The organism is Streptococcus mitis (assembly GCF_009496155.1).
Taxonomy (GTDB): domain Bacteria; phylum Bacillota; class Bacilli; order Lactobacillales; family Streptococcaceae; genus Streptococcus; species Streptococcus mitis_BQ.
Map to the genome: position 1 here is coordinate 1 of NZ_WIJP01000011.1, position 57,671 is coordinate 57,671.

General features: G+C 40.9%; 46 protein-coding genes and 1 pseudogene (1 of these 47 running past the window's edge). 2 read left to right on the forward strand and 45 right to left on the reverse strand.

Translation table 11 applies throughout. The features are described from left to right. Positions 1 to 95 precede the first annotated feature (95 nt). From GEZ84_RS07545 to GEZ84_RS07680, 28 genes are all read right to left on the reverse strand, one after another. Positions 96 to 704: an alpha/beta fold hydrolase gene (locus GEZ84_RS07545; protein ID WP_153224073.1), complete on the reverse strand. Its 609-nt coding sequence runs from the start codon at positions 702 to 704 to the stop codon at positions 96 to 98. Further along, a complete protein-coding gene (gene pabB, locus GEZ84_RS07550; protein WP_153224074.1) occupies positions 705 to 2,426 on the reverse strand; it encodes an aminodeoxychorismate synthase component I in 1,722 nt (573 codons plus the stop codon). A gap of 73 nt (positions 2,427 to 2,499) precedes the next feature. Continuing rightward, positions 2,500 to 8,097 (reverse strand): ZmpA/ZmpB/ZmpC family metallo-endopeptidase, encoded by a 5,598-nt coding sequence (locus GEZ84_RS07555; RefSeq protein ID WP_153224075.1) that lies wholly within the window; start codon positions 8,095 to 8,097, stop codon positions 2,500 to 2,502. Positions 8,098 to 8,099: 2 nt separating this feature from the next. Continuing rightward, positions 8,100 to 8,663: a TIGR01440 family protein gene (locus GEZ84_RS07560; RefSeq protein ID WP_194252046.1), complete on the reverse strand. Its 564-nt coding sequence runs from the start codon at positions 8,661 to 8,663 to the stop codon at positions 8,100 to 8,102. A 114-nt stretch (positions 8,664 to 8,777) separates the two neighbouring features. After that, positions 8,778 to 10,469, reverse strand: a complete 1,692-nt coding sequence (locus GEZ84_RS07565; protein WP_153224077.1) for a cache domain-containing sensor histidine kinase — start codon at positions 10,467 to 10,469, stop codon at positions 8,778 to 8,780. Then, positions 10,466 to 11,203, reverse strand: a complete 738-nt coding sequence (locus GEZ84_RS07570) for a response regulator transcription factor (protein WP_153224078.1) — start codon at positions 11,201 to 11,203, stop codon at positions 10,466 to 10,468. The genes GEZ84_RS07565 and GEZ84_RS07570 overlap by 4 nt, the downstream gene beginning before the upstream one ends. A gap of 70 nt (positions 11,204 to 11,273) precedes the next feature. Continuing rightward, positions 11,274 to 12,386 carry a peptide-methionine (R)-S-oxide reductase MsrB gene (gene msrB / locus GEZ84_RS07575; protein ID WP_153224079.1) on the reverse strand — a complete coding sequence of 371 codons (1,113 nt, stop codon included), beginning with the start codon at positions 12,384 to 12,386 and terminating at the stop codon, positions 11,274 to 11,276. Positions 12,387 to 12,396: 10 nt separating this feature from the next. Next, positions 12,397 to 12,963, reverse strand: a complete 567-nt coding sequence (locus tag GEZ84_RS07580; RefSeq protein ID WP_153224080.1) for a redoxin family protein — start codon at positions 12,961 to 12,963, stop codon at positions 12,397 to 12,399. Between the two features lie 19 nt (positions 12,964 to 12,982). Further along, positions 12,983 to 13,684 (reverse strand): thiol-disulfide oxidoreductase-associated membrane protein CcdA2, encoded by a 702-nt coding sequence (gene ccdA2, locus GEZ84_RS07585; protein ID WP_153224081.1) that lies wholly within the window; start codon positions 13,682 to 13,684, stop codon positions 12,983 to 12,985. 163 nt (positions 13,685 to 13,847) lie between these two features. Further along, positions 13,848 to 14,399, reverse strand: coding sequence for a GNAT family N-acetyltransferase (locus GEZ84_RS07590; RefSeq protein ID WP_153224082.1), 552 nt, complete (start codon positions 14,397 to 14,399; stop codon positions 13,848 to 13,850). A 157-nt stretch (positions 14,400 to 14,556) separates the two neighbouring features. Further along, positions 14,557 to 15,381, reverse strand: a complete 825-nt coding sequence (gene nadE, locus GEZ84_RS07595; RefSeq protein WP_153224083.1) for an ammonia-dependent NAD(+) synthetase — start codon at positions 15,379 to 15,381, stop codon at positions 14,557 to 14,559. Then, complete coding sequence (locus tag GEZ84_RS07600; RefSeq protein ID WP_153224084.1) at positions 15,378 to 16,838, reverse strand: nicotinate phosphoribosyltransferase; 1,461 nt, start codon at positions 16,836 to 16,838, stop codon at positions 15,378 to 15,380. The genes nadE and GEZ84_RS07600 overlap by 4 nt, the downstream gene beginning before the upstream one ends. Positions 16,839 to 16,953: 115 nt before the next feature. Next, complete coding sequence (locus GEZ84_RS07605; RefSeq protein WP_153224085.1) at positions 16,954 to 17,442, reverse strand: DUF6773 family protein; 489 nt, start codon at positions 17,440 to 17,442, stop codon at positions 16,954 to 16,956. Further along, positions 17,432 to 17,641 carry a helix-turn-helix transcriptional regulator gene (locus tag GEZ84_RS07610; RefSeq protein WP_001107500.1) on the reverse strand — a complete coding sequence of 70 codons (210 nt, stop codon included), beginning with the start codon at positions 17,639 to 17,641 and terminating at the stop codon, positions 17,432 to 17,434. Before GEZ84_RS07610 ends, GEZ84_RS07605 begins: the two co-directional genes overlap by 11 nt. A 369-nt stretch (positions 17,642 to 18,010) precedes the next feature. Beyond that, positions 18,011 to 18,421, reverse strand: a complete 411-nt coding sequence (locus tag GEZ84_RS07615; RefSeq protein ID WP_153224086.1) for a GNAT family N-acetyltransferase — start codon at positions 18,419 to 18,421, stop codon at positions 18,011 to 18,013. 100 nt (positions 18,422 to 18,521) lie between these two features. Further along, positions 18,522 to 19,886 carry an amino acid permease gene (locus tag GEZ84_RS07620; protein ID WP_194252047.1) on the reverse strand — a complete coding sequence of 455 codons (1,365 nt, stop codon included), beginning with the start codon at positions 19,884 to 19,886 and terminating at the stop codon, positions 18,522 to 18,524. Between the two features lie 72 nt (positions 19,887 to 19,958). Then, the gene (gene greA, locus GEZ84_RS07625) at positions 19,959 to 20,441 is read right to left on the reverse strand and encodes a transcription elongation factor GreA (protein WP_000818769.1); all 483 of its coding nucleotides are present in this window, start codon (positions 20,439 to 20,441) and stop codon (positions 19,959 to 19,961) included. A 60-nt stretch (positions 20,442 to 20,501) separates the two neighbouring features. Further along, a complete protein-coding gene (gene mltG, locus GEZ84_RS07630; protein ID WP_153224087.1) occupies positions 20,502 to 22,142 on the reverse strand; it encodes an endolytic transglycosylase MltG in 1,641 nt (546 codons plus the stop codon). 79 nt (positions 22,143 to 22,221) lie between these two features. Further along, entirely contained in the window at positions 22,222 to 22,716 is a 495-nt protein-coding gene (locus tag GEZ84_RS07635) for a GNAT family N-acetyltransferase (RefSeq protein WP_153224088.1), read from the reverse strand. Then, on the reverse strand, positions 22,713 to 23,180 hold the full coding sequence (locus GEZ84_RS07640; RefSeq protein WP_153224089.1) for a GNAT family N-acetyltransferase: 468 nt from the start codon (positions 23,178 to 23,180) through the stop codon (positions 22,713 to 22,715). Before GEZ84_RS07640 ends, GEZ84_RS07635 begins: the two co-directional genes overlap by 4 nt. Before the next feature lie 9 nt (positions 23,181 to 23,189). Next, positions 23,190 to 24,524 carry a UDP-N-acetylmuramate--L-alanine ligase gene (gene murC, locus GEZ84_RS07645; protein WP_153224090.1) on the reverse strand — a complete coding sequence of 445 codons (1,335 nt, stop codon included), beginning with the start codon at positions 24,522 to 24,524 and terminating at the stop codon, positions 23,190 to 23,192. A gap of 10 nt (positions 24,525 to 24,534) precedes the next feature. Then, the gene (locus tag GEZ84_RS07650) at positions 24,535 to 25,152 is read right to left on the reverse strand and encodes a cystathionine gamma-synthase (protein WP_153224091.1); all 618 of its coding nucleotides are present in this window, start codon (positions 25,150 to 25,152) and stop codon (positions 24,535 to 24,537) included. 47 nt (positions 25,153 to 25,199) lie between these two features. Beyond that, positions 25,200 to 28,298, reverse strand: coding sequence for a DEAD/DEAH box helicase (locus GEZ84_RS07655; RefSeq protein WP_153224092.1), 3,099 nt, complete (start codon positions 28,296 to 28,298; stop codon positions 25,200 to 25,202). Between the two features lie 103 nt (positions 28,299 to 28,401). Further along, positions 28,402 to 29,568 (reverse strand): PatB family C-S lyase, encoded by a 1,167-nt coding sequence (locus GEZ84_RS07660; RefSeq protein ID WP_153224093.1) that lies wholly within the window; start codon positions 29,566 to 29,568, stop codon positions 28,402 to 28,404. A gap of 7 nt (positions 29,569 to 29,575) precedes the next feature. Next, positions 29,576 to 30,670: a cystathionine gamma-synthase gene (locus GEZ84_RS07665; RefSeq protein ID WP_153224094.1), complete on the reverse strand. Its 1,095-nt coding sequence runs from the start codon at positions 30,668 to 30,670 to the stop codon at positions 29,576 to 29,578. A 165-nt stretch (positions 30,671 to 30,835) separates the two neighbouring features. Next, complete coding sequence (locus tag GEZ84_RS07670) at positions 30,836 to 31,291, reverse strand: hypothetical protein (RefSeq protein WP_153224095.1); 456 nt, start codon at positions 31,289 to 31,291, stop codon at positions 30,836 to 30,838. Between the two features lie 313 nt (positions 31,292 to 31,604). Further along, on the reverse strand, positions 31,605 to 33,563 hold the full coding sequence (locus tag GEZ84_RS07675; RefSeq protein ID WP_153224096.1) for a peptide ABC transporter substrate-binding protein: 1,959 nt from the start codon (positions 33,561 to 33,563) through the stop codon (positions 31,605 to 31,607). Between the two features lie 192 nt (positions 33,564 to 33,755). Next, positions 33,756 to 35,381, reverse strand: coding sequence for a putative polysaccharide biosynthesis protein (locus tag GEZ84_RS07680; protein ID WP_153224097.1), 1,626 nt, complete (start codon positions 35,379 to 35,381; stop codon positions 33,756 to 33,758). 105 nt (positions 35,382 to 35,486) lie between these two features. Between GEZ84_RS07680 and GEZ84_RS07685 the strand changes: the two genes are divergently transcribed. Next, positions 35,487 to 36,932, forward strand: coding sequence for a UDP-N-acetylmuramoyl-L-alanyl-D-glutamate--L-lysine ligase (locus GEZ84_RS07685; RefSeq protein WP_153224098.1), 1,446 nt, complete (start codon positions 35,487 to 35,489; stop codon positions 36,930 to 36,932). Between the two features lie 48 nt (positions 36,933 to 36,980). Here the strand turns inward: GEZ84_RS07685 and GEZ84_RS07690 are convergent, their stop codons facing one another. The 15 genes from GEZ84_RS07690 to GEZ84_RS07760 form a co-directional block, all read right to left on the reverse strand. Next, positions 36,981 to 37,172: a CsbD family protein gene (locus GEZ84_RS07690; protein ID WP_000051182.1), complete on the reverse strand. Its 192-nt coding sequence runs from the start codon at positions 37,170 to 37,172 to the stop codon at positions 36,981 to 36,983. Between the two features lie 101 nt (positions 37,173 to 37,273). Further along, the gene (locus GEZ84_RS07695; protein ID WP_153224099.1) at positions 37,274 to 37,924 is read right to left on the reverse strand and encodes a DUF1803 domain-containing protein; all 651 of its coding nucleotides are present in this window, start codon (positions 37,922 to 37,924) and stop codon (positions 37,274 to 37,276) included. Further along, positions 37,908 to 38,420 carry a YiiX/YebB-like N1pC/P60 family cysteine hydrolase gene (locus GEZ84_RS07700; RefSeq protein WP_153224100.1) on the reverse strand — a complete coding sequence of 171 codons (513 nt, stop codon included), beginning with the start codon at positions 38,418 to 38,420 and terminating at the stop codon, positions 37,908 to 37,910. The genes GEZ84_RS07695 and GEZ84_RS07700 overlap by 17 nt, the downstream gene beginning before the upstream one ends. A gap of 86 nt (positions 38,421 to 38,506) precedes the next feature. Next, positions 38,507 to 39,442, reverse strand: coding sequence for a manganese-dependent inorganic pyrophosphatase (locus tag GEZ84_RS07705; RefSeq protein WP_153224101.1), 936 nt, complete (start codon positions 39,440 to 39,442; stop codon positions 38,507 to 38,509). A gap of 270 nt (positions 39,443 to 39,712) precedes the next feature. Then, positions 39,713 to 40,009 carry a GIY-YIG nuclease family protein gene (locus GEZ84_RS07710; protein WP_153224102.1) on the reverse strand — a complete coding sequence of 99 codons (297 nt, stop codon included), beginning with the start codon at positions 40,007 to 40,009 and terminating at the stop codon, positions 39,713 to 39,715. Beyond that, positions 39,999 to 40,748 carry a tRNA1(Val) (adenine(37)-N6)-methyltransferase gene (locus tag GEZ84_RS07715; protein ID WP_153224103.1) on the reverse strand — a complete coding sequence of 250 codons (750 nt, stop codon included), beginning with the start codon at positions 40,746 to 40,748 and terminating at the stop codon, positions 39,999 to 40,001. Before GEZ84_RS07715 ends, GEZ84_RS07710 begins: the two co-directional genes overlap by 11 nt. 52 nt (positions 40,749 to 40,800) lie before the next feature. Then, a complete protein-coding gene (locus tag GEZ84_RS07720) occupies positions 40,801 to 41,163 on the reverse strand; it encodes a S1 RNA-binding domain-containing protein (protein WP_000689604.1) in 363 nt (120 codons plus the stop codon). A 1-nt stretch (position 41,164) separates the two neighbouring features. Continuing rightward, on the reverse strand, positions 41,165 to 42,565 hold the full coding sequence (locus GEZ84_RS07725; RefSeq protein WP_153224104.1) for a bifunctional Cof-type HAD-IIB family hydrolase/peptidylprolyl isomerase: 1,401 nt from the start codon (positions 42,563 to 42,565) through the stop codon (positions 41,165 to 41,167). Between the two features lie 267 nt (positions 42,566 to 42,832). Then, positions 42,833 to 43,072, reverse strand: a complete 240-nt coding sequence (rpsR, locus tag GEZ84_RS07730) for a 30S ribosomal protein S18 (RefSeq protein WP_000068664.1) — start codon at positions 43,070 to 43,072, stop codon at positions 42,833 to 42,835. A 31-nt stretch (positions 43,073 to 43,103) separates the two neighbouring features. Continuing rightward, positions 43,104 to 43,574, reverse strand: a complete 471-nt coding sequence (ssbA, locus tag GEZ84_RS07735) for a single-stranded DNA-binding protein SsbA (RefSeq protein ID WP_153224105.1) — start codon at positions 43,572 to 43,574, stop codon at positions 43,104 to 43,106. Positions 43,575 to 43,585: 11 nt separating this feature from the next. Next, a complete protein-coding gene (gene rpsF, locus GEZ84_RS07740; protein ID WP_001151786.1) occupies positions 43,586 to 43,876 on the reverse strand; it encodes a 30S ribosomal protein S6 in 291 nt (96 codons plus the stop codon). A gap of 152 nt (positions 43,877 to 44,028) precedes the next feature. Beyond that, on the reverse strand, positions 44,029 to 45,372 hold the full coding sequence (gene asnS / locus GEZ84_RS07745) for an asparagine--tRNA ligase (protein WP_153224106.1): 1,344 nt from the start codon (positions 45,370 to 45,372) through the stop codon (positions 44,029 to 44,031). A gap of 16 nt (positions 45,373 to 45,388) precedes the next feature. Next, positions 45,389 to 46,567 (reverse strand): pyridoxal phosphate-dependent aminotransferase, encoded by a 1,179-nt coding sequence (locus GEZ84_RS07750; RefSeq protein ID WP_153224107.1) that lies wholly within the window; start codon positions 46,565 to 46,567, stop codon positions 45,389 to 45,391. Next, complete coding sequence (locus GEZ84_RS07755) at positions 46,564 to 47,052, reverse strand: DUF5590 domain-containing protein (protein ID WP_319946437.1); 489 nt, start codon at positions 47,050 to 47,052, stop codon at positions 46,564 to 46,566. The genes GEZ84_RS07750 and GEZ84_RS07755 overlap by 4 nt, the downstream gene beginning before the upstream one ends. A gap of 187 nt (positions 47,053 to 47,239) precedes the next feature. Further along, positions 47,240 to 48,436 carry an MFS transporter gene (locus GEZ84_RS07760; protein WP_153224108.1) on the reverse strand — a complete coding sequence of 399 codons (1,197 nt, stop codon included), beginning with the start codon at positions 48,434 to 48,436 and terminating at the stop codon, positions 47,240 to 47,242. A 390-nt stretch (positions 48,437 to 48,826) separates the two neighbouring features. Between GEZ84_RS07760 and GEZ84_RS07765 the strand changes: the two genes are divergently transcribed. Then, the gene (locus tag GEZ84_RS07765) at positions 48,827 to 49,375 is read left to right on the forward strand and encodes an NADPH-dependent FMN reductase (protein ID WP_153224109.1); all 549 of its coding nucleotides are present in this window, start codon (positions 48,827 to 48,829) and stop codon (positions 49,373 to 49,375) included. 237 nt (positions 49,376 to 49,612) lie between these two features. Here the strand turns inward: GEZ84_RS07765 and GEZ84_RS07770 are convergent. Next, positions 49,613 to 53,665, reverse strand: a pseudogene (locus GEZ84_RS07770) (LPXTG cell wall anchor domain-containing protein); the annotation flags it as partial. Continuing rightward, positions 53,608 to 57,671, reverse strand: the 3' portion of a protein-coding gene (locus tag GEZ84_RS07775) for a G5 domain-containing protein (protein WP_153224111.1). Its footprint extends 706 nt past the window's final position; only the last 4,064 of its 4,770 coding nucleotides appear in the window; its start codon lies off the right edge, out of view; the stop codon is at positions 53,608 to 53,610. The pseudogene GEZ84_RS07770 and the gene GEZ84_RS07775, both read right to left, overlap by 58 nt.

The following is a 57,671-nucleotide window of genomic DNA, read 5'->3' on the forward strand; positions in this document are numbered from 1 at the left end:
CGATGAAATCAAGCATTAGTAAAACCAGTGGAACTTACCCTGAAACGGATTTCCACTGGTTTTTACGATTTTTATCAGACTAACTTCCACTTCTACTAGCGGTGGAACTTAGTTTGGAAATTTACCAACTCTTTTGGTTTTGCTCTATTCAGAACATGAGGACAGTCAGGGATGATCTGGAACTGGGAATTTGACATCAGTTCTTGAATAGCTTTCATTGAACTAAGATTTGGCTTATCCTGACTACCACAAATTAACAAAGTTGGATAGGGACAAGTCTTTGCAATCTCCCTTAAATCAAGTGTTTTTAATTCCTCAGAAACTCCAACCAGAAGCGATTTATCTGCTCCCTGTTTCTCAAATATCCTCTTAGGAAGCAATTTAAATATCAGCAACTGAATGTAAAAAGGGATATTGCCCGCTAGCTTCAATGGACAACCTGATAAAACCAAGGCCTGAAGATTTGGCAAATCGTAACTTGACAGCTCTAATGCAAGTGCAGCTCCTAAGGACAAACCGATTAGAACAAAAGGTTCTGTCTCCTTTGATAAGTCCTGATAAACGTGTTCCTTGGCTTTTCTATAGCTAGTAACTCCAGTAGGGAATAAGTCAAGGGCTTCAGAGGGATAATCTACAAGCAACTCTTGCACTTCTTTCCAACTCTCCGCTGACTGACCTAGTCCATGTAAAAATATTAGTTTCATTTAGTTCTCCCTCATTGATAACTCATACAAACCTCTCACTGCATTACAGCCGTAAATAGCTTCAGCTTGTGCTAAGTCTGCCAAGGTCAAAACTTTCTCTTCTACCTGACCTGTTTCTAACAAATGCTGACGATAAATTCCTGGCAAGATTCCAAGTCGGATAGGTGGCGTGTAAAGTTTCCCAGCAATTTTCAGAACCAAATTTCCGATAGAGGTTTCAAGCAATTCTCCTTTTGTATTATGGTAAATCTTCTCTTGTTCCCCTAAACTCAAATGCGGTCGGTGAGTCGTTTTGAAGTAGGTAAAGGCTTGTTGCAAATTGGCTTCCTGAAGGCAGAGTTGGGTCTGACAAAAACTTGGACTAAGAGGTGTTAATATTTGACGATCGACTTCTATCTTTCCAGATTTGCTGAGAGAAATTCGCAAGCGGTAATCTTGATTAATGTCACAAGATCGACACTCTTCCTCTATCTTTTGTTTCAAGTATTCTGCATCAAAAGGATAGGAAAAATAACGACTTGCCTTTGTCAACCTTTCTATATGTTGATTTTCAAACAGTAAGCTTTTCTGGCTGATTTCCCCTGTAGTAATCAGTTGGAAGCGAGCTTGTTTACGATAAAGAACTGCCGCCTTTTGATGAACCTCTCGGTACTCAGATTCCCAAGTGCTATCCCAAGTAATGCCACCACCCACTCCATAGATGGCTTTTTCTCTATGCAGTTGAATGGTCCGAATAGCGACATTAAAAATCCGTCGTCCATTTGGAAGCAAGAGACCAATCGTTCCACAGTAGACTCCGCGCGGTTGAGGCTCCAAGTCCTTAATGATTCCCATAGTCGCAATTTTCGGAGCTCCTGTGATGGATCCACAAGGAAAGAGAGAGCGAAAGATTTCAACAAGGTCAACATCTGCTCTCAACCAACTCTTGATGGTCGAGGTCATCTGCCAGACAGTCGAATACTGCTCCACTTGACACAAACGCTCCACATGTTCACTTCCCACTTCAGAAATACGGTTCATATCGTTGCGCAAGAGATCCACAATCATCATATTTTCAGAGCGATTTTTGGGATCCTGCTCCAACCAGCTAGCCTGTTCTAAATCTTCTTGGTCAGTTACCCCACGCTGAGTCGTTCCCTTCATTGGTCGCGTTGTCAACTCACGGTCATTCTGCTCAAAAAAGAGTTCTGGGCTCATGGAAATCACTGCCATGTCGTCATGTTCAACATAGGCATTGTAGCCCGCCTCCTGTTCTACCACCATGCGATTGTATATGGCAAAAGGATTGGCACTTAAGTCTTGCTTGAGTTGGACAGTGTAGTTGACCTGGTAGGTATCACCCTGACGTAGATGATGATGAATCTGAGCAATAGCCTTTTCATAGTTTGCTGCAGATGTTACTTCCTGCCAATCAGAAGGCAAATCAACCTCATCATAAGTCAGAGGAATAGGGGATGTTTCTACGCTATCATGAACAGTAAAGTAAAGCAAGTACTCGCCCAGTAGAGGAGTTTTGTGAACTGCAAACTTCTCCTCAAAAGCTGGTGCTGCCTCATAGCTAACATAACCAACCACATAATAGCCTTGCTCTTGATAGCTTTCCACTTGTGCCAATAAGGCTGTTACTTCCGCTACATTTCTCGTTTTTAACTCTTTGATAGGTTGGGTAAAGGTGTATCTCTCCCCCAAAGTCCTAAAATCAATCACTGTTTTTCTATGCATAGCTTAAGTATAGCATAAAAAGGTAAATCAAGAAAAACTTAATCTACCTTTTTACTCATCTATTTAATACAATCTATACTTTAAAAAGATTTCCTGCAAATCCATCTGATTTCTGTAAGAGTTGTTTGTAAACCTTCCATTTAAGATCTACAGTATTCTTGAAATCATTTCCTTGAAGGTCTTTTTCGACCGCGGCATCAAATAAGGTCTGAAGTTGTGCGTAAGTTGAAATCTTTTGACCATCGATTTCAATTTCAACAAAACCTCTTTGAGCTTTTTCATGTACTTCATGATACCATGCTTTCTTCCATGCTTCTAAGCTTTGGAATTTGCCGTTAGAAACTTTATTAATAATAAAGTCATCACCAAGACCCTTATTTCCAGCTGCTTTAGATTCTTGTTTGTATTTGTTTGATGCATAACCTATGAACCCGTCTAGATAACCGAAGTAACCCCACATACGGAAGGTATTATGTTTGAATGAGATTGAACCAACCGCACTCTTACTTGTATTACCACCATAAATACCTGTCATCATATTTACTACAGTATAAGCAGAATCAAATCCTTCAGTACGGTAATGACCATTTCCTGGCAATCCATGTTTCGTTGCAAAGTTTCCATCAACCAGTTGATCAATACTTGTCAGTTTCGTATTCTTTTCGTCATCATTCAAATCACGAACTAAATCCCATTGATGTGGTTCACCAACTAAGCCATTGCGATCCGCTTTTTCACGATATTTCTTATCGATCTTCTTGAACCACTTATCATTTGTTCCAGTATTTTTCTTGATGACAGACTCAGCTTCTAAGTAATCAAGCATCATCATGGATTCATTGTAATTCTTCATGTAGTGATCGATTTTCTCACGACTATTTAACACATTTGGATTATAGTTGTAAATTTGATTTCCATCATTTTGACGTTCGTAAGCCATGTTTAATCCTAAGGCACCATATTCTCCATTTGGATTTGAAACTGATGGTGATTGTAACATACCTTGAGCGAAGGCTTCAACGTCTGTTCCTTCACGGTGACGCCATGTTCCTAAGTAGGCCATACGGTCATTGATGTGAGTTGTTTCGTGAGTGAATGCAGATGTACCAAAATCACTAATCATGCTAGAGATGATGTAATATACAGCCTCTTGTGGTTGTGGATTTTGGAAGATATAAGCGTATGCACCCATTCCATTGTATCCGTGCCACTTATCAGTCGGACCATAGAATTCACGAATTGGAGCAAAATCGCCTTTCTTCGTATGTCCCATACGGTCAACCCATCCCAAACCTGGTACATCATGGTTATCCCAAATGGCAGATGGTACCATATTTTCACTCTTAAGAAGATTATTTCGTACATTATCTGCAGCAAGTCTTGACCAGAAGTCTAAATAATTGATTTGTTCTTGCGCACGTAAATCAACTTGCTTCTTGAACGCTTCACGTTCTTCTGCTGTGTTCTTACCGTATTTCTCAAATGAACTAAAGGCAATGGTATTATAGGTTGTAATTAAGATCATATGCGCTTTCTTCAGATTCAGAAGTGGTAGAATATAACGTCCGTGATGTCCATTATTAATTACTTCATATAATTTATGTTTCTTATTCGCAAAATCAGGATTTGATGATTGTTTCTCAACAACATAAGCGTTATCTGCAATGTTGTTCTTGAACCAAGTATTCATATCTGTTTCACTAGTGAATAATTCCATGTTGTACTTCAGGAATTCATGTAAGTTAGCTTTACCAGTAGCACTTGCAAGGGCTCTGTTGAATGCATCATGTGATTGATCACCTTTTAGGTTGTTAGCATTTGACGAGAAGCTGATTAATCTATCTAGGACGTTAACATTCTTACCGTAGAAATCCGGTTTGAAGGTCATCATATTCTTGATGTTTAATCCGTCGTACTTAATTCCATAGTATTGGTTTAAGTAAGCAAGAGCTAACATGATTTTAGCTTTATTGTCTTCAACTTTTTTAATCAATGCACGTTTAGCTGCTTCGTCAGTATTCAGTTGGTGATCTTCATTTTCAACTAAAGCTTTAACTAAAGCATCAAGATTATCTTTTACTTCTTTGAAGCTTTCTTCCATGTATAACATCTTAGGATTGTTATTAATCTTACGAACTTCATCTGAATCAAGTTCAACAGAAGCTAATTTAGCTTTGATATCGCTGATCAATTGTGTCCTATCTTTAACAACCATATTTGGTGTATAGACAATATCACCTAATCCTTCAATACTATATTCACGAACTTGTTGAACCTTAGATTCTTTTTGTGTAATAGCTTTAATTTCTTTCGTCTTATCAGCGTAATGAATCATAATGTGATCAGCATCTGATAAGTCGGTCACAAATTGTCCATCTTTCATACCTGTAACAGATAAAACTTCAGTAGTTAGTAATTTAGAACCTGCAGGAATCTTATTACCTTGATTTACAATCCATTCTTTGTTGTAGAACGGTTGAAGTTTTTCAATATTACGGTAAGCAAGCTCACGAGAAGCATCGTAATCTTGAGTAGCTTTGTAGGTGTCAGATTTTGGTTTCACTTGGTTCAGTCTATCTTCCACAAGTGGAGCAATTTCGAATTTATCGGCTGTAATTCCGAATGACTCTATTTTCTTGTTTGCTTCTTCTAAGCTGATTTCTTGGATTCGTTTACTACGAGAATATTTGAATGAACGTTTCCCTTCACTCACACCTGTAACAACATAGTTTCTATCTATCCAATTATTTGTAAAGTAGCCGTCATCATCAACAAGATCTTTAGAACCATAGAATTCCTCACCATTCTCAACTTTCATCATTGTAACAGTATCAAGAACTCGACCCCATGGATAGTTTTTACTAATGAAACCACCAACTTCAACAGGAGTTTTCACCTTAATAGTTCCTTTAACGACAGATTGACTAGTAAATGCGTATTTATTAACCCCATTTCCATCGTAACCATTATCTGTTCTAGCAACAAGACCACCAATACGAGCTTTATTGGCTACAATATCAGCATCAACATAGGCTTTTTTAATATTCCCTTTCCAAACTTCTCCAGAAATACCACCCATATCCCAGCCTTTATCGCCGACACCAGCAAGTTTACCAACAAAGGCAACATTTTGTAATAAACCACCAACATCCACTTTGTTTACAATACCTGCAATACCATCTTTACCAAGGATGCTACCAGTTACCTTGACATTTTCAACCGTAGCGTTTTTAGCTACTCTTGATAGTGCTGAAATATTTTCAATCCAAGGCATATTAATATTAACATTACCTAAGTTAATGTTATTAATTGTAGCGCCTTCAACATTATCAAATAACTGACGAGCCATATTGTGAATTGTATATTGTTTTCCATCGACACTTGTTAAAGTTCCGCTGAATTTACCAGGTACATATTGTTTATTCGGAGTTGGTACATTTGCTGCATTCAAATCTGCACCAAGTTTAAAGGTACCACTTGGATTAGCTTTCATAGCCGTTACTAGGTCGTTAAAGCTATAATATACATCACCATCGTGTGCTTTTTGTTTTTCGAAGTAATGAACATACTCGTTTGCCAATTTAGAAGCATCTGTGTGTTGAACTAAATCAGGAGCTGTTGCAGTAATTTTGTATAAAGTTTTTCCGTCTTTTTCTACTTCTTCAATCTTATCAACAGCCAGTCTTGTAACTTTGTTGTCGTGAGTTGTAACTCGTAGGTAGAGTGGAGCAAGATCAGCTGGTTTTTCTGTCAGTAAACTAGTGTCTGTTTCATTACCGTCAGCGTCCACACTCATCAAGCTTGTTTCTTTGATGTTCTTGATTTCAACTTTTTTGAGGTCAATTCTTAGCGGCTCTTCCTTCAGAACTTCTTCCTCATCGCCCTCACCACGGTCATAAACCATCTTCGTTTCAAGTTTATAATCTTTGTAGTATTGTAAGTCTGTCAAAGAAACTGTTAGATCTTCTGGTGAAACATTCAATGTCTTCACAATCTCATCACCTTTTTTCAGAGTTAGGGTGATAGATTTAATGGCTGCCTTACTTGGATTTTCCAAATTATAACGGATTTGAGATGATCGTTTCAAATCTTGAACATCAACAAGTGACAAAGTTAAGATTGGTTTTTCAAAGTTTTTAGTTCCTAATTTAACGATATGATCTTGGTCTAACTCCAGAACCTGTTCCACAATTTTCGGTGCTTCTTCAGTTTTTAAACCTTTGATAGTTTTGTAAGTCTTGGTAACTTTTTTCTGTCCATCTTTTCCTTCTTGGACAGTAACTCTTTCACCTTTTTTCAGTTGGTCATCTTCTTTAACAACTTCCTTAAATGGAATCTTTTCAAGACTTTCTTCTACCAGAGTTCCTTCAATTGGTTTTGTCCCACGACTTATTTTTTTAGTGACTGGTTCTTTGATGACAGTGGTTGTTGTATTTAAAACTTGATCAGTCTCAACACCGTCGAGAGTCTTATAAGTCGTTTTGGTAATTTGACTACCCTTTTCTCCATCTTGAACTACAGTTTCTTCATCCGTATATTTGGTTGGATCCTCGATAATTTCTGTCTTATAGTCAATCTCAGTAGTAGTTTCTTTCGTAACCGCTCCCTCAGTTACTTTATATTCAGGTAACTTTTCTTGAACTAAAGATTCGCCCTCTTTACCAGTTTCTTGAGTGCCTTTGGCTTCAATTTTCCCTGAATATTCTGCTTGTGGATCTTGAACTAACGATTCGCCCTCTTTACCTGGTTCCTGCGTGCCTTTGGCTTCAATTTTCCCTGAATATTCTGCTTGTGGATCTTGAACTAACGATTCGCCCTCTTTACCTGGTTCCTGCGTGCCTTTGGCTTCAATTTTCCCTGAATATTCTGCTTGTGACTCTTGAACTAACGATTCGCCCTCTTTGCCTGGTTCCTGCGTGCCTTTGGCTTCAATTTTCCCTGAATATTCTGCTTGTGGATCTTGAACTAAGGATTCACCCTCTTTGCCTGGTTCCTGCGTGCCTTTGGCTTCAACCTTGCCAGTATATTCTGCTTGTGACTCTTGAACTAACGACTCACCTTTTTTACTGCTTGTATTGGTCTTAGACTTTGATTCTTTAAAGTAACCAACATACTCATATCCTTCGATATAAATAACACCTTCAGCCAAGCCTTCATGTGTAGAGGCTGAAATAGTTTGGTTATAAGAAAGCAATTCTTTATTCTCAAATGCAAAGGCAGTAAAAGGTACAAAATTGCTGACTCCAATAGAACTGATTAACAGAACCCCAAGTACTTTACTACGGTGTTTCTTGGAAACTAATAAAACCGCTATCGAGGCCGTTGCCAAGCCAAGACCTGCCAAAGCAAGCTCCTTACTTCCTGTGTAAGGAAGTTGTTGACTGTTAGTCGCCTTCTTGCGATAAACTACATAAATAATATCTTCATCTTGAAATTCTGTTGGAACCTCATGATGAATCAGGGCTTTTTCAGACTCGGTCAATTCCTGCTCCGCTAAATAACGATAATGAACGTTATGAGCACCACCGACTTCATTGGCTTGAACCTTGTCTACTGAAAGGGTACCAGCACCAAAAAGGAAGGCCCCGATGGCTACAGGACCTACCCCAACAGTTAGCTTACGAATCGAATATTTGGTGATTTTTTCTAGTTGTTGTTTTGTTTTTCTCATTCTTATGACTTTCTAATAGAATCTTGCGGGTAGTGCGCACGCGCACCTCCAATTAATTTTGGACGACTTGCAAGAGCCGTTACATGGGCATGCCCAATTTCTCTCAAAAGAGGGCGAATCGGAACCTGAACATGCTTGACATGCATGCCAATTGCAGTGTCTCCGATGTCCAATCCAGCATGAGCCTTGATAAATTCAACCTCAACTGGATCCTGCATAAACTTGAAGGCTGCCAACTGACCTGAACCTCCTGCATGAAGGGTAGGAAGGACACTGACGATTTCCAGACCAAACTGCTCTGCAACCTGACGTTCAACAACGAGGGCCCGATTGACATGTTCACAACCTTGAACAGCTAGATGAATCCCTTTTTCTTCTAGGATATCTAGGATGGTCTTCACAATGATTTCGCCAATTTCTTGGCTAGATTCCTTGCCAATCTGACCACCTATCACTTCACTAGAAGAAAGCCCCAAAACAAAGATAGATCCTTGCTTCAAATTAGCCTTTTCTAATATATCTTTTACAATCTGGCTTGTTTCTCTTTGAATGTCTTTTTCCTTCATACTTGATACCTCTTTTGTCATTATCTATCATATCGTTTTTTCTACTTTTTAGCAAGATAGACAACCTGAAAACCTTACTCCAACCTGCATAAAACTCCCAGAATTGACTGGGAGTTAGCTAGTTTCTATTCTATTTATGCATATTTTAACCGTCGTACCTTTTAAAGGGGCAGAATCGATCTTCATATGGTAATCTTCTCCAAAATGAAGTTTGAGCCGTTGGTCAACATTTTGAAGACCAACTCCCCCACGTTTGAGTTGACTTTGACTACTATCACCAACATCTTGGAAGCCAACGCCATCATCCTCAATACGGATGACCAAGCCTGAATCCTGTTTCTGGACAGAAAGTTTAATATGTCCCTGACCTTCTTTTTCCTTAATGCCATGGTAAAGAGCATTCTCTACAAGGGGTTGCAACACCAGCTTAGGCAAGACTAGCTTATCAAAGGCCGGATTTTCAGCAATTTCGTATTCCAGCTTATCTCCATAACGTTGTTTCTGGATAAAGAGATACTGGCGGACATGATTGATTTCGTCAGACAGGCAAATCAAATCCTTCCCCTGATTGAGAGCCAAGCGGAAATAGGTTGCCAAGGACTTGGTCACCTGAACCACTCTCTGACTATCCTGAAATTCAGCCATCCAGATGATGGTATCCAAGGTGTTATAGAGGAAATGCGGATTAATCTGGCTTGACAAGGCTTGAAGTTGGTACTGACGGGTTGTTTCTTCCTGCTTGCGAATAGCTACCATCAGGTGATCAACCTGATCCAACATGGCATTGAACTGGCGAGTCACTTCTCTCAGTTCATAAGCACCAACCTCCTTGGCACGCAGATTTTGAGCACCAGAAGCAATTTCCAGCATGGTTTCTCTCAAATCCTTCAAAGGGGCAATCCAGCGTTTAAGACTGAACCACACCAAGCAGAGACAGGCAAGAAGAGATGTGACACTAGCCCCAAGCAAGGTCCACAAGAGTTGACTCCGAACCTGGTCTAACTTTTCCAGTGATGACACGCCAAGCACCGTCCAATCAGTTCCTGCAATCTTTTCCTGACTGACGTAGGATTGGTGGTCGAGCGTATAGCCCTGCCCTGTCTCAATATAGGGTTTCATGGCCTCCATTTCGCTAACTGAGCTATAGACTGTATGTTTAGGATGGTAGACAAATTCATGGTTTTCATTGATGATAAAGGCAAAGCCCTGCTGACCCAACTGGAGTTGATTGAGATAGGCTTCCAGAGTTTCATAGGAAATATCCAAGCGAAGAACACCCAGATTGGCTCCCTTTGCATCAAGAAGTTCCTGAGTGACAGAAATAACCCATTGACTATCTGATTTATGAGCTGGAGTCAAAACGGGCATGGCTCCCTGATGAATGGCCTTTTGGTACCAGTCCTCAGACATCATATCTAAGGAGGTTTTCATCTGCACACTGTCATCTGTAGAAATGACCTGACCTGATTTGGTCACCAGCACAACAGCTTTCAAGTCCTGGTCTGCCTTCAAGATAGTCAAAAATAGATCTCGAATTCCCTTGACCTTGTCTTGACTTGGATTCTCAGCATAGGCTAGGACTTCCGTCTGCTCGGTCAAACTGGTCGAGGTGGTTTCTAATTTTTTGATATAAGAATGGATAAAGTGGCTAGTCTGACTGATAGTCGTTTGACTATTGCTCTCAATGCTAGCCTCAATGGCCGAGGAACTAGATTGATAGTAGAAAGTCCCCACCACAGCTAGGAGAATGAGAAAGACCAGAAAGATGGAAATAACCATTCTGACTAGGAGAGAAGAACGTTTCATCGACCTTCCCCCTTCTTAAACTGACGAGGCGTCACACCCGCAATCTGTTTAAAGCGTTGGGTAAAGTAGTTCATATCTTCAAAGCCAACCTTTTCTGCTATCTCGTAAATCTTCAGGTCTGTAGTTAAAAGTAAGAGCTTGGCTTGTTTGACACGTTCTCTCACCAGATAATCCTGAAAAGGCAGGCCCAACTCTTTCTTAATCAAAGAACTCAGATAAGTCGGACTAAAGCCCAAGTCACTGGCCAAAGACTTTAAACTAAACTGGCTATCGGCCAGATGGGACTGGATTTTCTGGGCCATATTTCCCTCAAACTTATCGGTCAATAAATCTTGTAACTGCTCTTCTTTCTCTTCCTTGTCTAGTTTTTGCTTGATTTTCCCCAACATTTCCTCAATATCCCGACGAGAAAAGGGTTTGAGCAGGTAGTCGTCCACACCGAGTTTGACAGCAGACAAGGCATAATCAAAATCATCGTAGCCTGTCAAAAAAACTAGATGAACCTGAGGATAGGTTTCTCGGACCAGACTTGCCAACTGGATACCATTTAGCTGGGGCATGTTGATATCGGTTAAAATGATATCCGGAACCTGCTTTTGTATCAATTCCCAAGCCTGCCTTCCATTTTCAGCCTGACCGATGATTTCCATATCGTAGGCGGCTACATTGACCAGCTTAGTCAAGCCTTGTCTTACCAGATATTCATCTTCTACGATTAAGATTGTATAGGTCATGCTTCTCTCCTTTATCACTTACTATTATCAGTATAGCAAAATTCTCCTCTAACTGCTTAGGAAAGCCCTCTTAATCAACATAATCTAGTAAATAAGCGTAGCCTTTTTCTTCCATTTGGTCTTTGGGAATAAATCGAATAGAGAGACTATTGATACAGTAGCGCAAGCCACCCTTGTCCTGAGGACCGTCCGTAAAGACATGGCCCAGATGAGAATCTCCCACTCGGCTTCTCACTTCCATGCGTGTCATATTGTAGGACTTATCTTCCTTGTAGGTGGCAACATCTGGACTGATAGGTTGGGTGAAACTAGGCCAACCACAACCAGACTCAAACTTGTCCTTTGATGAAAAGAGGGGTTCGCCAGTTGCTACATCCACATAGATACCAGATTCAAATTTATCCCAGTAGCGGTTTGAAAAAGCCCGTTCTGTTTGATTTTTCTGGGTAACTGCATACTCCTCAGGTGACAGGGTCTTTTTCAATTCTTCATCACTTGGCTTAGGATATTTGCTGGCATCAATGACGGGGTAGGCCGCCTGATTAACATTGATATGGCAGTAGCCATTTGGATTTTTCTTTAGATAGTCTTGGTGGTAATCCTCTGCCACTACAAAATTCTTCAAGGCTTCCTTTTCAACTGCTAGAGGTTGATCGTATTTCTTAGCCACCTCATCAAAGACTTGGTTAATCACCTCTAAATCCTTGTCATCTGTGTAATAAACACCCGTACGGTACTGGGTTCCCACATCATTTCCTTGTTTATTTTTGCTGGTTGGATTGATAATGCGGAAGTAATGAAGCAGGATTTCCTTGAGGGAAATTTGCTTGGCATCATAAGTGACATGGACAGTTTCCGCATGACCTGTTTGGTTAATCAATTCGTACTTTGTTGTTTCCCCTTTACCATTTGCATAGCCTGAAACGGCATCTGTCACTCCAGGCACGCGTGAGAAGTATTCCTCCACTCCCCAGAAACACCCCCCAGCTAGATAAATTTCGTGCAAGTCTGCATCTTTACTCACTTCTGTTTTTTTCACTGTTTTTCCTCCCTGGCTAACTGACGCTTTCTCAATTTGCGAGCTATCTGTCTGCCCTGCATTTCGCATCAATAGAAAATAGAAACCGCTTATGGCTAGGAAAAATACTCCTAGTAACAAGATGATTTTTAACTTATCATTCATAGGACACCTCCTAGGCTAATTCCTTCAAAGTTTGCAAAATCGCATCTTTTTCCATAAAACCTGGTTGCGTTTTGACCAATTTTCCCTCACCATCTATAAAGGCTTGAGTTGGGTAAGCACGGACGCCATAAGTTTCCAAAAGTTTTCCTGATGGGTCAACTAGGACTGGGAAATTTTTATAATCTAATCCCTTGTACCAATTCTTAAAGTCCGCTTCAGCTTGTTCTCCCTTGTGACCAGGAGACACCACTGTCAAGACCACATAATCATCACCAGCATCCTTAGCAATTTCATCCGTATCAGGAAGGCTAGCTAAGCAGATAGAACACCAAGAAGCCCAGAATTTGAGATAGACTTTCTTGCCCTTGTAATCAGACAAGCGGTAGGTCTTGCCATCTACTCCAGTTAGCTCAAAATCAGCCACCTCTTTCTCTTTAGCCGTGCTTGTTTTACTAGCTGTCTGCTCCATCTTCATCTCATCTTTCATTTGGTGTTCACTGGTCATGGACTTGCCTGAACAAGCCGTCAAACAAAGGAGCGAACCTGCTCCAAGAACACATGTTTGCCATTTTTTCATACTGATATTCCTTTCCATTTCATTCAAATAACTGACTTAAAATTGAAACATTTCCAAACAGAACCAAGAGTCCCATCACAATAATAAGGAAACCACCCACTTTTTTGAGGGTTCCAAGATAAGGATGGAGTTTTCGGAAATGTTTCAAAACATAGCTGGAGGCTAGGGCTAGAACCAAGAATGGTAGCGCCAAACCCAGCGTGTAAACCAACATGAGACCAGCTCCCTGCCAAGCACCTGAGCCACCTGAAGCCGCCAAGGCCAAAACAGAACCAAGAACCGGCCCTACACAAGGCGTCCAAGCAAAACTAAAAGTCAACCCCAGTAAAAATGCCTGACTATAGCCCTTACCCTTTTGCCCCTGTAATTGTAGTCTTATTTCCTTGTAGAGCCCCTTAAAATGCAATACCTCCATCTGGTGCAAGCCTAAGAGAATGATAACCGCACCCGTCACATATTGAAACCAAGATGCATAAAGCAAATCGCCTAAAAAACCAGCTCCATAGCCTAGTAAAATAAAGATAAAGGAAATCCCTGCTATAAAGGCCAGCGTTCTCAATAAACTAACAACTGAGATGGAAAATTTGCCACTAGAAACCTGAGCACCATCTTTATCATCTAGTAACACCCCTGCATAGACTGGTAACAAGGGTAAGATACAAGGAGAAAAGAAGGATAAAATCCCTGCTAAAAAGACACTTAAAAAGAAAATATGACCCATAAAGTTCCTCCTATTATTTTATTGATAGATTTATTATACTCCTTCCATTTTCGAAAAAACAGGGACAATGATAGGGAAAAATAGGAATTTAATCAGGTTATATAAAAAATATTGCAAAAAAAGCCAGACAAAGTCTGACTTCGATAGAAACAGAAAATAGAATTCAACATTCTTCCCTACTTATACCATAATAAATAAGATCCGCAAGATAGCCTTTTCTCTCTACACCATTGGTAATAGTCTTTAGATAGGACATTCCAGCCTTCTCCATGACACGACCTGAAGCTGGATTGAGACTAGCATATCGTGCTCTGACATCTTGAAAACCTGCTTGAGTAAAACAAAAGTCCAAGACAGCTTTCAAGGCCTCTGTCATCATACCATGACCCCAGTATTTCTTGCCTAACACATAACCAATTTCACAAGAAGAATTGTTCTCATCTATTGCAACGATGCTGATATCTCCTATCACCTGCTCCGGGTTTTCTTTGAGACAAATGGCCCATTTGTAATAGTTGGGATTTGTATAGGAGACAACCCAATTACGAATCGAATTTCGAGTCACCTCGACATCAGGATGAGGTTCCCAAGTGACGTAGGTTAGATTCTCAGCGGATGAAGCCCAATTCTGAAACATGGCTTCTGCATCACTTTCCACAAATCTTCGCAAGATTAAACGATCTGTCTGTAATATTTGTGTAGCAATAGATTTCATGACGCTATCTCACTTTCTGATAGATGATTCTCTGTCCAATCTCCATTAAAGCTTGTTTTACTTTTGAATCTCAAGGTAATAAGTTAAAAAGGTCCCCCGGACCTTCTCTCACTTTCTTATTTCAAGGTGAGAGGCTGAAAACCTCCACTGGAGGTTTTCACTCCCAAAAGTCATCAAATACGGTGATGGGTAGGTGGCGTTTGTGTTGGCCTTTATGCCACCAGTTTTCAATAGTCGCTTGAGCTTCTGGGCTGATTATTTTGCCTTCTAGGTAGTCGTCAATCTCTTCATAGGTGACTCCAAGTGCGACTTCATCAGCTAGGCCTGGTTTGTCTTCTTCTAGGTCTGCTGTTGGGATTTTTTCATAAAGGGCTGGGTCTGCGCCAAGTTCCTGCAAGAGTTGTTTTCCTTGACGTTTATTGAGGCGGTAAAGAGGGAGAATATCCGCACCACCGTCACCAAACTTGGTAAAGAAACCTGTGATATTTTCCGCAGCATGGTCTGTTCCAATGACCGCTCCGCTATGGGCACCAGCAAGGGCATATTGGGCAATCATACGGCAACGTGCCTTGATATTCCCCTTGTTGAAGTCTGAAACAGGGCTTCCTGTTGCTTCAACTGCTGCTGTCATGGCGTCAGCAGATTCCTTGATATTCACCACTAAACTGACATCTGGCTGGATAAATGCTAAGGCTTTTTGAGCATCTGCTTCATCGGCTTGTACTCCGTATGGCAGACGGACAGCGATAAATTTGTAGCTGTCATCTCCTGTCTCTGCTCGCAGTTCTTCCATAGCTAATTGGGCCAATCGACCTGCTAAGGTTGAGTCTTGTCCCCCAGAAATCCCTAGTACAAAGGTCTTTAGGAAGAGATGTTTTTTCAGGTATCTTTTTAAGAAATCAATCGAACGACGGATTTCTTCCTGGGCATCAATCACTGGTTTCACACCCAGTTCTTGGATAATCGTTTCTTGTAAACTCATTCTTCTTCTCCTTCACCGAGGGCTTCCTTGCGCATCTTATCAATCAAGTCCATCTTATCTTGCCATACATCACGCGCCAAATCTACTGGGTAGTGCTGCGGATTGAGCACACGCTTGTACTCATCCCAAAGCTTGTCAAATTCCTTACGAGCATAAGCCTGAATCTCAGTCAAGCTAGGTAGGTTGTAAATCAATTTTCCGTCTTTGAAAATATCCACCAAGAGAGGAACAGCATCAAAATTACGAACGGTCTTCTTGATGTAGGTATAGGTCGGATGGAACATCTTGATTTCAGTCATGTCGCTCACATCCACACCGTCATAAGTGATGTAGTCGCCTTCTGACTTGCCTTTTTCACGACTGGTAATGCGCCACACCTGCTTCTTACCTGGCGTAGACACTTTTTCCGCATTATTAGACAGCTTGATGGTATTACGCATCTGGTCATTTTCATCTTCAATGGCAACAATCTTATAAACTGCCCCAAGAGCTGGCTGGTCATAGGCTGTAATCAGCTTTGTACCCACACCCCAGACATCAATCTTAGCCTTTTGCATCTTGAGGTTGAGGATAGTATTCTCATCCAAATCATTTGAAGCATAAATCTTAGCCTCTGTAAATCCAGCCTCATCCAGTTGCTGACGGACTTTCTTGGAAATGTAGGCAATATCCCCAGAATCAATCCGCACACCCATAAAGTTAATCTGGTCACCCAGCTCACGCGCCACTTGAATGGCAGCTGGCACCCCAATGCGAAGGGTGTCATAGGTATCCACAAGAAAGACACAATTTTTGTGAGTCGCAGCATAAGCCTTGAAAGCCTCATAGTCATTGCCATAAACCTGTACCAAGGCATGGGCATGGGTTCCCAAGACAGGAATGTCAAAGAGTTTACCAGCACGCACGTTGCTAGTTCCATTGGCGCCACCAATCACCGCTGCGCGTGTTCCCCAGATAGCTGCATCCATTTCTTGCGCCCGACGTGTCCCAAACTCCATCAAGGGTTCATCTTCAATGACTGAACGAATACGAGCTGCCTTAGTCGCCACCAAGGTCTGGTAGTTGACGATGTTCAAAAGAGCCGTTTCGACCAATTGACATTGGGCTAGAGGGCCTTCCACCTGCACAATCGGTTCATTAGCAAAAACCAAGTCCCCTTCTTGGGCAGAACGAACGGTCAACTCCAACTTGAAATTGCGAAGGTAGTCCAAGAATGCCCCATGATAACCAAGCGACTCCAAATATGCAATATCACTATCTGAAAAACGCAAGTCTTCAAGATAGTTCACAATTCTTTCCAAACCAGCAAAAACCGCATATCCGTTCTTAAAAGGCTGTTGGCGGAAATAAACCTCAAAGACCGCCTTTTTATTGTGAATCCCTTGGTCAAAGTAAACCTGCATCATGTTAATCTGGTACAAGTCCGTGTGCAATGTCAAACTATCATCTGGATACATACTTTTCCTACTTCCTTAGCTAGAAACCCATGAAAATTTTCAAAAACTTTCATGTATTCCAATAAATTAGTACTATTATATCACATTTTAGCTGGATTGAGAAAAGAGTAACAAGCTATTCTCCACTCTCTAGTTCATCCATATCTTGTTCAAACTTTTTCTGCGCCCATTCACCATAGCTCTTCAGACCAAGATTGCCAATAAAGACCCAGGGAAGGTAAATAACATAAGTAATGAGCCAAGCAGAGAGGTATTTAACATTCAAAGGATTGTGCTGATAAATTTCTATGTTGAATTGATAATTCTGTAACATCAAAAGAGCCGTAATAGCCAAGGTTAGGAAAAAACAACCCAAAATCGTAAAATGAAAACGACTATAGTAGGTCACTCCCAGATAACGGGCACGATTGAAAAAGAAGAAAATTCCTACTATCAGAGTATAGACTAGAAAATTCGGATTAAAAAGAGATGGAGCCAACACTGCCACCAAATAGCTTAGAAGTACAAGTCCAATGAAGAGGGTAAAGGATTCTGCCCCAGCTTTATTGATTAGTTGTTCTTCTCTTTCGTCAAGTAATTGATAATGAATGAATTTATTTACCATCTTCTTCCTCCCAAAATAGTTGGTCTAGGGTTTTCCCTAGACATCTGCAAATGGACTGACAGAGCGAAAGACTGGGATTGTATTTTCCCGCCTCTATCAAACCAATAGTCTGGCGCGTCACCCCGACAGCCTCTGCCAGTTGACCTTGAGTTAAATCAAGCTCTACACGAGCTAATTTTAATTTTAAATTTTTAGCCACCTGCGTCCTCCTTCTATTTTTTAAAAAGTTGCGCTTCTTTTTAACAACATTATATCATATATCTAACTTTATGCAATATATAACTGTCATTTTGTAAAATTTTATTAACAAAAAACTCTCTACCACAAAAAGATAGAGAGTTTGGAGTTTAAATATAGGATTTCAAAATATCGACGACATCACTTCTTTTCTTAACCTGATAAGACTTGATTCCCAATTTCTCAGCTGCAATTGTATTGTCCTCCATATCATCTAGAAAGACACAATTTGTAGATTATAACCGCTACTTATCGATAGCTACTTATATCCATCAGTCCACCTCCATACTTATGTAAAGCCCCCTCTTTACTTTATGATTTTGTATTCTCCTCACAAATCTTTTTGGTAATAATATCTTTTCCCAATGTAGGGATAGTCTTGTAACCTAAAGACTTCCTTGTAGCCATACCTTTTATAAAAATCTGGCGCCTGGAACTGGTAAGTATTGACAAAAGCAAAACGACAGTTTCGATTCTTAGCTTCAGTTTCTACTTGCTGCAATAGTTTTGAACCGATTCCTTGCCCTCGCAATTCCTCTTTCACAAACAAATACTCGATTTCTAGCCAATTTCCGAAAGTCTCAGCTACCAAGCCCGCCATAAGATTGCCCATTTCATCTTCAACATAAAGATTCAGTGGCTCACTTTCAGCTTCTTCTCTTTTTGAACGATTATAAGCACGAATCAAATTCCCAATTTCTTGTGCTTTCTGGGATTCCTTATTTTCCAATCTAAAGTACATCTAAACCTCCTCAAACATTGTTACAGCTTGATTATAGTCTTATTTCAATAGACTGTCAAACTAGCAAAAACTCACCAACCTGAGTTGATGAGTCCTTAATCTATTTTCTAAATTTCCACTGGCTATAAATCCCGAAACCGATAATCCAGATAGCTGATCCAATTGCTCCGACAAATGTAGACTCTTGTAAAAAGAGGGTTACAAAGACAAAGGCAAAGAAGAGCATGGTTAAAGGATTTAAGAAACGATAGTGGGGCATGAGGTAGCCATCCACCATAAAGTCTGGTGACTTGCGGTATTTAAGGTGAGCCACCATAATCAAGATATAAATGGCAATATAAACACCTGATGATGATGCTGTAATCAAGGCAAAGGCATCGGAAACTCCTGGCAAGACATTAATAAAGGCTGCTAGGGCAATCAAGATTGCTGAGGCGATGATGGCATTTTGTGGCACATTGTGGCGAGAAAGAGTATCTGCCTTAATAGCCTTTAAGAATGGATTTGGCGAATCATGGGCAATCTGGTATAAATGACGACCTGTTGAGTAAAGGGTTGAGTTGAGAGCAGATGCTGCTGACGTCAAAACGACGAAGTTAATCAAGGCTGCTGCCCACTTGATACCTGCTAATTCAAATACTGTAACAAAAGGAGAATCAGCCGATGCAAGTTCACGCCAGGGAATGATAGCCATGATGGCTAAGAGGGCACCACCGTAGAAAAAGGCGATACGCAAAGGAATTTCCTTAACAGCTTTTGGCAAGACCTGACGTGGATTTTTAGTTTCAGAAGTCGTTACCCCGATAAACTCAATCATGAGGTAGGCAAAGAAGACCATCTGGAAAGCCATGACAAAGTTCACTCCACCATTTGGGAAGAGGGAGAAATTGTCAGCAATATTAGCCAAACTTGCTGCTCCATGAGGTGTCTTAAAGCCTGTCAAGACCATAAAGACTCCTGTAGCAATCATGGCTAAAATAGCCACAATCTTGACCATAGCAAACCAAAACTCAACTTCCCCAAAGAGCTTCACCGCAATCAGATTGACCAAGGCTAGAATGGTCAAAAATCCAATCTCAATCATCCAACTTGGCCAGCTAGGAAACCAAAACTGAACATAGTGAGAGATGGCTGTGATTTCCGCCATACCGATAAAGACAACGGATAGCCAGTAGGACCAAACCGAGAAATAACCCCAGCCCTTACCCAAATGGCGCGTGATAAAGTTGATAAAGGTATGTTGCTCAGGATCTTGATAGAGCATTTCCCCAACTGCTCTCATCATAAGGAACATGAAAGCTCCAGTAATCATATAAATCAGTACAATGGAAGGACCTGTTAGGCTGATAGAGCGACCTGCACCCAAAAAGAGTCCTGTTCCGATTGTTCCAGCAATGGCCATAACCTGCACGTGACGATTGGTCAGACCACGCTCCATCTTGTTTTTTTTCTTCTTTGAACTCATATAGTCTCCAATTCTTTTTAAACCTAAAAGGGAGCAAGTAGGGCGTTTCCCTCCTTCTACTCCCTTTAATCATTAGGCTGTTTTTTCAACCTTTAAGATTTTTACATCATAGCTACCCACAGGTGTTTCAACAGTTGCTGTATCACCTGTTTTCTTACCAATCAAGGCTTGTCCAATCGGACTTTCATTTGAAACCTTACCTGCAAAGGCATCCGCACCTGCTGAACCTACGATAATATAAACTTCTTCTTCGTCCTCACCAATTTCTTGGATAGTAACTGTTTTACCAATCGCTACTTCGTCTTGGGCAACTGAGTCGCTATTGACGATTTCAGCATAGCGGATTTTTGTTTCCAAGCTAGAGATTTGTCCTTCGACAAAGGCTTGTTCATCCTTAGCCGCTTCATACTCACTATTTTCAGAAAGGTCACCGTATGAACGAGCAATCTTAATGCGTTCTACCACTTCTGGGCGGCGGACCAATTTCAATTCTTCTAATTCTTTTTCAAGTTTTTCCTTTTCCTCAAGGGTCATAGGATATGTTTTTTCTGCCATTTTTCTCAACTTTCTTTCGATAGTATTGAATCTCTATCTGAGATTCTCATGTTTGTTGTCTTAGTTTGAACTACTATTTTGAGTAAGCTTGCTATTGACGTGTTCAGCTACATTGCGATCATGTTCTTCCTGATTAGCTGCGTAATAGACTTTTCCATCTGTAACATTGGCTACAAAGTAGAGGTTCTCACTCTTGGTTTGGTTGATACTTGCTTCAATCGCGTCCTGACTTGGACTATCCACTGGACCAGGCATCAAACCAGATTTTGTATAAACATTGTATGGTGAATTAATTGATGTATCAATTCCAGCATCGTCTGCTAGGCTAATATTTTGACCGAGTTTGCCTTGGGCATACAAGATTGCAATATTACTTTGAAGGGGCATACCAAGGTTCAAGCGATTGTAGAAAACACCTGCAATCAACTTACGGTCTTCAGTCTTAGCACCTTCTTTTTCTACGAGTGAAGCAATAGTTAGTAATTCATTGACTGTCAAGTTTTTAGACTTAATTGCACTATAGTGCGGAGTCAAGGTCTTATCCATAGCTGCCAACATCTCATCAATTAAGCTTTCAATAGTTGTGCTTTCTTTGATAGAGTATGTCGCTGGGAAAAGATAACCCTCCAAACGGTAACGAGCTCCACTTTCTTTTGTCGGTAAGCTTTCGAGTAGGTTTGGATATTTAGCAACTTCTTGACTGATAAAGTTGTCATCTTGAACTTTAGCCAAGAAAGCATCCGCAGTTAAAGGCTCTTTAAATTCACCTTTTAATTGACCTACAGCTTGGGCGATTTGCTCAATTGTATATCCCTCTGGAATAGTCAAATCTGCAAGTGACGGTTCTTGAGGTTCAGCTGTACCACCTTTTTGTAGTTCCTTGATGATATCCTCTGTACTCATGCTCTTTTGCAAATTGTAATATCCAGCCTTCAAATCTGAATAATTCTTATATTTTGCATAGAAAGCAAAAATCACTCCATGTTTAATCACACCAGAATGTTCAAGAGTTGATCCAATCTCTTGGACATTGGCTCCTTCTGGGATTTGAACCGTTACATATTCCTTAGAATTCACGTCCACAGGTAATAAAGATGATTGAACATACTGGTAACCGAAGTAACCACCTGCCGAAATCAAGGCAAGGAAAATCAATAGAGAAATGAAGAAGGCTTTCAAATGTGATTTTTTCTTCTTAACAGGTTTAACCGTCTCACGACGACTACGACGTGGAGTTTCAGACATCCCTTCTACAACTTTCTTTTCCACTACTGGTTTTGAAGCAGGAACTTCTCTTTTCATCTCTCTCTGACCTTCTGTCTTATAAGAAACAGCTACCCTCGTTGGGATTTCATTAAATTCCTTTTCTACTTTTCTAGGAATAACAGGTTCTGGTCTTGGTACACTCTCATCTACTGGTGAAGCAGGAACTTCTTGACTTGGATGACTAGGAACTGCTGGAGCATCTTGACTTGGGTGGGTAGGCACGGTAGGAGCTTTTCTCATAATCTCCTCTACAGCTGATAGAGAATCTTCCATTAGCTCTTCTATCGACTGGTCATTTTTAGAAGAAAGTTGGGGTTTTATTGAAGCTAAATTAACTTCCTCCTGATCTTCTTCAGATTTTTTGACACGTTCTAAATCACGTAAAATCTGCTCTTTAAAGCTTAATTTTTCGTCTTCTCTTGGCTTTTCACTCAAAAGTTTATCCTCCTCGTTGACAATCCATAATATTATATCTTAAAAACGAAAGAAAAGCAACCTAGCATGCTTTTCTAGCTTATTTTTTAGCTTCCCAGACCATATCATACCAGGTTTCTCCTGCAAAGGTTGACTGGGACAAGCCTTCGTTGACAAATCCATGCTTTTCATAGTAGGCAATGAGATAGTCATGACAGGTTAGGTTAATACCTTCTCTTTCGTGTTCAAGAGCCAGTCCTTTCAAGGCTGTTAGTAATTTCTGACCCAGTCCTATGCCCTGCGCCTCCTTGGTAATGGAAAGACAGGTTACAGAGATATAACCACCAGGCTCATGACTATAATCTTCTATCTCTTCTGTAAAAGACTGATCCCGCAAATGGCGGTGTGGTCCAACTGGACCTTCTATATACCCCATGATTCTGCCCTCTTTTTCTGCAACCAGAAACGAGGTCTGAATTTCTCGCAAATGTGCTTCAAAAACAGAGCGAGGAATGGCTTCTTCAGCAGAAAAATTTTCTAGTTCAATCTCAACAATACGATCTAAATCTTCTAATCTTGCTTTCCTGATTTTCATTGTGCCTCCAGATAAAAAGGATTAAACCAAATCATACTAAAACCTTGACTAGCTGCATAAAACGCAGTTGCTTCTTCTTCATCAATAAAACCATTCATTTCAAAATAGGAAAGTAGCTCATCAGGACTCTTCAAACGAATCCCTTTGTAATCCTGCTCAACAGCCACCTCTTTTAAAGCCGCAAGAAGAAGCGTTCCCAAGCCCTGTCTCTGATGATCAGTATCAATGACTAAAGAATGTACTTCTAGACATTGCGGATTGTGTGGGTAAGGACCACCTAGAACATAGCCCAGAAGCTGATTTTCATCCCTAGCTAGAAGAAAGGTATCCGCAGACTTACGGATACTTTCTTCTAAAATATGGGAAGTCAGCTGCTTTTCAGCTGGAAAAGATGAGGTCTGCAGTGCCTCTATCTCAACTAAATCCGACTTACTTGCCTGAATAATCTTAATTGGAATTTCCATGGGAAAATCCTATTGAACATTGCTTGTCAAGTTAGACAAGAGTCGCTCAAATGAGTATTCATAGGTTTGGATGTCTCCTGCACCCATAAAGACATAAACAGCATTATCATGGTCTAGGAGTGGCGAAACATTTTCAACAGTAATAACTTGGTGTTTTTTGTTGATTTTATTGGCTAGGTCTTCTACCTTAACATCGCCATGATCCACTTCACGAGCAGATCCATAAATTTGTGCTAGATAAACAGCATCCGCTTGGTTCAAAGCGTGGGCAAATTCGTCTAATAAGGCAATAGTTCTAGTAAAGGTATGAGGTTGGAAGACTGCTACGATTTCCTTGCTTGGGTATTTCTGACGAGCCGCATCCAAGGTCGCAATAATTTCTGTTGGATGGTGGGCAAAGTCATCAATAATCACTGTGTCATTAACAATTTTCTCAGTGAAACGACGCTTAACACCTGCAAATGTTTTCAAGTGTTCACGCACCAAGTTCAAATCAAATCCTGCTGTGTAAAGAAGACCAATAACGGCTGTCGCATTCATAATATTGTGACGACCAAAGGTTGGAATATGGAATTGACCCAACTCTTGTCCACGGAAATGAACTGTGAAGGTTGAACCAGTTGTTGAACGAAGAAGATCGCTAGCTACAAAGTCATTACCTTCTGCTTTAAAACCATAGTAATAAATTGGTGCATCAGACGTAATTTTACGCAACTCTGCATCTTCACCATAGACAAAAAGACCCTTGGTAATTTGTTTAGCATAGTCGTTAAAGGCATTGAAAACATCCTCTAGACTTGTGAAATAGTCTGGATGGTCAAAGTCAATATTGGTAATAATAGAGTATTCTGGATGGTAAGGCATGAAGTGACGCTCATATTCGTCAGATTCAAAGACAAAATATTTGGCATTGGCTGAACCACGCCCTGTCCCATCTCCGATTAAGAAGCTAGTATCTGTGATATGAGACAAGACATGAGACAACATACCTGTCGTTGAAGTTTTTCCATGCGCTCCAGCTACTCCCATGCTAACAAAGTCGCGCATAAAGCTACCTAGGAACTCATGGTAACGTTTGTAGCTGATGCCATTTTGGTCCGCATAAGCAATTTCGACGTTGTTATCTGGACGAAAGGCATTCCCAGCGATAATTTCCATATCACCGTCTAGATTCTTTTCATCAAAAGGCAGAATGGTAATTCCTGCCTGCTCTAGACCACGTTGAGTAAAGTAGTACTTTTCAACATCTGATCCCTGTACCTTATGTCCCATTTGGTGCAACATCAAGGCCAATGCACTCATCCCTGATCCCTTAATTCCGATAAAATGATATGTCTTTGACATGTTTCCTCCCCTATTCTGTAATTCTAGTCAGATTCAACTCTTGGGCAACCTGACGTTCTTGTTCTTTTTGTTGATTCTTTTTATTGTAGATTTGGCTCTTCTTCAGAAAATCATAGTTATTTTTCTTTGGAGCAGGTGCTGCTACCTCTTCATTCTTGGTAGAGATAGATTTCACTTCTTCCGCTAAGATGTAATGAGACTGGGTCAATTTTTGACTATATTTGACAAATTCACCAGGATTTTCCTTTTGGAAAGGCGCGGTAGGTTGATTGCCCTGCCTAACCAAACTTGGCTGAGAATGGCGTCTTGTAGGAGTAATATCCTTAGTCAGATAACTTGCCGAGCGTTTCTTTTTCAAATCTGCACGCGCTTCTTCACGCGCTACCTCCGCATAGCTCTTTCCTTCTTTTTTAACCCCTAACCCAGCCTTCTTAGGTTTCTCTACTTGCTTTTCAATCGGTTTGACTGGTGTTTCTTCAGCAATAGGAGCCCATTCTAAATAATTTTTATCTCGATACTCACCCTTGATATTACTGATCAGATCAGACTCATCATACAAGTTCATGACTGGCATTTCAGTCAACATGACCTCGTCATCTGACACCAATGGAAATCGTTCTTGTTTCATTTTCTATTTCCTTTCAACACTTCATTATAGCGTATTGTCTTGATTTTTCAAGTGCTGGCTTCAGAAATTCCCAAAATTTCTCTAATTTCTGCTAGGGTCAGACTGCCACGTGACTCTGTTCCATCCAATACTTGTGACACCAGATGTTTCTTTTGTTCTTGGAGTTCCTGAATTTTTTCTTCAATGGTTCCCCTGGTCACTAAGCGATAAACCTCAACCATTTCTTCCTGCCCCATCCGATGGGCACGGCCAATAGCTTGCGCTTCCACCGCAGGATTCCACCAAAGGTCAACCAAGATAACCGTATCAGCACCTGTCAGATTCAGACCGACACCACCAGCTTTGAGGGAAATCAGAAAGGCATCTCTTTCCCCTTGGTTAAAGGCCTTGGTCATGTCTTGTCTTTCCTTGGCTGGGGTTGAGCCCGTAATTTTAAAGGATGTCATACCCAAGTCTGGTAGTTCTTGTTCAATTTTTTCCAACATTCCCTTGAACTGCGAGAAAATCAAGACTCGGTGTCCACCGTCTGCCACCTGGACCAGCAGGTCTCGAAGACTATCCAGTTTGCCACTGGCTCCCTGATAATCTTCCATAAAGAGGGCAGGGGTGTCACAGATTTGGCGCAAGCGCATCAGACCAGACAAGATTTCCACACGACTTCGTTGGAATTCCTGGTCTGAAACTTGAACCAGACGGTCCCTCATCTGTTGCAACTGGGCTAAATAGATAGCCTTTTGCTGGTCTTCCAGTTCATTCTTATAAACTACTTCAATCAAATCTGGCAATTCAGTCAGAACTTCTTCTTTCTTACGTCGCATCACGAAAGGCTTGATAAACTGAGCCACTCGCTCTGCTGGCAATTTCATAAATTCTTTCTTGCTTGGCAAAAGTCCTGGCATGACTATCTGGAAAATAGACCACAACTCACCCAGATGGTTTTCAATAGGAGTCCCTGATAAGGCAAAAACTGACGGCACCACAAATTGTCTCAAGGTCTGGGCAATCTTAGTCTGGGCATTTTTCATGACCTGAGCCTCATCTAAGAAAAGGAAGTCAAAGGTCATGCCTTGATAAAGATTGCTATCTTGTCTAAAGGTAGCATAGCTCGTCACATAGATTTGATGGCTCTCGGCAAGAATCTCTTCACGACTAGCTTTCAAGCCATGAACAACAGCCACATCCAACTGCGGGGCAAATTTCTGAAACTCATCTGCCCAGTTGTAAATCAAACCTGACGGAGCGAGAATCAAAACCCGACTTTCTTTTGTCACTTGACTGGTCAAAAAAGCAATGGTCTGCAGGGTTTTCCCCAATCCCATATCATCAGCTAAAATCCCACCAAAACCATAATGATGGAGCATCTGCAGCCAGCCGATTCCCTTTTCCTGATAATCTCGCAAGTCAGCCTGAACCTGAGTTGCTTGTCTAGGAAAGTCCTCTGGATGCGTCAAATCCTGAGCCAGATTCTGGAATTCCTGTGAAAAAGAAACACGGTCTCGCCCTTCAAAAAGATGAGCTAAACTGTAGGCCAAGGATTTCCGAGCCTGCATGGCCCCATCTTTTAATTCAAACTGCCCCAATTCCTGTAAATTTTGGCGAATTTTCTTGGTTTCTTCATCAAAAAAGTAGACTTGATTGGAGGAATCAATGTAATAATCCTTGTTGGCAACCAAGGCCTGCATGGCTTGCTCAATTTCCTCCTGGGCAATATCTTGAAAATCAAACTGAATTTCCAAGAGACCTCCCTTGGAGGCAATCTGCACTTGAGGGCTTGCTAAACTATAAAGTTCTTCTAGCTTGTCTGATAGGTCAACATTCCCGAGTTTTTCAAAGACTGGAATGATTTCATGGAAGAAATGATAGACAGACTCCGCTTTTAAGGCCTGACGCCAAGATTGAAAATCTGCTTCAAAACCCGCTACCAAACAGGCTTGGAAAATTCTTTCTTCTACGTCAGAATCACTAGAAAATGGTAATTCTTCTAGTTCCTGTTTGCTAGATACCTTCCTGTCTCCATAATCAAACTGAATTTCTAAACGAATCCGATTGTCCTCTTCCCTATCAAAGTAAAAAGAGGACGCAAAGGATTTGATTTGTAGACGTTCTGGAGCTGAAACGGTGCCTATCTTGCTAAAAAGAGTTAAACAAGAAGCTAACTTATCTCGGTCACTGCTATCAAATTGCAGATATTTCTTTCCATGTTGATCCACAGACAGCGCTTTGATTTCCTTGAGAAGACGCATCTGCTGGTCTCTTAGAAAATAAACCTGTCCTTTATGAAACAACACAGATCCCTGATAAAAGACATTTACCCTTGGACTCTCACTGATTTCCATTTCAAAATAATCCGAATATTCTGTTACTGTAAAGGCAAAGAGATTGGCATCAGCATGCAAATCCTGAAAAAGCAGGGTCTGGTAGCTATCCACTTGGTGGTCAAATTGAAAATGGGGCAAGGTCATCAGTAAATTCACACCCTGCTCAAAAAAAGTCAGAGGAAAAAAGAGGTGCCGACCTTGGTTTTGGAAAAAGAGGTCTGGAACCAGTCCTTCCTCCACTAGTCCCCGCAAGAACATCAATAGTTCTTGGCTAGCCTCATCAAAGGTTTCCCAAGATAAGGATTCCTCATAGGTTTTCCCAATCATATAAGGCTTTCTCTGCTCGATAACTTTTAAAAAGAGTGGAATATCCCGAATGACATAGTATTTTTGACTATTAATTTGCCCGATTCTCAGGGTCCACAAGATATGATTGGTTCCTGCTTCCACCTGACCGACAGCCGACAACTCATAGGAGCGGTCTGATTTTGGACACAAGATTCGTTCTAAAAATTTGCCACCCAAGGTCACCTTGGTTTCAACAGCCTCTTTTTCTTCATGACCTTCTTCCAGCCCCTGCAAGATTCCCTGACCACGCTCATCATTTTTTAGAAAATGCTCTAGCGCTGCCAAATGAACACAGTAGCCCCTCTTTTGGAAAAAATCACAGGAACAAAAAACCAAATCATCCTCTAAACTATAGCGCAGTTCTTCTTCTGCAACACGAGCATAGAGCCGATTGTTCTTTTCCTTGATGATGTCAACCTTACCAGTTTTATAAAGGGCAACGCCTTCGATACGGACTTTCCCCGGAATCAATTTAGCCATATTCTTACCTGTACCTTATCCTTTTATTATACCATATTTTCACCTATGAAAATAGCCTTCCAAGAAGACTTTCTCCTAGAAGGCTGGATTTTTATAACGATTTTTAAAGTTTGGCAAAAGTATCCACAATCCGCTGACACACTTCTTGCAGCAGAGATTTAGGCATAGCTACATTGAGGCGGGCATGGAGACTTCCTTCCTCCCCAAAATCCAAACCACGGTTGAGGATAACCTTGGCTTCATTTCTCAAAAGCTCTTGCAATCTTTCATCAGTCAGGTCATAGGCTGAAAAATCAAGCCAAACCAAGTAGGTTCCTTGTGGTTTCATGACCTTGATTTTAGTCTCTTTTCCAAATAAATCCACCACATAATTGATGTGGTCTTCAAAGACTTGCTTGAGTTCCTCTAACCAATCTTTACCGTATCGATAGGCAGCTTCTGTCGCCAAATAACCCAAACCTGAAATTTCATGCTGATTATTAGCCAACTGGCGTTTCTGATAAGCCACTCTCAACTTAGGATTTTCAATGACGGCATAGGAATTTTTTGTCCCAGCGATGTTAAAGGTTTTAGTGGCACTGCTCAAGACGATAGCAAATTCTTTAAAGTCAGGGTTGATGGTATTGAAGGAATGATGCTTGTGACCAAAGAGGGCCAAATCTTGGTGAATCTCATCCGAAACCAAGAAAACACCGTGTTTCTGGCAGAGTTGGCCAATCTTTTCCAAGACTTCTTTTTCCCACACACGTCCACCAGGATTGTGAGGGTTGCAGAGAATGTAAAGTTTGACATCTTCTTCCACCAAATCCTTTTCAAGTTGATCAAAGTCAATCTCAAACAGACCATCCTTTTCCACCAAAGAATTAGTAATCAATCTGCGATTGTTCAGCTTGACACTGCGTGCAAAGGGTGGATAGACAGGTGTGTTAATCAAAACCGCCTCGCCTTCTTTTGTAAAGGCTTGAATAGCTGTTGAGATAGCTGGTACCACACCCTCGATAAAGACAAGAGCCTCTTTGTCAAAGTGGTAACCGTGTTGTGTGGCTTCCCACTTTTGAACTTCTTTAATTAACTCTTCACTGGCATAGGTATAGCCATAAACCAGTTGATCAGCGTAAGTCTGCACGGCTTGGCGGATTTCAGGCAAGACTACAAAGTCCATATCCGCTATCCAAGCTGGTAGGACTTCACTATCCGTTTCTGCTTCTTTCCATTTATAGGTATGGTGCCCTAAACGATTGGGCAGGCTTGTAAAATCATATTTTCCCATCTTTGTCTTATCCTTCCAAGGCTTGGCGCAAATCTGCAATTAAATCTCTAGCATCCTCAATCCCAATTGACAAACGCAAGAGGTCATCTGTCAAACCATAAGAATGGCGCACTTCTGCTGGAATATCAGCGTGAGTTTGAGTCGTTGGATAAGTAATAAGACTTTCTACCCCGCCCAAACTTTCCGCAAAAGAGAAGACCTTTAGGCTGTTCAAGATATGCGGAATGCGTGTTTCATCCGCTACCTTAAAGGAAATCATGCCCCCACGACCCGTATAGAGAACTTCCTTAACTGCTGGAGAATCCTTCAAAAATGCAACCACTTCTTGGGCATTGGCTGTTGAACGTTCCATACGAAGAGACAAGGTCTTGAGACCACGAATCAATTGATAACTATCAAATGGAGACAAGACTGCCCCTGTCGTATTGAGATTGTAGAAAAGCTTCTCGTATAGTTCTAAACTATTGGTCACAACCACTCCAGCCAAGACATCATTGTGCCCTGCTAGATACTTGGTTGCTGAATGGAGAACGATATCTGCTCCATCTTCAATCGGACGTTGGTAGATAGGGCTGTAGAAGGTATTGTCCACCACCACTTTGGCACCCTTAGCATGGGCCAATTTTGCTAGCTTTTCGATGTCAAATTCCAACATTAAAGGATTGGTTGGTGTTTCGATATAGAGAACATCCACGTCCTTCTCCAACTCGGCAATCAACTCTTCTTCTGTATTGGCATAGGTAAAATGGAAACGGCCTTCCTGCTCCACTTGATTAAACCAGCGGAAAGAACCTCCATAAAGGTCACGCACCGCCAAGACCTTACTTCCTACTGGAAAGACGCTAAAGGCCAGTACAATAGCTGACATTCCTGAGCTAGTAGCTAGGGCATAGTCTGCTGACTCAATAGCTGCCAAGACTTCCTCAGCCTTACTACGAGTTGGGTTTTTAGTGCGTGTATAGTCAAACCCAGTAGATCGACCAAACTCTGGATGCTGATAGGTCGTTGAAAAATGAAGCGGTGTCACCAATGCACCTGTCGCTTCATCTGACTTAATACCCGCCTGGGCCAAAATTGTGTTAATGTGTAATTCCTTGCTCATACAATTCCTCCAAATCTATAGTAACTATTGTACCACTTATTTTCATCAACTCATTTTCTTCTTTTCAAGAGCTAGTTATAGTTTCAAACTATATACTTATCAAGTAAAGCTAAAAAGAATCCAGAAAAGCTTCCAGATTCTTTTGTGAGGATGATAGCTAGGGTTTTATTTCGGCTGAAAGAAATCGTGTTGGGCTAAATAGTCATAATGGTCTTTATTAAATTGATACTGGCCCACACGCTGACTAATCTGACCGACATCCACGGAAAAAATATAGTCTTCATTTTGATAGTGCCAGTTCAGCCTAACTGTATTCAAGACTTTCTTATAAGTAAAATCTTTGACTTGATTCCATGGAATCTCTATGACTTGATTAGAACGATTTTCAATTACATCACTGATGTCCATCAAGTAGATACCCTTAGATGTGAATGCCAGAATCTTAGGATTCACACTCGACTGAACATAGTAACTACCTCCTATAATGAAAAAATCAATAAAAGATTTCAACCATGTCTTTTTCTTAAAGACCATCAGAAAATTCTTTTGTCCCTCGATATGACAAGTTGAGAGAAATGATGCAATCTGTTTTTCTGTTGCAAACTCCATAATAGCGCCCATGATATTACCTCCATAACTATTAGTAAATAGGCAAATAAGAACTCTTCACACAAAAGAAGAACTTATCAATTATTGCATTTTATCTTACTTTTATAGTAGATGGCATCCCTCCTATAAAATCAATTTAATCTATGTATGCTTCAACTAGCTATGAGAGCCCTTCCAAAATAGCTTCTCACAACTTTTATCATATTTATTATATCATAATTCTAATAAATAATCTAAAAGTGTAAGAACTTTTCTTCCAAATTTGTCGTCACTCTATAAAAAAACGACAGTTTCCTTCGAAACCATCGTTTTTCTTGAAAAATCCTTATTTGACATGTTTTGCCAATTCTTCTTGGGCTTTTTTATTAGAGTCTTCTTTTTCTTTCAACCATTTTTCTTTAGCTTTTTCAAATTCATCTTTTGTGACTGTCTTATCTTGTACTTTGAGGTATTTATAGGATTCGATACCTTTATTACCAGCTAATGAATATGGTTCTGAGAAAGGAACAGTTTTTCTCAATACTGGTGTTCCACCCTTAGAAACATTTGGAATTGCTAAAGCGCTATCTACCAACCAAGCTTGAATCTCAGCATATTTTTCATAGCGTTTTGCAAGATCTTGTTCCTTGTTAGCTTCTTCCAACATTTGAGTGTAGACATCCAGTCCAACAGCCTTGACCTTGTCATTGGCTTGACCTGGCTCTAAACCTAGATTTTGCATCAAACCACCAGAATTAACGTTAAAGACATCAAGGTAAGTTGAAGGATCTTGGTAATCAGGACCCCAACCACCGTTATATAGATCGTAATCTTTTTGAGCAGCAGTCTGAGCCAGATAGCTTGTACTATCATAGTCTTCAGTGGAGAGTTGTTGAATATCAATTACAACGTTATCTGCACCTAAGGCTGCTTCAATAGATTGTTTCATAGAATTTGCCTCTTGGACACCCTTTTTAGCAGCTTGGTCAACTGTCATGTCCAAGTGAATAGGGAATTGGACTCCTTTGGATTGGAGTTCTTTCTTAGCTTCAGCAAATTTAGCCTTGGCTTTTTCAGCATTGTAGTATGGATCTTGGGCATCCGCAAAGTTGATTCCTTGCCATTCTTTACCATAGTTGACCATCTTAGAGGCTACTACTTCACCAAAGTCTTTGCCATTGATACTTACGAAGTTTGGAGGAACGACTAGGTTACGCAAAATCTTAGTTGCACCATCCTCGCCTTGAGATTGAGCCCCGTAAGCTGTACGGTCATAGGCAAAGTTAATGGCTTGACGGAAGTTTTTATTCAGAACTGCTTCTTGAGTCGATTTCTTTTCAGCATCACTTGTCTTGGAAGTGAATTTATAAGACTTTCTATCTAGGTTAAAGTTTAAGAAGTAAGAAGTAGCATCTTGCAAGCTATAGATGATATTGTCCTTATTCTTTTCTTTAATTCCTTCAAAGCTTGAACTATTTGGATAAAGGCGAGCATAACTATAAGCTCCCTCGACAAAGTTACGAGCTAGTGCATCTTGGTCACTACCATCATAATAGGCCAATTTCACATCATCCACAAAGACATTTTTAGCATCCCAATAATTCGGATTTTTCTTGAATTCAATAACAGATTTTGAAACAAAGGATTTCATCAAGAAAGGTCCATTGTACAAAATACTAGATGGATCTACCTTCCCAAAATCATCCCCTTTTGATTTCAAGAAATCAGCATTGACTGGGAAGAGAATGGTTGAAGTTGTTTTTGAGTTCCAGTAAGATTCTGGTCGTGTCAAGGTATATTGAACCGTTTGGTCGTCAAGAGCCTTGACTCCGACAGTTGAAAAGTCGCTTGTTTTACCATTAATATAGTCATCCAAACCAGCAACGGACTCTTGCACTAAGTACAAGGCTTCGGATTTTTTATCTGCTGCATATTTCAAACCAGTTACAAAATCTTGGGCAGTTACAGGAGCATATTCATCTCCATCTGCAGTATACCATTTAGCATCTTTACGCAGTTTGTAGGTATAGGTCAAACCATCCTTGGATACACTCCAATCCTCTGCCAAGGATGGAATATAGTTTCCGTACTGGTCATTTTCCATGAGCCCATCTACCAAATTAACCACGATATCATTGGTTGTTGCACGGTTTTCCGCTAGATAGTTCAAACTTGATGGGTCACTTACGTAAACATAGTTATATGTTTTTGACGCCGTGCTAGAACTTCCACACGCGCTTAATAAAATACCTGCACTTAAAACGACACCTGCAAGTGCTGCATACTTGGCCTTAGACTTTTTCATCTCCAGAACCTCCTGATTTAAATATTTGTCTTATTATACAACTCGGATTTTAATTAGTCAATAGATTTTTTAAAAAAATTAAACCTTACATCTACAAACTATAGAAATTATTCTACAAAATAATAAAAAAGAGAATAATTTAAGCATTTCATGATAGAAATGTTCAAATTATCCCTTTTATTTATAAAAAAATTATTGAGAAATTCTTAATTTTGCTCGTAAGCGATCTGCTTGGGTTTTTCCAATCACCTTATCCAATAAACGGGTACGAAGACTCAAGAATCCGTAAACTCCTCCCCCCATGGCACCGACAAGAGCTACATATAGGAAACTCCACAAACGTCCACTCGGTTGGAAGACAAATCCCAGTATCCACTGGATAGCGCCTACACTGATGAACATAACAAGTGTCAACAAACTGATTAAAATGGTTCGCTTTAAAATCACCTTGCGCTTGACACCTGTTACCTTACAAATATCCCGATACATCAAGACATTAGGAATAATGAGACCGATTGTTGTAGAAATCAAAGGCCCGTAACTGTGGAAGAGAGCGATGGTTGGAAGTTGCAAGACCAGCTTTGCAATGGAACCATAGATAAAATAGAGAACTGCCTTACGATTTCGGAACATGGCTTGAAGCATGGGAGACAAGACCATGTACAAGCCTAAAATAGTAGACTGCAAAACTGCAAAGACAAACAAGCCCATGGCCAAACTATCTGGCTTGCCATAGAAGACTGTATATAGAGGTTCTCCTACCATGACCACTCCAACCGTTGCTGGTAGCAGGAATAAGAAAAGCATGGTAATGCTGTCCTGAACCAGACGAGAAGCTGCCTTCAAGTCCCCCTTGACATAGTTTTCAGTCAAAAGTGGCAAACCTACACTCCCAATCGAAACCCCAACAGAAATCAAAATCATAGTGATTTTATTAGGATTGGCTGAGAAATAAGAAAACATGACAACCAAGTCTTTATTACTATAGTTGGTAAACCAACTCATACTATTGATAAAGGTCATCTGATCCAAAATCTGGAAGAGCTGGATAGCAGACCCTGTCAGGATAAAAGGAATGGCTTCCTTAATGGTATCCATTAACAGGTGTTTGCTATCAATCTTATCTCGTGTTTCAAAGACTTTTTGAAGCATTCCTCCTTCATAGAGGAAATAAAGCAATACAGCAAAGCTAGCTACCATTCCCACAAAGGCAGCAAAGGTAGATTGGGTAACCGCTGCTAGGTAGTCTCCTGAACCGAGCTTCATAATGATAAAGGTTGCTAAAAGCATCCAGATAACACGAATAACCTGCTCAGCGATTTGACTCATGGCATAAGGCTTCAGGTTACTCATTCCTTGGAAGAAACCTCGGATAACACTCATAGATGGGAAAATCAAGACCGCCCAAGCCAAGCTCTGCATGATTGGGATCAGGTCTTTCCCTACACCCGACAAATCTGCTAGCCAAGGAGCAAAGACATACAAGACTAAAGCAAAAACCAGACCTAGTCCTGTCATAAAGCCTAAAAAGCTCCGAATCAGGGCAAAGCTATGCTCTTCTTCTCGCATGGTATTGTACTTAGCCACTTGCTTAGCCACCGCAACTGGAATCCCTGCTGTTGAAACCAGCAAGAACCAAGCATAGATATTGTAGCCCATAGTAAAGAGACCATTTGCTGTAGCCGCATAAGACCCCATCCAGATATACCAAGGGATAATATAAATAGCCCCGAGTAGGCGACTGATAAAGTTACTAGCCGTTAGCCAAGCAGTCCCCCGTAACATCTGGGCCTGCTGGTGATTGTTTTCGTGCGACATAGATTCCTCATTTGATTTTAATAACTAGGAAAAATTCCTCATCTTCCATTATAAACTTTTCCTTGTCACTTGTAAAATTCAGACTTGAAGTTTATAATATAAAGTATGATAAAGATTGAAACTGTATTAGATATTTTAAAGAAAGATGGTCTCTTCCGTGAGATTATTGACCAAGGTCATTACCACTATAACTACAGCACAGTTGTTTTTGATAGCATTAGTTACGACAGCCGAAAAGTAAAAAAAGACACTCTTTTTTTTGCAAAAGGTGCTGCCTTTAAAAAAGAATACCTTCTTTCTGCTATAACGCAAGGCTTAGCTTGGTATGTGGCTGAAAAGGACTACGAAGTCGGCATCCCTGTCATCATTGTGAACGATATAAAGAAAGCCATGAGTTTGATTGCCATGGAATTTTATGGCAATCCACAGGAAAAACTCAAACTCCTTGCCTTTACTGGTACTAAGGGTAAAACAACAGCAGCTTACTTTGCTTACAATATCCTATCTCAACGCTACCCAACCGCCCTCTTATCGACCATGAATACGACTTTGGATGGCAAGACTTTCTTTAAATCTTCCTTCTCAACACCTGAAAATATCGACCTCTTTGACATGATGGCTCAAGCTGTTAATAATGGAAGAACCCATCTCGTAATGGAAGTCTCTAGTCAAGCCTATCTAGTCCATCGAGTCTATGGTCTGACCTTTGATGTAGGAGTCTTTCTTAACATCACTCCAGATCATATCGGCCCGATTGAACACCCTAGCTTTGAAGACTACTTCTACCACAAGCGTCTCTTGATGGAAAATAGCCGAGCAGTCATCATTAACAGTGACATGGATCACTTCTCTGTCTTGAAAGAACAAGTGGCAGATCAAGACCATGATTTCTATGGTAGCCAATCTGATAACCAAATCGAGAATTCCAAAGCCTTTAGCTTTTCAGCTACAGGTAAACTCGCTGGAGATTATGATATCCAACTCATTGGCTACTTCAATCAAGAAAATGCCGTTGCTGCTGGACTTGCTTGCCTCCGTCTCGGAGCTAGTCTTGAGGACATCAAAAAAGGTATCGCTGCAACCCGCGTTCCTGGTCGTATGGAAGTCCTCACGCAGAAAAATGGAGCCAAGGTCTTCATCGACTATGCCCACAATGGTGACAGTCTGAAAAAACTCATCAATGTGGTTGAAACTCATCAAACTGGAAAAATTGCTCTGGTTCTGGGTTCGACAGGAAATAAAGGAGAAAGCCGTCGTAAGGACTTTGGCCTCCTCCTTAATCAACATCCTGAGATTCAAGTCTTTCTGACTGCTGATGACCCCAACTATGAGGACCCAATGGCCATTGCAGATGAAATTAGTAGCTACATCAATCATCCTGTTGAAAAAATTGCAGATCGCCAAGAAGCTATCAAGGCAGCGATGGCTATCACAAATCACGAATTAGATGCAGTTATAATTGCTGGTAAGGGAGCCGATTGCTACCAAATCGTTCAAGGCAAAAAAGAAGCCTATCTAGGAGATGCAGCCGTAGCAGAAAATTATTTATAAGGATCGTAAAAAAATCAAGGGAAACGAAACCCTTGATTTTTTTTATTTTTATTTAAAAGCGTTTTTCAAACCTTCAACGGCACCTTCTACAGCACCTTTAGCATCTTCAACTACTTCTTTTGCCTTAGCAACTGTCTTTTCTACAGCACCTTCTGCTTCAGTCTTACCATCTCCAGTAACTTTACCAAATCCTTCTTTGATAGCGCCTGTTGCTTGTTCCAATTTGTTTTCAAGTGACATATGATTGTCTCCTTTAATTTTATTCCGATATGTGTTACCGGTTACATATAGTTTATACCGAATACTAAGGAAAGTCAAACAATGTGCTCAGAAACAAGAAATCAGGCCAAGTAGAAAGTTAATCTTTCCTTATCCAAATCGATAGCCAACTCATACTTTCCATCTTCATTTTGGACAATATAACCTAGGACAACTAAACTGTCCACAAAGATATCACGGCGTTTCTGCATAAGCTGGTCTTTTTTGAGAAATTTCAACAAAAAAGTCGTCATATATTTGAGAGCATACTCAGGATTGACATCTCCCAAAATGTCATAGAGATCCTGCTGTTTTTCTGTCAAAGGATACTGATGTTTGACCTTGTAGAAATAATTGGAAAGAGTCATTTTTGATCTCGCAAAGTCTGTCTTTTCAACTAAAATAGCAGCATTGGTTTGATTGCGCAATTCCGTCCCAAAAGTCTGCTCCAACAAGGCTTGATAGACCGAACTAGCTTCGCTGACAAAAATCTCTTGATCCAGTTCAAGACTATCTAGTGATTCAAGCATGGGAAGATTAAGGTAATAACGCTTATTTTCCCGACGAATCAAGCCTGCCTTTATATACTCTTCCATGAGTTTATCAACTGCCACATCTGGAAATTGAGCCTTAATTTCCCGTAAAATCACATCATCATGCTGGTCCAGATAGCGGATCAATTCTCCAAAAAATGGCTGTCTCGTCAAACGAGATGGATTAAAAATCTGAATCATGAAGATTCCTTTCTTTACATTCTAACAGAGGCGATGCTGCCAACTGACTAGGATTGGTCCCAGCTTGGTTTAGAGGGACAGGCAAACCTAGTTCTCTGTAATATTCCCTCCAAAAATCACTAATCTCCTGCTCCCCATCTCCAAATTTCATAGGCATGGTTTCAAAAATCGGTAGGATTTCTGCCATATACTGGGAACAGTAAAAACCTTCTCCATCTGGATAGAAAGAAGCATTGTAAGGAGCTCCCAGATGTTTACAAGCTTTTTCCTTCACAGACTGGATATCCATTTCTGGGTAAACATAGAGGTCGTACAAGTAATTGGGCTCAAAGAAGGATGCAGGTTCCTGACAGACTACACCAGCCTGTCCACTAGCGTGGTAAATCATCCCATCCAAATAAATGGCAACATGGTTATAGTTACCTGTGGAAGTCTGGATGGCCTGTCCCATATCTGACTCATCTCTCACAAAAATCAAATCGCCATTTACTAACATGCTTCACTCCTAGAAAAAAAGGAGCCGAAACTCCTTTCGATATAATTCAAACTAAACTTTCCTATTTTGAACTGACAACCAAAATCTTAAGCATTAAAGCTTTCAGTCAATTGAGGTACCACTTGTTTCTTACGTGAAACAGCACCAGCAAGGAAGGCATGATTGTTTTCAAGTTTGAAGTTGAAGGCTGCTTCAACCTTGTCCATGTTAGCACCAAGAGCCAAGATTTCTGAGTTTGAGTTGACGATATCTGTAATCATCAAGACAAAGTCAGAGTAACCGTTTGCTGCGTTAGCAGCTTGCATTGCAGCTTCAATTTCTGCTTGACGTTCCAAAACTTCAGCGATGTCAACTGTATTTACTTGAGCAACACGGACATTATTTCCGTTCAATTCAAAAGTTTTAGCATCGATGTCAATCAATTCTTCGGCAGATTTGCTAGCCAAGTTTGTACCAGCTTTCAACATAGCCAAACCATACTCTTCCAAGTTTACACCAGCTAATCCAGCCAATTCAGGAGCAATAACTGTATCTGTTGGGTGTGTTGTTGGTGATTTCAAAAGAAGGGTATCTGAAATCAAACCTGAAAGCATCAAACCTGCAATCTCTTTAGGTACAGCTACACCATGTTCTTTGAACATACGATAAACGATTGAAGACGCTGAACCAACTGGTTCCAAACGCATGTAAAGTGGGCTTGCAGTTTCAAAGTTAGCCACACGGTGGTGGTCTACAACACCATAAACTTCTACTTCAGCGATATCTGATACAGATTGTTGGAATTCATTGTGGTCAGTCAGGATAACTTGCTCTGCTCCTTCTGCTTTAGCAGAAGTGATAACACGCGGTGCTTCCACACCAAAATAGTTCAAGACAAAGGCTGTTTCTTCATTTGGAGTTCCAAGGGCAACAGCTTCCGTATCCAAACCATAAGCTTCTTTTGCAAGGTAGGCAAAGGCTACAGATGACCCGATGGCATCTGAGTCTGGATTTTGGTGACCAAATACTAGAATCTTAGACATGATAATACCTCATTTTGTTTATTCTCTTTATTGTAGCATTTTTTTCGCTTTTTGACAAAAGCAAGAGGAGTCAAAGGGCTCCTCACGATTCTTCAAAATAACTGATACTCTTCGAAAATCTCTTCAAACCACGTCAGCTTCGCCTTGCCGTAGGTATGGGTACTGACTTCGTCAGTTCTATCCACAACCTCAAAACAGTGCTTTGAGCTGACTTCGTCAGTCTTATCTACAACCTCAAAGCAGTGCTTTGAGCAACCTACGGCTAGCTTCCTAGTTTACTCTTTGATTTTCATTGAGTATGAGTAAATTTCTATCTTGATTTTCAGATAAAAATCTTTCCTTCTGTGGCCTCTTCTTACGCTTGAGAAGGGCTTCTGCCGACATAGCTTCTTCCTTACTGGCAAAACCTTGAGCATAGATAAGTTTGACTGGCAAGCGTGCTCGCGTATATTTGGCTCCCTTCCCACTATTGTGGACAGCGAGGCGTTTTCTCACGTCAGTCGTATAACCCGTATAGTAGGAACCATCACGACACTCCAGCACATACATATAAGCCTTATAATCCATAATAAATCTCTTCGAGTTCAGGTGTATATGAACCATCATCATTGTGCACAATGAGAGGTGGTAAGACCTTAAAACCACTTGTCGAGCCATCCTTAATAGCTTCAATCAAGAGCATATTGGCTTCCTTTTCCTTTTTTGGATAGACAAATTGCAGACGCTTAGGGGCTAGATTATGCCGTTGTAACGTATCCAATATATCTAAAAGTCGATCAGGACGATGAACCATGGCCAAACGCCCATTAGACTTGAGAATACTTTGGGCACTACGACAGATTTCCTCTAAATTGGTTGTGATTTCGTGGCGCGCCAAAAGGTAATGCTCGCTCTCATTTAAGTTTGAATGAGGATCCACCTTGAAATAGGGTGGATTACACAAAATCATATCCACCTTACTTCCCTGGATGTAAGCAGGCATATTTTTCAAATCATCACAGATGACCTCCATCTGCTCTTCCAAACCATTCAAACGGACAGAGCGTTCAGCCATATCCGCCAAACGCTCCTGAATCTCAATAGCCAAAATCTGTGCCTGAGTCCGAGTGCTAGCAAATAGCCCCACTGCTCCATTTCCAGCACAGAAATCCACAATCAATCCCTTCTTAGGGAAACGTGGAAAGCGTGACAAGAGAACACTATCCACCGAATAGCTAAAAACCTCTCTATTTTGAATGATTTTGATATCTGTCGAAAAGAGCTGGTTAATGCGCTCCCCTGATTTTAATAATTGTTCTTCTTCCATGGTCTTATTATAGCAAATTTATATTAACATTACAAAAGATAGAGATTTCTAACTAGTGCTTCTGCTTCTTCAAATGTTGAAGGGCTTCCTTAGTCCAAATTGGCATCATTCGTTTGAGAGGAGCAAAGCCGTAGTTAAAACGGTCGCTTGAAAAGCGTCGCCGTCTCGGAAACTGGTGCTTTTCTTCCTCCAAAGTGCGGATAGAAAGGCTGGCTTTCCCTGTAAATTCATCTAAATCCACTACCTGAACCTGAACCTCTTCATCGACTTTCAAGGCTTCTTGGATATTTTCAATAAACCCTGTCCGAATCTCTGAAATGTGAATCAGCCCCGTATCACCCGTCTCTAGCTCAACAAAGGCACCGTAGGGCTGAATCCCTGTAATACGCCCCTTTAGCTTATCACCGATTTTCATCTTAGTCCTCGATTTCAATTGTTTCAATCACAACATCTTCAACTGGCTTGTCCATGGCCCCTGTCTCAACAGCAGCAATAGCATCCAAGACAGCGTAAGAAACTTCATCAGCTAGCTGACCAAATACAGTGTGACGGCGGTCTAAGTGAGGAGTTCCTCCTTGCTCTGCATAGATTTCCGCAATCGGTTCTGGCCAACCACCACGAGCGATTTCTTTCTTAGAATAAGGCAGGTGTTGGTTTTGCACGATAAAGAACTGGCTGCCGTTGGTATTTGGACCAGCATTAGCCATGGAAAGGGCACCACGGATATTGTAAAGTTCTTCTGAGAATTCATCCTCAAATGATTCGCCGTAGATGGACTCGCCACCCATACCAGTACCAGTTGGATCTCCACCTTGGATCATAAAATCCTTGATAATACGGTGGAAAATAACACCATCATAGTAACCATCTTTTGAAAGAGCTACAAAGTTAGCCACTGTTTTAGGAGCATGTTCAGGGAAGAGCTTGATACGCAAGTCTCCGTGATTGGTCTTAATAGTAGCGATAGGACCTTCTACTGTTTCAATGTTTACTTGTGGGAAATGCAATTCTTTTTCTACCATACCAAATCCTTCTAAGGCATCAAAAATACCATCTTCTTCTAGTGTTTTTGTAATATAATCAGCTTTTTCTTTGATTTCATCATGAGAAATTCCCATTGCTACACTGATTCCAGCATAATCAAAGAGTTCCAAGTCATTGAGCCCATCTCCAAAGACCATGACGTTCTCTGGTTTCAAGCCAAGATGTTCCACAACCTTTTCCACACCCCTTGCTTTAGAACCTGAAATCGGCACAATATCAGAAGAATGTTGATGCCAACGAACCATGCGAAGTTTATCAGCGAGACTGCCAGGCAAGTGCAAGTCATCTCCCTTATCTTCAAAAGTCCACATCTGATAGATGTCTTCTTTCTCATGGAAATCTGGATCTACATCTAAGTCGGGGTAAATTGGATTGATAGCTTCACTCATCATATCGGTGCGAGTCGACAACTTGGCATCATGACTCCCAACCAAACCATACTCAATTCCTTCTTGCTTAGCCCAAGAGATATACTCCTCAACATCTGACTTCTCGATCTGATGTTGATAAATGACCTGACCTTTTTTATCTTCGATATAAGCCCCATTCAAAGTTACAAAAAAGTCAGGCTTGAGTTCACGAATCTCTGGCACGACACCAAAAATCCCCCGTCCAGAAGCAATACCTGTCAAAATTCCTTTCTCACGTAATTGCTTAAAAACAGTTGGGATTGAAGCTGGAATAAAACCTGTCTTGGAATTTCTCAATGTATCATCAATATCAAAAAAGACAATCTTAATCTTTTTTGCCTTGTATCTTAATTTGGCATCCATCTCACTACCTCTTTCAATCTAACTCTTTCCATTATACCATAAAGTAGCTAAATCCCCTATTTTCAAAAAGCTTCCAGTTTTTATTGTAATTCCTTGGATGAGAATAAAATAATTGTTTATGGAAAAGTCCAGCCAAATTCAACTCGACTTCTCATTCCAGAACTAGTGAAAAAAAGACCCGTTGGGGTCTGAAAAAGAGGTCCGCTGGATCCAACTCGCTCTTTCATTTCAAGGCTCGTGAAAAAAAGACCCAACCGGGTCTTTTCTTTAATCTTCGTTTACGAAAGGCATCAAAGCCATTACGCGAGCGCGTTTGATAGCTGTTGTTACTTTACGTTGGTTTTTAGCTGAAGTTCCTGTTACACGACGAGGAAGGATTTTCCCACGTTCTGAAACGAAACGGCTAAGAAGCTCAGTATCTTTGTAATCAACATATTCAATTTTGTTTGCTGCGATGTAATCAACTTTTTTACGGCGTTTGAATCCGCCACGACGTTGTTGAGCCATGTTTTTTCTCCTTTATAATTTTAGTTGTCCATTAGAATGGTAAATCATCATCTGAAATATCCAATGGATTTGTTGCTCCAAATGGATTTTCATCACGTGAAAAGTCTGGTACTGAATTTGTAGGTGCTGAATAGCTTGCAGTTGGTGCAGAGTAAGCTCCACCTGTATGACTCTCACGCACACTACGGCTTTCCAACATTTGGAAATTCTCAGCCACGACCTCTGTCACGTAGACACGTTGTCCTTGCTGGTTATCGTAACTACGAGTCTGGATACGACCTGTCACCCCGATAAGCGAGCCTTTTTTAGCCCAGTTAGCAAGGTTTTCAGCCTGTTGGCGCCACATAACGACATTGATAAAATCAGCCTCACGTTCGCCATTTTGACTCTTAAATGTACGGTTTACTGCAAGAGTAAAAGTCGCAACTGCTACATTTGATGGGGTATAACGCAACTCAGCATCACGTGTCATACGCCCTACAAGTACAACATTGTTAATCATAGTTTACCTTCTTACGCGTCAGTCTTGACGATCATGTGACGAAGAATGTCAGCGTTGATTTTTGAAAGACGGTCAAACTCTTTAAGAGCTGCATCGTCGTTTGCTTCAACGTTAACGATGTGGTAAAGTCCTTCACGGAAATCTTGGATTTCGTATGCAAGACGACGTTTTTCCCAAGTTTTTGATTCAACAACAGTTGCACCGTTGTCAGTCAAAATAGAGTCAAAACGTGCTACCAAAGCGTTTTTAGCTTCTTCTTCAATGTTTGGACGAATGATATAAAGAATTTCGTATTTAGCCATTGATATGTTCCTCCTTTTGGTCTAATGACCCCAAGACTTTGCAAGGGGTAAGTGAGGTTCGCTCACAATAAACTATTATACTAGAAAACAATTTTTTACGCAAGTAAAAACTCTGAAATACGAAAAAACGCCACATGGGCGTTTTCCTGTTCTTACGGTTTAATACGGTGTAACATACGTGGGAATGGAATAGCTTCACGGATGTGTTTTGTTCCTGCTGCGAATGTTACCATACGTTCGATACCGATACCAAATCCTCCATGTGGTACCGTACCATATTTACGAAGGTCAAGATAGAATTCATACTCTGTACGATCCATGCCAAGTTCATCCATCTTAGCAACAAGGGCATCGTAGTCTTCCTCACGCATCGAACCACCGATGATTTCTCCATATCCTTCTGGGGCAAGCAAGTCTGCACAAAGCACGCGCTCTGGATTCCCAGGAACTGGTTTCATGTAGAAGGCCTTGATGGCTGCTGGATAGTTCATAACAAATGTTGGTACACCAAAGTGGTTTGAAATCCACGTTTCGTGTGGTGAACCAAAGTCGTCTCCATGCTCAAGATGTTCGTAGTCAGCGTCTTCATCATTCTCATGATCTTGCAAGAGATCAATAGCTTGATCGTAAGTGATACGTTTGAAGGGCTCTGAAATGTAGCGTTTCAAGAGCTCTGTATCACGTTCCAATGTTTCCAAGGCTTGAGGCGCACGGTCAAGAACACCTTGAAGAAGAGCTTTTACATAGGCTTCTTGCAAGTCAAGTGACTCATCGTGTGTCAAGTATGAGTACTCTGCGTCCATCATCCAGAACTCAGTCAAGTGACGGCGCGTTTTTGATTTTTCAGCACGGAATACTGGACCAAAGTCAAAGACACGACCAAGGGCCATAGCACCTGCTTCCAAGTAAAGCTGACCTGATTGGCTCAAGTAGGCTGGTGTTCCGAAATAGTCAGTTTCAAAGAGTTCTGTTGAATCTTCCGCAGCATTTCCTGACAAAATTGGGCTATCAAATTTCATGAAGCCGTTCTTGTCAAAGAACTCATAAGTTGCATAGATGATAGCGTTACGGATTTGCATCACAGCCACTTGCTTACGAGAGCGTAGCCACAAGTGACGGTTGTCCATCAAGAAGTCTGTTCCGTGTTCTTTTGGTGTGATTGGGTAGTCTTGAGATTCACCGATCACTTCGATGTCTGTAATATCCAACTCATAGCCAAACTTAGAACGTTCATCTTCTTTGACAATACCTGTCACATAGACAGACGTTTCTTGGCTCAAGCGTTTGATAACATCAAACTTCTCAAGTCCCACTTCTTCACCAAATTTTTCTACAAAGTTTGGTTTAAAAGCCACACCTTGGAAGAAGGCTGTTCCATCACGCAATTGCAAGAAGGCGATTTTCCCTTTTCCTGATTTGTTGGCAACCCAAGCGCCAATCGTCACTTCTTGACCAACATAGTCTTTTACATCAATAATCGTTACACGTTTTGTCATTATTTTTCCTTTTCTTTTATTTTTCCATAAATGCTTTCAAGCGTTTAACTGCTTCTTTAAGCGTGTCTAGGTCTGTCGCATAGCTGAGGCGCACATTTTCTGGCGCTCCGAATCCTGCTCCTGTTACCAAGGCTACTTCAGCTTCTTCTAAGATAGCGGTTGTAAATTCTGTCACATCCGTATAGCCTTTCATCTCCATGGCCTTTTTGACATTTGGGAAGAGATAGAAGGCTCCTTGCGGTTTGACCACTTCAAATCCAGGCACCTCAGCAAGTAGGGGATAGATGGTATTGAGTCGTTCCTCAAAGGCCTGACGCATGCTTTCTACAGTATCTTGCTCACCTGATAGAGCCTCAACTGCTGCATACTGGGCTACTGCTGACGGATTAGAGGTTGTTTGACCTGCAATCTTGGACATGGCAGCGATAATATCTGCTTCTCCGACGGCATAGCCAATACGCCAACCAGTCATAGCATAAGTTTTAGACACACCATTGATAACCACTGTTTGCTTGCGAATCGCTTCCGATAGGCTAGAAATCGGTGTGAACTCATGACCATTATAGACCAAGCGCCCATAGATATCATCTGCTAGGATGAGAATATCCTTTTCTACAACCCAGTTTCCGATTGCCAAGAGTTCCTCACGGGTGTAAATCATACCTGTCGGATTGGATGGTGAATTCAGCACCAAAACCTTTGTCTTGTCTGTGCGAGCTGCTTCTAACTGCTCTACAGTTACCTTAAAGTGATTGTCTTCCTTAGCAGGAACAAAAACTGGAATACCCTCTGCCATCTTGACCTGGTCTCCATAGCTGACCCAGTAGGGTGTTGGGATGATAACTTCATCACCTGGATTGACCACAGCCATAAAGAAGGTATAGAGAGAATACTTGGCTCCCGCAGCGACTGTCACTTGATTTGGCGCTACAGAATAGCCGTAAAAGCGCTCAAAATAGGTATTGACCGCCTCCTTGAGTTCTGGCAGACCTGAGGTTACTGTATAAAAAGAAGCACGCCCATCTTGAATTGATGCAATGGCGGCATCTTGGATATTTTTTGGAGTGGTGAAATCTGGCTCACCCAAGGTTAGAGAGAGGATATCTCTTCCCTCAGCCTTCAGTGCTTTGGCACGAGCTCCAGCAGCCAAGGTCACACTTTCTTCCATTTCTAAAACACGGTTGGATAGTTTCATAGGCCCTCCTTATTGACCAATGCTCCTGTTTCAAAATCTACTAGATAAAAATCAGATCCTGACTTAACTTCCCAAATTGGCTTATCTTGATAACGGCCAAAGGTAATCTTGTCAATCTCGCCAGCTCCTTTTTCCTTAGAAACAGCTTCTGCTTTTTCTTGTGAAACACCCTGATTTAGCTGATAAACGTAAATCTTATGGTCATCTTTTCCAATCAGGACAGCAAGTGATTCTTGTTTTTTATTACGACCAAGAACGCTGTAATAGGATTCTAAGCCATTGTATAAGTCAACCTGATCAGTCTGCTCTAATCCTGCATACTGCTGAGCTAATTTTTCTCCTTCACTTTTAGCTGTTTGATAGGGTTTCATACTCAGAAACACTAGATACAGAAAGGAAGCACTGATAACCACAAACAAAATCGTCATCCCTAGACCATACTGCCACAGTAGATTATTTTTTACTTTTTTTTGTCTTTTTTTCACTCGTCTATTTTACCATCTATTGGGCTTTATTACAAGTGAATGCAAGAACAATCACATTTTATTTCTCCCTTCAAAGTAAACAGATTTTTCTTAGTTAAAACCGAGCAAAAAAAGTAAAGACACAAGCGAAATCAACGTATTAAAAAACTTGAGCTTTGGCACTCAAGTTTTCAAAAATTCTTTTAATCTATGGAATTATTTTATCATCTATTCTTTTAGCCATTTTTCCTAAAAAGACAGGCAGTAGAAGGCTAATCAAGACTAAAAAGAATCCTAGATAAAGAAATGTTATCACAAAGCCTAAATGGTCAATCAACCATCCTGTCAGTGGGAAGAACACAATCATACTTAGGCTAAACATCATAGAGTAGACACTCAGCATGGTTGCCCTTACTTCACTTGGGAGGCGCTCTTGCAAATCATTGTCAAAAATCGGCTGAAAAAGAGCATATAGAGCATTACTAATCAAATAAATCAAAATATAGATTAGAGGTGTTCCAAAGTAGGACAGCAGGTAGGTAACTCCAATCAGCAGGACGAGAATAGGGAAAATCTTCAAGGCGGCATATCTCTTTCCAATCTTACTCGCTAGATAGACTGCAAGGATATTCAGGAGACTACCAAGTAGCATAACTGCTGAAATTTGCCAACTACTTAAATCTGGTAACTGATTTTGATAGTAAAAATAAAACATGCACATGAGTGTTCCGACAATCTGAGACAAAACCATCCAATTGAAGAGCATGGGATTTCGCTCCAACTCTTCCTTAACAGTCCAAATAATCTGTTTCATGGTCACACTATCAGCTTTTTCTAGCTTGACACTGGGTTCTTTCAGCATCCAAATCAAGACAAGAACTATGATAGAAGTGGCAATCATGATATAGTAGGTCAGGTGCAATTGACCATGGACAAAAAATCCCGCCAACACTGTCCCCAAAGACCGAGTTCCTTCTGCTACTCCTGACATGAAACTTGAAATGGATAGATAACGCTCCTTTAGTCCAGCCTCTACAGCCGAGTCATAGACCATTGCTGCGCTTGTTCCTGAATCAAAATTATAAGACAAGGCACTTATCGCCATTGCTAGTGCATAAATCCAAAAATTTCCCTGCCCAGCCAACATAAGAATAGAAGACACAATCCCTGCTATACGACTTAAATAAAGGTTGGTCTTATAGGAATAACGATCAGCCAACATTCCAGATGGAATTTCACAGAGAAGACTGGTAGTATGAAAAATACTCTCCAGAAGTCCAATCTGCCAAAGAGACATGCCGTTTTGACTGAGAAAGAGAATCCAAAAACTGGTAATCCCTAGAAATGCAAAAAACTCAACTCCAGCCATCAGGCCAATATTTTTCCGATAATTTCTTATTAACATCTTTTCTCCTTAACAAGTGTATTATTATTTCTTTTGTCCGTCACTTGTTAATCTTTGCCTTACATGATCTCCACCCCTTTTAGAAGCATTCTTCAATGCCATTATTGTTCCTTTAATGATTTATGAAATAATACCGGAAAATAGCTGTTCTGCGGTTTTTATTGCTAGTTTTCTTGTTTATTTTAGCACTTATGTCATCATATTACAAGAGAATATAGGAATACTCATCTAAAATCAAATACATTCCAGTCGCAAGTAACTAAAGTTTCTACAATTTTATAATTTTAAAATAAACTCTGAGCAGATTTCTTGCAAGTCCTTTTCTTTTGTTGTAATATACATTATAACAACGAGGGGCTTCTCGGAAATTTAAGAAAAAGGAGACACATCATGTCTAAAAAAGTATTATTTATCGTCGGATCACTACGCCAAGGTTCTTTCAACCACCAAATGGCTCTTGAAGCTGAGAAAACACTTGCTGGTAAAGCGGAAGTTAGCTACCTTGATTATTCAGCCCTTCCTCTCTTTAGCCAAGATTTGGAAGTTCCAACTCATCCAGCTGTAGCGGCTGCTCGTGAAGCAGTTCTGGCTGCAGATGCCATCTGGATTTTCTCTCCAGTCTACAACTTCTCTATCCCTGGTACAGTGAAAAACTTGCTTGACTGGCTATCTCGCGCCCTTGACTTGTCTGATACACGTGGCGCTTCTGCCCTTCAAGACAAGTTTGTCACCGTATCATCTGTAGCCAATGCAGGTCACGATCAACTTTTCTCTATCTATAAAGACCTCTTGCCATTTATCCGTACACAAGTCGTTGGTGATTTCACTGCTGCACGTGTTAACGACTCTGCTTGGGCAGACGGAAAATTGGTTCTCGAAGAAACAGTTCTAAACTCACTTGAAAAACAAGCTCAAGACTTGGTCGCAGCAATTCAGTAAAAAATAGAGAATTTTAAGAAGTCTAAATCAATTATCGCCACCTAATAGGGTGGCTTTTTTAGACTCAATCAAGATTTTCAGACAAACATCAGCCATCCAAAAAAAACCTTGAGCGTTACCACTCAAGGTTTTTAGCAGTCTTTTCCATTATAGGAAAATCATTCTAAGAATATTCTTTCATTCGATATCTATCACTTATCATCTTCTTTCGAGAAATTAGTGACTGCTTTTGGCTGATTAATCTTCTTTTCTTCGTCCTACATATAGACTCAATAGAATACCGCTACCTAGAAGAACAGAGATATAATCAGATTGGCTTCCAGTTTCTGGTAATTTGTCCCCATGATTTTCTTTAACTGTAGTTGATACTACTGGGTTAGAAGTTAATGGTGTTACCGGTTGAACTGGTACATTTGGATTTGATTGTGTTGGAACTTCAGGAATATTTGAAGTTGGTTTGTCATTTACTTCTGGCATACCAGGTACTCCGTCATTAAATTCTGGAATTTCTTGTACTGGAGGTGTTGGCATCCCTGGAACTTCTGGATTAGAAAGTTCATTGACTTCTGGCATTCCCGGCACACCACCGTTGAATTCTGGCAATTCATGAACTTCTGGCATTCCTGGCACACTACCGTTGAATTCTGGCAATTCGTAAACTGGTGGTTCTGGCATTGCAAACGTTGGTCCTTCTAGCACATTAGGTGTTGGAGGAACTGGTTTGTCATTTGATGGTGTTACTGGTTTGTCTTGGCATCCACATTTACCATCTTTGCCGTCTTTACCGTCTTTGCCATCACGTCCATCGCGACCATCTTTACCGTCTTTAACAACTGTTTTTGTCACAGTTCCGTCAGAATTGATGATTGTGATTGTATGACTACCATTTCCATTATCTTCAACAGAAACTTTTGGTGATTTACCATCTTTACCGTCTTTAATCACCATTTCTGTCTTACTTCCATCTGGATTAGTAATTATAACAACGTGAGTTCCGTCGTTATTATTTTTAACAGTTACAGTTGGTGAAACGCCATCTTTACCGTCTTTACCATCTTTGATAATAGATTTGTACTCACGACCATCAGAATCTACGATTGTTAATGTGTGAGTTCCGTCTCCGTTATCAACGATGTTCGCTTTTGGTGATTTACCATCAAAGATTGTAGTTGTCGTTTCTTTACCATCAGTTCCTGTCACCTTAATAGTGTGTGAACCATTGTTGTTATCAATAACTTCAAGTTTTGGTTCTTTACCATCACGAACTGTAGTTGTTGTAGTTGTACCGTCTGAGTTCACAACTGTGATAGTGTGAGTGCCATCTCCGTTATCCACAACCTTAGCAGTTGGTGATTTACCGTCACGAACTGTGGTTTCAGTTGTCACACCTTCTGGATTTGTAATAACGATTGTATGACTTCCGTCTCCATTATCACGAACTGATGCGGTTGGAGTACGTCCGTCAACACCGTCACGTCCATTTTTCACAACAAATTCATTCTTAGTTCCATCTGGGTTAGTAATTGTTACTGTGTGACTTCCGTCTGGATTTTCTCTTGTTGTAGCTGAAGCAGCTTTACCATCTTTACCATCTTTGATAATAGCATTTGTAATATTACCTTCTCCATCTGTCACTTTAACAGTGTGAGTTCCATCGTTATTATCTGTTACTTCAACTTTTGGAGTCTTGCCGTCTTTACCGTTTTTAACAACTGTTTCTTTAGAAGTTCCATCTGGATTTGTTACAGTAATTGTATGGCTTCCATCTGGATTTTCTGTTGTTGTGATAGTAGCTGTTTTACCATCCTTACCATCTTTAACTTTAGTAGTTGATTCAGAGCCATCTCCATTTCGAACGGTAATAGAGTGTGTTCCATCTCCATTATCTGTCATTGTGACAACTGGTGATTTACCATCTGCTCCATTATCACCTTTTTCACCTTTTAGTCCATCAAGAACTGTCGCAAGTGGTTTTGTAGAATCCAATGGTTGACCTGGATGTTCTGGATCTTCCGCAAAAATTTTAGTTTCATTACCTTCTTTTTTAGCAATTAGAGATTTTCCATCTTTACCATTTTTTACATTTACGGTAACAGGATCTTTTCCTGGTGTTGTAATTGTAATGTCTGTACTATGTCCATCTGCACCTGGTTTAGCTGTAACTTCTGGTGTGTCTCCTTTTGCTCCTTGTGGTCCTCTTATATTGCCAGTCTTATTCCATGCTCCGTTTTGTTTTTTATAGACATTTCCTGTTGAGCTATCAATATAAGTATCTCCATTTTTTCCATCTTTTGGAGTTGGTGCAATATTTCCACTTAAAAGTTCAGATCCATTACGTCCGTCTCTACCACTAGCACCATTTTCTCCATTAACTCCGTTCAATACATCACGTTCACTGATTAACTCATCTACTCCCGGATCGTAATGATTATTTCCATTATTATCAAAATAAACTGTAACATGAGTACCATCTGCGTTATCAGAAGATGTTGCTCTAGAATTAGGATGTCCTGATACTTCATCCGGGTTATTTCCTACACTTCTTCTAGCTCTTCTAAAGGAATCTTCTCCATTAATATATGGTTGTAAATCAATTTTAGGAGTTCGTCCATTGTTACCATTATGTCCATCTAGACCATCTCTTACAGTAAACGATACCGGATCTTTTTCTGGAGTCGTAAATGTAATGATTGTACTATGTCCATCTGCTCCACGTTGAGTTGTAACTGTAGGTGTTTGTCCATTTTGACCATTCGCTCCAGTTTCACCTTTAGCTCCATCATGAACAAATACTGTAGTCGGTTGTGAACCATCGTGATTATCAACAGTAATCTCTACTCCCTTATGATCAACTTCTTCCTTACGAGCAGCAGTTACAGTTGGTGATTTTCCGTCTACCCCATCTCTAATTACTGCAAGAGGTCTGTCAGGAGTTAATGGTTGACCCGGATGAGCTGGATCTTCTTGATAAACCTTTGTTTCTTTACCTTCTTTAACAGTGAGCAATGACTTACCATCACGTCCGTCAGCACCTTTAGCTCCATCTTTAATCATTTCTGATCCTAGAAGTTCATCAGTTCCCACAGTATATTTTCCATCGCCATTCTCATCAGTGTAGAATGTAACGATTGTATGAGATGGGTTACCATTTTGTCCCTCAACACGTAGTAGATCAACTTTTGGAGTTTTCCCATTTAGACCATTTTCGCCATTTTTAACATTTACTGTTACCGGAGTTTTTCCTGGAACAGTGAATGTAATGTCAGAACTATGTCCATCTTTTCCTGGTGTTACAGTTACTTCAGGAGTTTTTCCATCTTCACCTTTCGGTCCTTGTGGTCCGACTTCACCGTTCTCACCCTTGTCACCTTTAGAACCTTTGATGTTGCCTGCTTGTTCCCAAGTATTGTTCTTCTTGACGAAGACATCTCCTGTGGCAGTATTAACGAAGCTGTCTCCATCTTTTCCGTCTCTTGGTGTTGGATCTACTGTTCCGTTTAATACTTCTTTACCATCACGTCCTGCTTGACCTGCTGCTCCGTCTTTGACAATTGATGTTTGAATGAGCGTATCTGTGCCTTCTGTATAGTTTCCATCGCCATCTTTGTCAATGTAGAAGGTTAGAGTAGTTTGTTTTTTAGCTTCATCACGTTCTGCTTTAACTTTTGGTGTTTGTCCATTTTCTCCATTTTTAACGATTGTTGTAAGAGCTGGACGTCCTTCTGGTTGTGTAACTGTAATCGTATGACTACCATCATGATTGTCTGTAACACTTACTTCTGGTGTGAAGCCGTCTCGACCATTTTCGCCCTTGTCACCCTTAGGACCTTTGATGTTGCCTGCTTGTTCCCAAGTATTGTTCTTCTTAACGAAGACATCTCCTGTGGCAGTATTAACGAAGCTGTCTCCATCTTTGCCGTCTCTTGGTTGTGGATCTACTTTTCCGTTTAATACTTCTTTACCATCACGTCCTGCTTGACCTGCTGCTCCATCTTGGCCGTCTTTGACAATTGATGTTTGAACGAGCGTATCTGTGCCTTCTGTATAGTTTCCATCACCATCTTTGTCAATGTAGAAGGTTAGAGTAGTTTGTTTCTTGGCTTCATCACGTTCTGCTTTGACTTTTGGTGTTTGGCCGTCTACTCCGTTTTTAACGATTGTTGTAAGGGCTGGGCGACCTTCTGGTTGCGTAATGGTAATCGTATGACTACCATCATGGTTGTCTGTCACTGTTACTTCTGGTGTGAAGCCATCACGACCGTTTTCCCCCTTGTCACCTTTAGGACCTTTGATGTTTCCCAAGTATTGTTCTTCTTAACGAAGACATCTCCTGTGGCAGTATTAACGAAGCTGTCTCCATCTTTGCCGTCTCTTGGTTGTGGATCTACTTTGCCATTTAGAACTTCTTTACCATCACGTCCTGCTTGTCCAGCTGCTCCGTCTTGTCCATCTTTGACAATTGATGTTTGAACGAGCGTATCTGTGCCTTCTGTATAGTTTCCATCGCCATCTTTATCGATGTAGAAGGTTAGAGTGGTTTGTTTCTTGGCTTCATCACGTTCTGCCTTAACTTTCGGTGTTTGGCCATTTTCCCCGTTTTTAACGGTTGTTGTAAGGGCTGGGCGACCTTCTGGTTGCGTGATGGTGATGGTATGTGTGCCATCATGGTTGTCTGTCACTGTTACTTCTGGTGTGAAGCCGTCTCGACCATTTTCTCCCTTATCACCTTTTGGACCTTTAATATTGCCTGCTGGTTCCCAGGCATTATTCTTCTTAACGAAGACATCTCCTGTGACAGTATTAACGAAGCTATCGCCATCTTTTCCGTCTCTTGGTGTTGGATCTACTGTTCCGTTTAATACTTCTTTACCATCACGTCCTGCTTGACCTGCTGCTCCATCTTGGCCATCTTTCACAATAGAGGTTTGAACGAGCGTATCTGTGCCTTCTGTATAGTTTCCATCGCCATCTTTATCGATGTAGAAGGTTAGAGTAGTTTGTTTTTTAGCTTCATCACGAACAGCTTTGACTTTTGGTGTTTGGCCGTCTACTCCGTTTTTAACGATTGTTGTGACAGCTGGGCGACCTTCTGGTTGCGTGATAGTAATGGTGTGTGTGCCATCATGGTTGTCTGTCACTGTTACTTCTGGTGTGAAGCCATCACGACCATTTTCTCCCTTGTCACCTTTTGGACCTTTGATGTTGCCTGCTTGTTCCCAAGTATTGTTCTTCTTAACGAAGACATCTCCTGTAGCAGTATTAACGAAGCTGTCTCCATCTTTTCCGTCTCTTGGTGTTGGATCTACTTTGCCATTTAGAACTTCTTTACCATCACGTCCTGCTTGTCCAGCTGCTCCGTCTTGTCCATCTTTGACAATTGATGTTTGAACGAGCGTATCTGTGCCTTCTGTATAGTTTCCATCGCCATCTTTGTCAATGTAGAAGGTTAGAGTAGTTTGTTTCTTGGCTTCATCACGTTCTGCCTTAACTTTCGGTGTTTGGCCATTTTCACCGTTTTTAACGGTTGTTGTAAGGGCTGGGCGACCTTCTGGTTGCGTGATGGTGATGGTATGTGTGCCATCATGGTTGTCTATCACTGTTACTTCTGGTGTGAAGCCATCACGACCATTTTCTCCCTTGTCACCTTTTGGACCTGGTAATCCTTGAGGTCCTCTGATGTTGCCAATTTGGTTCCAGTTTCTGCCTTCTTTTTTGTAAACATCTCCTGTAGTAGCATCGATATAAGTATCACCATCTTTACCATCATTTGCTGTTGGTGCTTTAGGTCCACTTAATAATTCAGCACCATTACGACCATCTGTACCAGAAGCTCCATCTGCACCATTACGTCCATTTGTACCATTCAAGATATCACTTGTACCAATTAATTCATCCACACCTGGATCGTATTTACCGTTACCATTGTTATCATAGTATGCTGTAATACGAGTACCCTCTACTGGTTGTGGTGCTGTAGATGGGGCGTCTGCTAATGCTCTTCTTACTCTTCCGCTTCTTTGATTATTCAGTCTTACTGCTGCTTCTGCTAAGGCATTTAAGTCAATAGTTGGTGTACGTCCATCTTTTCCGTCTTTTACATTAACAGTTACAGGTTCTTCACCAGGAATAGTAAATGTAATATCAGTACTACGGCCGTCTGCTCCACGAGCAGTTGTGATTTTTGGAGTTTTTCCGTCACGCCCCGCTGCTCCTGTTTCACCACGGTCTCCACGTTCACCTTTGACACCATCTGCAATAACGACTTCTTTTAATTTCTTATCAGAAGCATCTAATTCGTTGTTTCCATTTTTATCGTAATAAAAGATAACAGTTGTTGTCTTATCTGCTTCATTTCTTTGAGTAGCAACTAATGGACTCTCTCCATCGAGACCATCTCTTACAATAGTATTTGTAACATTACCTCTACCGTCGTTAATAATAATAGTGTGAGTACCGTCATCTTTATTATCTTTAACGGTTACGGTTGGAGTTACACCGTCACGACCTGCCTGACCTTGGGCTCCTGTTAGACCGCGTTCGCCTTGGTCCCCTTTTTCACCTTTGGCACCTTGGGCTCCAGTGAGACCACGTTCGCCTCGGTCCCCTTTTTCACCTTTAGCACCTTGGGCTCCAGTGAGACCACGTTCGCCTCGGTCACCTTTCTCACCTTTGGCACCATCTGTAATAACAACTTCTTTTAGTTTTGTATCGCCTGCATCGAATTCGTTGTTGTCATTTTGGTCATAATAGAAGATAACAGTTGTTGTTTTATCAGCTTCATTTCGTTGAGTCGCAACTAATGGACTTGCGCCATCGAAACCATCTCTTACAACAGTACTTGTAACATTACCTCTACCGTCGTTAATCGTGATAGTATGAGTGCCGTCATCTTTATTATCTTTAACGGTTACAGTTGGAGTTACACCGTCACGACCTGCCTGACCTTGGGCTCCGGTTAGACCGTGTTCACCTCGGTCTCCTTTTTCACCTTTGGCACCTTGGGCTCCAGTTAGACCGCGTTCGCCTCGGTCTCCTTTTTCACCTTTAGCACCTTGAGCTCCAGTCAGACCACGTTCGCCTCGGTCTCCTTTTTCACCTTTAGTACCTTGGGCTCCAGTTAAACCGCGTTCGCCTCGGTCTCCTTTTTCACCTTTAGCACCTTGGGCTCCAGTCAGACCACGTTCGCCTCGGTCTCCTTTTTCACCTTTAGTACCTTGGGCTCCATCTTTAATAGCAATTTTTTGAACAAGTTCGTCTACACCCTCAGTATAAACACCGTTGCCATCGTTATCAAGATAGAAAGTAAGATTATTTGTATCACCGACTTTATTTTGATCAACACGTGGTTTTACTGTATCGATTAGCTCTTTAGCAACACCAATTTGCAGAATACGTGGCTTAGCTTCTTTAGTGACACTATTACTAATTGGCAATCCTAGAATTGTTTCGTTACCAAATCGATGGACTTTATAGGTAATTTGACGTTGTCCTTTTTCACCTTCTCTGACTAATCTAGTTTGGCCTTCTGGCAACTTACTTGTTGGAAGATAGACAGTTTGGAAATCAATGTCTTCTGTAACAGACTTGTTACTAGAACCACCATTTGGATTGGCATCCAAGTATAGTGGGTTTGCTCTATAATAATAGTTAGAGTTACTGTATGGATCATTGCTAGTAGCGGCTCCGCCACCACCTTGGTCCACGTTAAAAGTAACAGGTTTCAAACGGACAGACAAATCACCATTTGGATTGTTGATTGGCAAACTGAATCTGATTGTCTGTTGCATACTTGTTTCAGTAGCAGAGGTCATAGTATATCCTGAGTGAGATACGAAGTTAGCACCCTGGCTAATAGGTTTTGATTGCTCTCTTAATCTTGGAGTGATAATAGTTGCATTTGAAGGATTGCCAAATCCATCCCCTTTATCTAAAATAAAGTTATTATTAACAAATTCACCTGGACCAGAATATTGAATTGTGAAATTCAATCTATTACCTTGACGTACTGTTGTTACATCGTAATGAATTGAATGACCACCACGTGCGTTCCCATAGCCGCGGAAACTATAACTACGACCAGCTTGACTAATATCTGCAAATGCAACTGTATTTCCAGAACCTGAGACAATTGGGTTGGCTGGATTGCTAGCTGCTCTAAAACCACTATGCCCCTTCTCCAAGTCTTCCTTACGAATAGCTGGATTTTGGCGAGCATCAGAAAGGCTCAAACCTGGTTTCAAAATTTCATTAGTTGTTTTTGGAGCTGAAAACGCTTCAACTATAGCAGCTCTGCTAG

What these genes read in the sequence shown, in the direction of transcription:
- GEZ84_RS07605 (WP_153224085.1), bottom strand. Translation starts at nt 17,442, where the DNA reads ATGGTAAATAAATTCATTCATTATCAATTACTTGACGAAAGAGAAGAA.
- GEZ84_RS07545 (WP_153224073.1), bottom strand. Translation starts at nt 704, where the DNA reads ATGAAACTAATATTTTTACATGGACTAGGTCAGTCAGCGGAGAGTTGG.
- GEZ84_RS07695 (WP_153224099.1), bottom strand. Translation starts at nt 37,924, where the DNA reads ATGATTCAGATTTTTAATCCATCTCGTTTGACGAGACAGCCATTTTTT.
- greA (WP_000818769.1), bottom strand. Translation starts at nt 20,441, where the DNA reads ATGGCAGAAAAAACATATCCTATGACCCTTGAGGAAAAGGAAAAACTT.
- GEZ84_RS07590 (WP_153224082.1), bottom strand. Translation starts at nt 14,399, where the DNA reads ATGAAATCTATTGCTACACAAATATTACAGACAGATCGTTTAATCTTG.
- GEZ84_RS07690 (WP_000051182.1), bottom strand. Translation starts at nt 37,172, where the DNA reads ATGTCACTTGAAAACAAATTGGAACAAGCAACAGGCGCTATCAAAGAA.
- GEZ84_RS07710 (WP_153224102.1), bottom strand. Translation starts at nt 40,009, where the DNA reads ATGGATTATAAGGCTTATATGTATGTGCTGGAGTGTCGTGATGGTTCC.
- GEZ84_RS07640 (WP_153224089.1), bottom strand. Translation starts at nt 23,180, where the DNA reads ATGGAAATTCCAATTAAGATTATTCAGGCAAGTAAGTCGGATTTAGTT.
- pabB (WP_153224074.1), bottom strand. Translation starts at nt 2,426, where the DNA reads ATGCATAGAAAAACAGTGATTGATTTTAGGACTTTGGGGGAGAGATAC.
- GEZ84_RS07750 (WP_153224107.1), bottom strand. Translation starts at nt 46,567, where the DNA reads ATGAAACTATCCAACCGTGTTTTAGAAATGGAAGAAAGTGTGACCTTG.
- GEZ84_RS07680 (WP_153224097.1), bottom strand. Translation starts at nt 35,381, where the DNA reads ATGTCGCACGAAAACAATCACCAGCAGGCCCAGATGTTACGGGGGACT.
- GEZ84_RS07765 (WP_153224109.1), top strand. Translation starts at nt 48,827, where the DNA reads ATGTCTAAAAAAGTATTATTTATCGTCGGATCACTACGCCAAGGTTCT.
- GEZ84_RS07725 (WP_153224104.1), bottom strand. Translation starts at nt 42,565, where the DNA reads ATGGATGCCAAATTAAGATACAAGGCAAAAAAGATTAAGATTGTCTTT.
- GEZ84_RS07555 (WP_153224075.1), bottom strand. Translation starts at nt 8,097, where the DNA reads ATGAGAAAAACAAAACAACAACTAGAAAAAATCACCAAATATTCGATT.
- GEZ84_RS07620 (WP_194252047.1), bottom strand. Translation starts at nt 19,886, where the DNA reads ATGAGTTCAAAGAAGAAAAAAAACAAGATGGAGCGTGGTCTGACCAAT.
- rpsF (WP_001151786.1), bottom strand. Translation starts at nt 43,876, where the DNA reads ATGGCTAAATACGAAATTCTTTATATCATTCGTCCAAACATTGAAGAA.
- GEZ84_RS07670 (WP_153224095.1), bottom strand. Translation starts at nt 31,291, where the DNA reads ATGGGCGCTATTATGGAGTTTGCAACAGAAAAACAGATTGCATCATTT.
- GEZ84_RS07720 (WP_000689604.1), bottom strand. Translation starts at nt 41,163, where the DNA reads ATGAAAATCGGTGATAAGCTAAAGGGGCGTATTACAGGGATTCAGCCC.
- rpsR (WP_000068664.1), bottom strand. Translation starts at nt 43,072, where the DNA reads ATGGCTCAACAACGTCGTGGCGGATTCAAACGCCGTAAAAAAGTTGAT.
- murC (WP_153224090.1), bottom strand. Translation starts at nt 24,524, where the DNA reads ATGTCAAAGACATATCATTTTATCGGAATTAAGGGATCAGGGATGAGT.
- asnS (WP_153224106.1), bottom strand. Translation starts at nt 45,372, where the DNA reads ATGACAAAACGTGTAACGATTATTGATGTAAAAGACTATGTTGGTCAA.
- GEZ84_RS07560 (WP_194252046.1), bottom strand. Translation starts at nt 8,663, where the DNA reads ATGAAGGAAAAAGACATTCAAAGAGAAACAAGCCAGATTGTAAAAGAT.
- GEZ84_RS07565 (WP_153224077.1), bottom strand. Translation starts at nt 10,469, where the DNA reads ATGAAACGTTCTTCTCTCCTAGTCAGAATGGTTATTTCCATCTTTCTG.
- GEZ84_RS07705 (WP_153224101.1), bottom strand. Translation starts at nt 39,442, where the DNA reads ATGTCTAAGATTCTAGTATTTGGTCACCAAAATCCAGACTCAGATGCC.
- GEZ84_RS07655 (WP_153224092.1), bottom strand. Translation starts at nt 28,298, where the DNA reads ATGGCTAAATTGATTCCGGGGAAAGTCCGTATCGAAGGCGTTGCCCTT.
- GEZ84_RS07650 (WP_153224091.1), bottom strand. Translation starts at nt 25,152, where the DNA reads ATGAAACAAGAACGATTTCCATTGGTGTCAGATGACGAGGTCATGTTG.
- GEZ84_RS07635 (WP_153224088.1), bottom strand. Translation starts at nt 22,716, where the DNA reads ATGAAAATCAGGAAAGCAAGATTAGAAGATTTAGATCGTATTGTTGAG.
- GEZ84_RS07700 (WP_153224100.1), bottom strand. Translation starts at nt 38,420, where the DNA reads ATGTTAGTAAATGGCGATTTGATTTTTGTGAGAGATGAGTCAGATATG.
- GEZ84_RS07715 (WP_153224103.1), bottom strand. Translation starts at nt 40,748, where the DNA reads ATGGAAGAAGAACAATTATTAAAATCAGGGGAGCGCATTAACCAGCTC.
- GEZ84_RS07600 (WP_153224084.1), bottom strand. Translation starts at nt 16,838, where the DNA reads ATGTATCCAGATGATAGTTTGACATTGCACACGGACTTGTACCAGATT.
- GEZ84_RS07665 (WP_153224094.1), bottom strand. Translation starts at nt 30,670, where the DNA reads ATGAGCAAGGAATTACACATTAACACAATTTTGGCCCAGGCGGGTATT.
- GEZ84_RS07675 (WP_153224096.1), bottom strand. Translation starts at nt 33,563, where the DNA reads ATGAAAAAGTCTAAGGCCAAGTATGCAGCACTTGCAGGTGTCGTTTTA.
- ssbA (WP_153224105.1), bottom strand. Translation starts at nt 43,574, where the DNA reads ATGATTAACAATGTTGTACTTGTAGGGCGTATGACACGTGATGCTGAG.
- ccdA2 (WP_153224081.1), bottom strand. Translation starts at nt 13,684, where the DNA reads ATGGGTCATATTTTCTTTTTAAGTGTCTTTTTAGCAGGGATTTTATCC.
- GEZ84_RS07760 (WP_153224108.1), bottom strand. Translation starts at nt 48,436, where the DNA reads ATGTTAATAAGAAATTATCGGAAAAATATTGGCCTGATGGCTGGAGTT.
- GEZ84_RS07570 (WP_153224078.1), bottom strand. Translation starts at nt 11,203, where the DNA reads ATGACCTATACAATCTTAATCGTAGAAGATGAATATCTGGTAAGACAA.
- GEZ84_RS07615 (WP_153224086.1), bottom strand. Translation starts at nt 18,421, where the DNA reads ATGTACTTTAGATTGGAAAATAAGGAATCCCAGAAAGCACAAGAAATT.
- nadE (WP_153224083.1), bottom strand. Translation starts at nt 15,381, where the DNA reads ATGAGTTTACAAGAAACGATTATCCAAGAACTGGGTGTGAAACCAGTG.
- GEZ84_RS07660 (WP_153224093.1), bottom strand. Translation starts at nt 29,568, where the DNA reads ATGGGAAAATATGATTTTACAAGCCTGCCCAATCGTTTAGGGCACCAT.
- GEZ84_RS07685 (WP_153224098.1), top strand. Translation starts at nt 35,487, where the DNA reads ATGATAAAGATTGAAACTGTATTAGATATTTTAAAGAAAGATGGTCTC.
- msrB (WP_153224079.1), bottom strand. Translation starts at nt 12,386, where the DNA reads ATGAATGATAAGTTAAAAATCATCTTGTTACTAGGAGTATTTTTCCTA.
- GEZ84_RS07580 (WP_153224080.1), bottom strand. Translation starts at nt 12,963, where the DNA reads ATGAAAAAATGGCAAACATGTGTTCTTGGAGCAGGTTCGCTCCTTTGT.